This is a genomic window from Paenibacillus monticola (assembly GCF_009664975.1).
GTDB lineage: Bacteria > Bacillota > Bacilli > Paenibacillales > Paenibacillaceae > Paenibacillus_AQ > Paenibacillus_AQ monticola.
Genome location: NZ_WJXB01000003.1, coordinates 403,700 through 460,718 on the forward strand (window position 1 = coordinate 403,700; position 57,019 = coordinate 460,718).

65 protein-coding genes (2 of these 65 cut by a window edge) are annotated in these 57,019 nt (G+C 46.1%); 10 read left to right on the top strand and 55 right to left on the bottom strand.

The window, feature by feature from the left end:
• Together GJB61_RS10980 and GJB61_RS10985 are read right to left on the bottom strand one after the other, a co-directional pair.
• Positions 1–978, bottom strand: the 5' portion of a protein-coding gene (locus tag GJB61_RS10980) for an ABC transporter ATP-binding protein (protein WP_154118542.1). Its footprint begins 768 nt before the window's first position; 978 of the gene's 1,746 nt are visible here — the first part of the coding sequence; it begins with the start codon at positions 976–978; its stop codon lies beyond the left edge, outside the window.
• 102 nt (positions 979–1,080) lie between these two features.
• Positions 1,081–1,290 carry a hypothetical protein gene (locus GJB61_RS10985; RefSeq protein WP_154118543.1) on the bottom strand — a complete coding sequence of 70 codons (210 nt, stop codon included), beginning with the start codon at positions 1,288–1,290 and terminating at the stop codon, positions 1,081–1,083.
• A 194-nt stretch (positions 1,291–1,484) separates the two neighbouring features.
• Here GJB61_RS10985 and GJB61_RS10990 point away from each other — a divergent pair, with 194 nt between their 5' ends.
• Positions 1,485–2,054, top strand: a complete 570-nt coding sequence (locus GJB61_RS10990) for a thymidine kinase (RefSeq protein ID WP_338115751.1) — start codon at positions 1,485–1,487, stop codon at positions 2,052–2,054.
• Positions 2,055–2,356: 302 nt separating this feature from the next.
• On the opposite strand, the gene GJB61_RS10995 is transcribed toward GJB61_RS10990, so the two are convergent.
• Both GJB61_RS10995 and GJB61_RS11000 read right to left on the bottom strand, forming a co-directional pair.
• Positions 2,357–2,599 carry a hypothetical protein gene (locus tag GJB61_RS10995; RefSeq protein ID WP_154118545.1) on the bottom strand — a complete coding sequence of 81 codons (243 nt, stop codon included), beginning with the start codon at positions 2,597–2,599 and terminating at the stop codon, positions 2,357–2,359.
• Positions 2,596–3,114 carry a DinB family protein gene (locus tag GJB61_RS11000; RefSeq protein WP_154118546.1) on the bottom strand — a complete coding sequence of 173 codons (519 nt, stop codon included), beginning with the start codon at positions 3,112–3,114 and terminating at the stop codon, positions 2,596–2,598. The genes GJB61_RS10995 and GJB61_RS11000 overlap by 4 nt, the downstream gene beginning before the upstream one ends.
• Positions 3,115–3,250: 136 nt before the next feature.
• Here GJB61_RS11000 and GJB61_RS31175 point away from each other — a divergent pair, with 136 nt between their 5' ends.
• The 4 genes from GJB61_RS31175 (at position 3,251) to sda (ending at position 5,276) form a co-directional block, all read left to right on the top strand.
• Positions 3,251–3,916: a hypothetical protein gene (locus tag GJB61_RS31175; protein ID WP_195724303.1), complete on the top strand. Its 666-nt coding sequence runs from the start codon at positions 3,251–3,253 to the stop codon at positions 3,914–3,916.
• Positions 3,897–4,421, top strand: coding sequence for an accessory gene regulator ArgB-like protein (locus GJB61_RS32555; RefSeq protein ID WP_476703953.1), 525 nt, complete (start codon positions 3,897–3,899; stop codon positions 4,419–4,421). The genes GJB61_RS31175 and GJB61_RS32555 overlap by 20 nt, the downstream gene beginning before the upstream one ends.
• 137 nt (positions 4,422–4,558) lie before the next feature.
• Positions 4,559–4,894: a LytTR family DNA-binding domain-containing protein gene (locus GJB61_RS11015; protein WP_154118549.1), complete on the top strand. Its 336-nt coding sequence runs from the start codon at positions 4,559–4,561 to the stop codon at positions 4,892–4,894.
• Between the two features lie 220 nt (positions 4,895–5,114).
• Positions 5,115–5,276 (top strand): sporulation histidine kinase inhibitor Sda, encoded by a 162-nt coding sequence (sda, locus tag GJB61_RS11020; RefSeq protein ID WP_154118550.1) that lies wholly within the window; start codon positions 5,115–5,117, stop codon positions 5,274–5,276.
• A 98-nt stretch (positions 5,277–5,374) separates the two neighbouring features.
• Here sda and GJB61_RS11025 read toward each other — a convergent pair whose 3' ends face one another.
• Together GJB61_RS11025 and GJB61_RS11030 are read right to left on the bottom strand one after the other, a co-directional pair.
• Positions 5,375–5,683: a hypothetical protein gene (locus GJB61_RS11025; protein WP_154118551.1), complete on the bottom strand. Its 309-nt coding sequence runs from the start codon at positions 5,681–5,683 to the stop codon at positions 5,375–5,377.
• Positions 5,684–5,812: 129 nt separating this feature from the next.
• A complete protein-coding gene (locus GJB61_RS11030; protein ID WP_154118552.1) occupies positions 5,813–6,472 on the bottom strand; it encodes a helix-turn-helix domain-containing protein in 660 nt (219 codons plus the stop codon).
• A gap of 283 nt (positions 6,473–6,755) precedes the next feature.
• Here GJB61_RS11030 and GJB61_RS11035 point away from each other — a divergent pair, with 283 nt between their 5' ends.
• The gene (locus tag GJB61_RS11035) at positions 6,756–7,286 is read left to right on the top strand and encodes a CDP-alcohol phosphatidyltransferase family protein (protein ID WP_154118553.1); all 531 of its coding nucleotides are present in this window, start codon (positions 6,756–6,758) and stop codon (positions 7,284–7,286) included.
• A gap of 18 nt (positions 7,287–7,304) precedes the next feature.
• On the opposite strand, the gene GJB61_RS11040 is transcribed toward GJB61_RS11035, so the two are convergent.
• The 28 genes from GJB61_RS11040 to GJB61_RS11175 all read right to left on the bottom strand — a co-directional run bounded on the left by GJB61_RS11040 (position 7,305) and on the right by GJB61_RS11175 (position 30,724).
• Positions 7,305–7,550, bottom strand: a complete 246-nt coding sequence (locus GJB61_RS11040) for a hypothetical protein (protein ID WP_154118554.1) — start codon at positions 7,548–7,550, stop codon at positions 7,305–7,307.
• Between the two features lie 29 nt (positions 7,551–7,579).
• Complete coding sequence (locus tag GJB61_RS11045) at positions 7,580–8,173, bottom strand: YdeI/OmpD-associated family protein (protein WP_154118555.1); 594 nt, start codon at positions 8,171–8,173, stop codon at positions 7,580–7,582.
• 190 nt (positions 8,174–8,363) lie between these two features.
• Positions 8,364–9,176 carry a sporulation transcription factor Spo0A gene (spo0A, locus tag GJB61_RS11050; protein ID WP_338115753.1) on the bottom strand — a complete coding sequence of 271 codons (813 nt, stop codon included), beginning with the start codon at positions 9,174–9,176 and terminating at the stop codon, positions 8,364–8,366.
• A gap of 199 nt (positions 9,177–9,375) precedes the next feature.
• A complete protein-coding gene (gene spoIVB / locus GJB61_RS11055; RefSeq protein WP_154118858.1) occupies positions 9,376–10,485 on the bottom strand; it encodes a SpoIVB peptidase in 1,110 nt (369 codons plus the stop codon).
• A gap of 138 nt (positions 10,486–10,623) precedes the next feature.
• Entirely contained in the window at positions 10,624–12,351 is a 1,728-nt protein-coding gene (gene recN, locus GJB61_RS11060) for a DNA repair protein RecN (RefSeq protein WP_338115754.1), read from the bottom strand.
• Positions 12,352–12,570: 219 nt separating this feature from the next.
• Positions 12,571–13,020, bottom strand: coding sequence for a transcriptional regulator AhrC/ArgR (gene ahrC / locus GJB61_RS11065; RefSeq protein ID WP_154118556.1), 450 nt, complete (start codon positions 13,018–13,020; stop codon positions 12,571–12,573).
• Positions 13,021–13,049: 29 nt separating this feature from the next.
• Positions 13,050–13,523: a hypothetical protein gene (locus GJB61_RS11070; protein ID WP_338115755.1), complete on the bottom strand. Its 474-nt coding sequence runs from the start codon at positions 13,521–13,523 to the stop codon at positions 13,050–13,052.
• A gap of 86 nt (positions 13,524–13,609) precedes the next feature.
• Positions 13,610–14,512, bottom strand: a complete 903-nt coding sequence (locus GJB61_RS11075) for a TlyA family RNA methyltransferase (RefSeq protein ID WP_154118558.1) — start codon at positions 14,510–14,512, stop codon at positions 13,610–13,612.
• A gap of 104 nt (positions 14,513–14,616) precedes the next feature.
• Positions 14,617–16,521, bottom strand: coding sequence for a 1-deoxy-D-xylulose-5-phosphate synthase (dxs, locus tag GJB61_RS11080; protein ID WP_338115756.1), 1,905 nt, complete (start codon positions 16,519–16,521; stop codon positions 14,617–14,619).
• A gap of 92 nt (positions 16,522–16,613) precedes the next feature.
• On the bottom strand, positions 16,614–17,561 hold the full coding sequence (locus GJB61_RS11085) for a polyprenyl synthetase family protein (protein WP_154118560.1): 948 nt from the start codon (positions 17,559–17,561) through the stop codon (positions 16,614–16,616).
• Complete coding sequence (gene xseB / locus GJB61_RS11090; protein ID WP_154118561.1) at positions 17,551–17,805, bottom strand: exodeoxyribonuclease VII small subunit; 255 nt, start codon at positions 17,803–17,805, stop codon at positions 17,551–17,553. Before xseB ends, GJB61_RS11085 begins: the two co-directional genes overlap by 11 nt.
• A complete protein-coding gene (gene xseA / locus GJB61_RS11095) occupies positions 17,777–19,162 on the bottom strand; it encodes an exodeoxyribonuclease VII large subunit (RefSeq protein ID WP_154118562.1) in 1,386 nt (461 codons plus the stop codon). Before xseA ends, xseB begins: the two co-directional genes overlap by 29 nt.
• Positions 19,163–19,171: 9 nt before the next feature.
• Positions 19,172–20,029 (bottom strand): bifunctional methylenetetrahydrofolate dehydrogenase/methenyltetrahydrofolate cyclohydrolase FolD, encoded by an 858-nt coding sequence (gene folD, locus GJB61_RS11100; protein ID WP_154118563.1) that lies wholly within the window; start codon positions 20,027–20,029, stop codon positions 19,172–19,174.
• A 42-nt stretch (positions 20,030–20,071) separates the two neighbouring features.
• The gene (gene nusB, locus GJB61_RS11105; protein WP_154118564.1) at positions 20,072–20,524 is read right to left on the bottom strand and encodes a transcription antitermination factor NusB; all 453 of its coding nucleotides are present in this window, start codon (positions 20,522–20,524) and stop codon (positions 20,072–20,074) included.
• A gap of 367 nt (positions 20,525–20,891) precedes the next feature.
• Complete coding sequence (locus GJB61_RS11110) at positions 20,892–21,125, bottom strand: DUF2273 domain-containing protein (RefSeq protein WP_154118565.1); 234 nt, start codon at positions 21,123–21,125, stop codon at positions 20,892–20,894.
• A 15-nt stretch (positions 21,126–21,140) separates the two neighbouring features.
• Positions 21,141–21,680, bottom strand: a complete 540-nt coding sequence (gene amaP / locus GJB61_RS11115) for an alkaline shock response membrane anchor protein AmaP (protein ID WP_338115757.1) — start codon at positions 21,678–21,680, stop codon at positions 21,141–21,143.
• Positions 21,681–21,754: 74 nt separating this feature from the next.
• Positions 21,755–22,171: an Asp23/Gls24 family envelope stress response protein gene (locus tag GJB61_RS11120; RefSeq protein ID WP_154118567.1), complete on the bottom strand. Its 417-nt coding sequence runs from the start codon at positions 22,169–22,171 to the stop codon at positions 21,755–21,757.
• A 115-nt stretch (positions 22,172–22,286) separates the two neighbouring features.
• Positions 22,287–23,630 carry an acetyl-CoA carboxylase biotin carboxylase subunit gene (gene accC / locus GJB61_RS11125; RefSeq protein WP_154118568.1) on the bottom strand — a complete coding sequence of 448 codons (1,344 nt, stop codon included), beginning with the start codon at positions 23,628–23,630 and terminating at the stop codon, positions 22,287–22,289.
• A gap of 53 nt (positions 23,631–23,683) precedes the next feature.
• Positions 23,684–24,193, bottom strand: a complete 510-nt coding sequence (accB, locus tag GJB61_RS11130) for an acetyl-CoA carboxylase biotin carboxyl carrier protein (RefSeq protein WP_154118569.1) — start codon at positions 24,191–24,193, stop codon at positions 23,684–23,686.
• A 244-nt stretch (positions 24,194–24,437) separates the two neighbouring features.
• Positions 24,438–25,343 carry a SpoIIIAH-like family protein gene (locus tag GJB61_RS11135; RefSeq protein ID WP_154118570.1) on the bottom strand — a complete coding sequence of 302 codons (906 nt, stop codon included), beginning with the start codon at positions 25,341–25,343 and terminating at the stop codon, positions 24,438–24,440.
• Between the two features lie 84 nt (positions 25,344–25,427).
• Positions 25,428–26,069 carry a stage III sporulation protein AG gene (gene spoIIIAG / locus GJB61_RS11140; RefSeq protein ID WP_338115758.1) on the bottom strand — a complete coding sequence of 214 codons (642 nt, stop codon included), beginning with the start codon at positions 26,067–26,069 and terminating at the stop codon, positions 25,428–25,430.
• An 82-nt stretch (positions 26,070–26,151) separates the two neighbouring features.
• The gene (gene spoIIIAF / locus GJB61_RS11145; RefSeq protein ID WP_154118571.1) at positions 26,152–26,931 is read right to left on the bottom strand and encodes a stage III sporulation protein AF; all 780 of its coding nucleotides are present in this window, start codon (positions 26,929–26,931) and stop codon (positions 26,152–26,154) included.
• 40 nt (positions 26,932–26,971) lie between these two features.
• Positions 26,972–28,207: a stage III sporulation protein AE gene (gene spoIIIAE, locus GJB61_RS11150; RefSeq protein ID WP_154118572.1), complete on the bottom strand. Its 1,236-nt coding sequence runs from the start codon at positions 28,205–28,207 to the stop codon at positions 26,972–26,974.
• A 42-nt stretch (positions 28,208–28,249) separates the two neighbouring features.
• Positions 28,250–28,639 (bottom strand): stage III sporulation protein AD, encoded by a 390-nt coding sequence (gene spoIIIAD, locus GJB61_RS11155; RefSeq protein ID WP_154118573.1) that lies wholly within the window; start codon positions 28,637–28,639, stop codon positions 28,250–28,252.
• Between the two features lie 8 nt (positions 28,640–28,647).
• Positions 28,648–28,851: a stage III sporulation protein AC gene (gene spoIIIAC, locus GJB61_RS11160; protein ID WP_154118574.1), complete on the bottom strand. Its 204-nt coding sequence runs from the start codon at positions 28,849–28,851 to the stop codon at positions 28,648–28,650.
• Between the two features lie 13 nt (positions 28,852–28,864).
• Positions 28,865–29,383 (bottom strand): stage III sporulation protein SpoIIIAB, encoded by a 519-nt coding sequence (gene spoIIIAB, locus GJB61_RS11165; protein WP_154118575.1) that lies wholly within the window; start codon positions 29,381–29,383, stop codon positions 28,865–28,867.
• Positions 29,376–30,377, bottom strand: coding sequence for a stage III sporulation protein AA (gene spoIIIAA, locus GJB61_RS11170; protein ID WP_154118576.1), 1,002 nt, complete (start codon positions 30,375–30,377; stop codon positions 29,376–29,378). Before spoIIIAA ends, spoIIIAB begins: the two co-directional genes overlap by 8 nt.
• Positions 30,378–30,460: 83 nt before the next feature.
• The gene (locus GJB61_RS11175; protein ID WP_420819741.1) at positions 30,461–30,724 is read right to left on the bottom strand and encodes a YqhV family protein; all 264 of its coding nucleotides are present in this window, start codon (positions 30,722–30,724) and stop codon (positions 30,461–30,463) included.
• A 295-nt stretch (positions 30,725–31,019) separates the two neighbouring features.
• On the opposite strand from GJB61_RS11175, the gene GJB61_RS11180 reads away from it, so the two are divergent.
• A complete protein-coding gene (locus GJB61_RS11180; RefSeq protein ID WP_154118577.1) occupies positions 31,020–31,886 on the top strand; it encodes a YitT family protein in 867 nt (288 codons plus the stop codon).
• A gap of 78 nt (positions 31,887–31,964) precedes the next feature.
• Here GJB61_RS11180 and GJB61_RS11185 read toward each other — a convergent pair whose 3' ends face one another.
• The 4 genes from GJB61_RS11185 to GJB61_RS11200 form a co-directional block, all read right to left on the bottom strand.
• Positions 31,965–33,218: an aspartate kinase gene (locus GJB61_RS11185; RefSeq protein WP_154118578.1), complete on the bottom strand. Its 1,254-nt coding sequence runs from the start codon at positions 33,216–33,218 to the stop codon at positions 31,965–31,967.
• Positions 33,219–33,471: 253 nt separating this feature from the next.
• Complete coding sequence (efp, locus tag GJB61_RS11190; RefSeq protein WP_087917138.1) at positions 33,472–34,029, bottom strand: elongation factor P; 558 nt, start codon at positions 34,027–34,029, stop codon at positions 33,472–33,474.
• A 39-nt stretch (positions 34,030–34,068) separates the two neighbouring features.
• Positions 34,069–35,139: a M24 family metallopeptidase gene (locus GJB61_RS11195; RefSeq protein ID WP_154118580.1), complete on the bottom strand. Its 1,071-nt coding sequence runs from the start codon at positions 35,137–35,139 to the stop codon at positions 34,069–34,071.
• A gap of 74 nt (positions 35,140–35,213) precedes the next feature.
• Positions 35,214–35,705: a YqhR family membrane protein gene (locus GJB61_RS11200; RefSeq protein WP_154118581.1), complete on the bottom strand. Its 492-nt coding sequence runs from the start codon at positions 35,703–35,705 to the stop codon at positions 35,214–35,216.
• Between the two features lie 209 nt (positions 35,706–35,914).
• Between GJB61_RS11200 and GJB61_RS11205 the strand changes: the two genes are divergently transcribed.
• Entirely contained in the window at positions 35,915–36,862 is a 948-nt protein-coding gene (locus tag GJB61_RS11205; protein WP_154118862.1) for a DUF1385 domain-containing protein, read from the top strand.
• Between the two features lie 7 nt (positions 36,863–36,869).
• A complete protein-coding gene (locus GJB61_RS11210) occupies positions 36,870–37,214 on the top strand; it encodes a hypothetical protein (RefSeq protein WP_154118582.1) in 345 nt (114 codons plus the stop codon).
• A gap of 65 nt (positions 37,215–37,279) precedes the next feature.
• Here the strand turns inward: GJB61_RS11210 and GJB61_RS11215 are convergent, their stop codons facing one another.
• The 3 genes from GJB61_RS11215 to mntR form a co-directional block, all read right to left on the bottom strand.
• Positions 37,280–38,206 (bottom strand): patatin-like phospholipase family protein, encoded by a 927-nt coding sequence (locus tag GJB61_RS11215; protein WP_154118583.1) that lies wholly within the window; start codon positions 38,204–38,206, stop codon positions 37,280–37,282.
• A gap of 59 nt (positions 38,207–38,265) precedes the next feature.
• A complete protein-coding gene (locus tag GJB61_RS11220; protein WP_154118584.1) occupies positions 38,266–39,924 on the bottom strand; it encodes a family 10 glycosylhydrolase in 1,659 nt (552 codons plus the stop codon).
• Positions 39,925–40,160: 236 nt separating this feature from the next.
• Positions 40,161–40,586 (bottom strand): transcriptional regulator MntR, encoded by a 426-nt coding sequence (gene mntR, locus GJB61_RS11225; RefSeq protein ID WP_154118585.1) that lies wholly within the window; start codon positions 40,584–40,586, stop codon positions 40,161–40,163.
• Positions 40,587–40,779: 193 nt separating this feature from the next.
• Between mntR and splB the strand changes: the two genes are divergently transcribed.
• Positions 40,780–41,856 carry a spore photoproduct lyase gene (gene splB / locus GJB61_RS11230; RefSeq protein WP_154118586.1) on the top strand — a complete coding sequence of 359 codons (1,077 nt, stop codon included), beginning with the start codon at positions 40,780–40,782 and terminating at the stop codon, positions 41,854–41,856.
• An 18-nt stretch (positions 41,857–41,874) separates the two neighbouring features.
• Here splB and GJB61_RS11235 read toward each other — a convergent pair whose 3' ends face one another.
• The 14 genes from GJB61_RS11235 to GJB61_RS11295 form a co-directional block, all read right to left on the bottom strand.
• Entirely contained in the window at positions 41,875–42,588 is a 714-nt protein-coding gene (locus tag GJB61_RS11235; protein WP_154118587.1) for a cytochrome c biogenesis CcdA family protein, read from the bottom strand.
• Positions 42,589–42,642: 54 nt separating this feature from the next.
• Positions 42,643–43,446 carry a metal ABC transporter permease gene (locus GJB61_RS11240; RefSeq protein WP_154118588.1) on the bottom strand — a complete coding sequence of 268 codons (804 nt, stop codon included), beginning with the start codon at positions 43,444–43,446 and terminating at the stop codon, positions 42,643–42,645.
• 710 nt (positions 43,447–44,156) lie between these two features.
• Complete coding sequence (locus GJB61_RS11245; protein WP_154118589.1) at positions 44,157–44,906, bottom strand: metal ABC transporter ATP-binding protein; 750 nt, start codon at positions 44,904–44,906, stop codon at positions 44,157–44,159.
• A gap of 34 nt (positions 44,907–44,940) precedes the next feature.
• The gene (locus GJB61_RS11250) at positions 44,941–45,873 is read right to left on the bottom strand and encodes a metal ABC transporter solute-binding protein, Zn/Mn family (protein ID WP_154118590.1); all 933 of its coding nucleotides are present in this window, start codon (positions 45,871–45,873) and stop codon (positions 44,941–44,943) included.
• Between the two features lie 188 nt (positions 45,874–46,061).
• Positions 46,062–48,104, bottom strand: coding sequence for a methionine--tRNA ligase (gene metG, locus GJB61_RS11255; RefSeq protein ID WP_154118591.1), 2,043 nt, complete (start codon positions 48,102–48,104; stop codon positions 46,062–46,064).
• Positions 48,105–48,174: 70 nt separating this feature from the next.
• Complete coding sequence (locus GJB61_RS32680; protein ID WP_476703952.1) at positions 48,175–48,336, bottom strand: hypothetical protein; 162 nt, start codon at positions 48,334–48,336, stop codon at positions 48,175–48,177.
• 123 nt (positions 48,337–48,459) lie between these two features.
• Complete coding sequence (gene yidD / locus GJB61_RS11260) at positions 48,460–48,723, bottom strand: membrane protein insertion efficiency factor YidD (protein WP_154118592.1); 264 nt, start codon at positions 48,721–48,723, stop codon at positions 48,460–48,462.
• A 2-nt stretch (positions 48,724–48,725) separates the two neighbouring features.
• The gene (locus tag GJB61_RS11265) at positions 48,726–49,187 is read right to left on the bottom strand and encodes a Fur family transcriptional regulator (RefSeq protein ID WP_154118593.1); all 462 of its coding nucleotides are present in this window, start codon (positions 49,185–49,187) and stop codon (positions 48,726–48,728) included.
• Positions 49,188–49,389: 202 nt separating this feature from the next.
• Complete coding sequence (locus tag GJB61_RS11270; RefSeq protein WP_154118594.1) at positions 49,390–51,639, bottom strand: stalk domain-containing protein; 2,250 nt, start codon at positions 51,637–51,639, stop codon at positions 49,390–49,392.
• 454 nt (positions 51,640–52,093) lie between these two features.
• On the bottom strand, positions 52,094–52,888 hold the full coding sequence (locus GJB61_RS11275) for a response regulator transcription factor (protein ID WP_154118595.1): 795 nt from the start codon (positions 52,886–52,888) through the stop codon (positions 52,094–52,096).
• Positions 52,866–54,719 (bottom strand): cache domain-containing sensor histidine kinase, encoded by a 1,854-nt coding sequence (locus tag GJB61_RS11280; RefSeq protein WP_154118596.1) that lies wholly within the window; start codon positions 54,717–54,719, stop codon positions 52,866–52,868. The genes GJB61_RS11275 and GJB61_RS11280 overlap by 23 nt, the downstream gene beginning before the upstream one ends.
• A 28-nt stretch (positions 54,720–54,747) precedes the next feature.
• Positions 54,748–55,578, bottom strand: a complete 831-nt coding sequence (locus tag GJB61_RS11285; protein ID WP_154118597.1) for a carbohydrate ABC transporter permease — start codon at positions 55,576–55,578, stop codon at positions 54,748–54,750.
• Positions 55,578–56,462: a carbohydrate ABC transporter permease gene (locus GJB61_RS11290; RefSeq protein WP_154118598.1), complete on the bottom strand. Its 885-nt coding sequence runs from the start codon at positions 56,460–56,462 to the stop codon at positions 55,578–55,580. Before GJB61_RS11290 ends, GJB61_RS11285 begins: the two co-directional genes overlap by 1 nt.
• Positions 56,463–56,655: 193 nt before the next feature.
• Positions 56,656–57,019 carry the 3' end of an ABC transporter substrate-binding protein gene (locus tag GJB61_RS11295; RefSeq protein WP_154118599.1) on the bottom strand. It continues 1,043 nt past the right edge of the window, so only the last 364 of its 1,407 coding nucleotides appear in the window; its start codon lies off the right edge, out of view — the gene reads right to left on this strand; its stop codon occupies positions 56,656–56,658.

Here is a 57,019-nt window from a genome sequence, read left to right on the forward strand (position 1 = left end):
CGTCATTGTATCAGCATTCGCAAGATCCTCTGTCTCTTCATGTGCAGACATCACTTCAACGATACGCTGTGAGGAAGCACGTGCCCGAGAAAAGGTAACCACAATCCAGGATAAAGCTGACAACGCCCCAATCGTCCGCAAGGAATAATTAATAACAGCGACAGTCTGTCCTAACGTGGCATCACCTGTTGAAATCTCGATTCTGCCGAACCACAATACCGCCAATATCCCCGCATTTACAATTAGCAGAATAAAAGGCATCGTGGTTTCTGTTAAGCGCAGTGCAGACACCGTTACCTTCATTAGATCCCCACTGAATGCTGCAAAGCGGCCAATCTCGTGGTTCATACGTACAAAGACGCGTATCAAACGGATACCGGTGAGATTCTCCTGAATTACGCCGTTAACCCCATCCAGCCTGATTTGTACCTTGCGGAACAAGGACGATGCTTTCTTCATGACCACATACAGAAAAATAGTTAATACAGGTAAGGTCAGCGTTAGCACCAATCCCAGCTTTACGTGCACAACCAACGCCATAATGACACTTCCTACAACAACCAGCGGCACCCGCGTCATAAACCGCAGACTCATAAATATAGTATCCTGCAGCTGCGACACATCGCCGGTTAACCGCGTGATTAACGATGAAGCTGCAAAGCGGTTAAAGACTTCATAGGAGAACGACTGCACCTTTTCGTAAAGCTTGTCCCTTAGATCAAAAGCGAAACCTTGGCTGGCATGAGACGCAAAAAAAGAGCTGAGCACCCCAGCAATGAAAGCAACAACCGCGCTTCCTACCAGGACACCACCCCATAGCCATACCACTGAGGATTTTTGCTCTCTGATGCCTTGGTCAATTATTTTGGAAATCAATAAGGGCTGGGACAGCTCAACAGCAAGCTCAATCAGCATCATCACTAGAGCTGCGATAGCGGCAACCCTGTATTTTTTGAGAAAAGAAAAAATAAAGACCATTACCATTCCTCCATCAGACGGCCGCTTTCCGAAGATGTATATCTATTAGAAGGCATCCTATATTTTCAGGTTCCAATCGTATATTATATTTACCGGCGTTTTCTACTCGTACAGCGCTTCCCGTAAACGGGTGGACATTGTAGAAGCTTTACCCGCTTTCAAAATCACCTGACGCATAGCCTTATTACTGCGATTTTTCTCGGCAAGATCCAAGAGCATCTCTTCCAGCAAGACTTGTGCCTCTGCGGATATCCCGCCTTGTTCCTGAAGGACGGCTAGCCGTTCCTTATATTCAATCAACTTTTCTGGCATGTACAATACTTCCCTTCTACCCATTTTCCAATAATTATAACACAACACTTTTAGAATCAACTTTATAGAGGCAAGGTATTCATGTCCTTCATTCCTACGATTTTCACTGGTAACACAGGCTAGGAATATGATACTGTAATAAAGTCGCATTTCCGGAGATTAATTACTGGTTATTTAAGAAGGGATAGATGGTCGTGGCACAATTGTTTTTCAAGTACGGGGCAATGAACAGCGGTAAATCTATTGAAATATTAAAGGTTGCACATAATTATGAAGAACAGGGGAAGTCTGTGCTCATCTTCACACCATCCATCGATGATCGGGATGAAGTGGGTTATGTATCTTCCCGAATTGGACTGCGCAAAGAAGCTATACCCATCGATGAACATACAGATATCTATGGGATCGTCAGCAATAACCCACGGAAGCCGCACTGCGTACTCATTGATGAATGCCAGTTTATGACCAAGGACGGAATTCTCCAGCTTGTGCGCATTGTGGATGAGCTTAACATTCCTGTTATGGCCTTCGGACTCAAAAATGATTTCCAGAACAATCTATTCGAAGGCAGCAAATATATGCTGATCTACGCTGATAAAATCGAGGAAATGAAGACCATTTGCTGGTTCTGCGAGCGTAAAGCAACCATGGCCCTGCGTGTAGAAAACGGCAAACCCGTTTACAGCGGCAAACAAATCCAAATCGGTGGAAATGAAGCCTACTATCCGGTCTGCCGAAAATGTCATAAGAATCCTCCGTTATAACAGTAGTGAAACAAAGGTGTTCCAAAAGCCATAACTTATGTTGTTGTGAACGGACGCTCCGCGAACGGAACGTTGCTCCAATCGCTGTTGTCTCCAGATGTATTGAATTACACTTAGCAGTGTACATCCGGAGACAAAGGCGAACGCTGCCGCTTTTCCGCAATCATTCCGTCCTCTCCGCTAGGTTCAGCGGAAACTACTCCTAAAAGATCGAGAACAAAACTAGCCAGTCTCCAATAATCCGGAGCTGGCTAGTTTTTACTTTTACAGCTTTGAAGTGCAAAATGCTCAACCGTTCAATATTAGCGGATAAACGGCAATGCTCGGTGCTCATCTTCCTTACAGACGTAGAGACAGTGCTGTTGCTGAAGCTTGCCTCCAGTAAATGCACGATGTGTAGTACCACGTGTGCCACCTTCAATTTTGGAACGATGTCGAATGCCTGCCGCAAGCAGATTCCCTTTCACTTTAAAAAACTGTGCTTGATCAAACGTAGTGTAGATCAGTGTTCTTTCTCTAGGAATAAAGAAATGTAGTATATTCATTTTAAATACCGCTCGTTAATCACTTCCCAATGATGTAACTCATGCCCAATCAATATGCAGGCCTGCGCCCTTGCTGAGATTGAAGCATTATTGGCGATCCCCACTCTTTTCCAGGCATCCTCCGGCACAGTTGCGAGCAATGCCAGCGTTGACTCCCGCACTACCTTGTACTGATACAGCAGCTCATTTAAGGAAAATCTCTCGAATTGACCTGACTTCACATAATCATTCTCTTCATATCCTGCCAACGGCGTTACATCACCTCTAGAGATACGCAGCAAACGATAAGACATAATGCGGTCACTATCGATCAGATGGCCAATCATTTGTTTGATGCTCCACTTCTCCGGTGCGTAACGATAATTCCCCTCAACTTCACTCAACCCACCCAGAAAGACGAACATATCATCCGATTGTTTTCTCAAAACATCATACAGTTCTCCTTCAGCAGGTACCAAAGAAATATAATGGGCATAAAAATCTCCGTATTCACTTCGTTCTGGACGTTGGATCATGATAGAACCCCTCTCATTTACAATATTTTATAAATAAATGGCGATAAGTGTAATTTCCCGTTGTTGTATTCTAGTACATTATGTATAATAATTGCAAGATTGGGGATTTGGCATTCTGATCAGTGGGAGTGTACGCATGTCGGATTTTGTAATTTATATGGTGTTCTCTGTGATGGAGTCTTATACTATGTTCCTCCTAGCTTTCAAGATCTTTAAAATTGATGTTTATCCGAAAGAAATGTTATTTGCCGGTTTTTTATTGGGGTGTTTTTCTTACGTAATACGTGTGGATTACCAAATGGTAGAGATCGATATTATAGTTCAGTATCTACTGATGTTTTGCTTTTTTTGGCTTTTATTTCGGGTTCATTTTTTCTATGCGGCTATACTGACAGGTATGACTTATCAGGCTTATACTTTTATTCAAACATTCTATATATTCATACTTAACAAAATTGGCTTATTTTCTTCTATTGCTTTCTACGGCAGAATTATTGATTCTTATGTACTGCAAATTCTATCTGCTTTGACAACTATTTTAATCAGTATTTATATAGGCAAAAAACGTAAGGGTTTTGACTTCATACCAGATAAACCTAATGGGAAAATTAATACAAGTACTCGGGAGAAATTACTATTCATCCTAAACCTCCCTACTGTTGCTATTGTAATTTCAATTATGTATCTTTTCAATTCAAAATTTTTCTATCTTATTCCTTTAATATATGGAGTGCTTCTTTTTTGTTATATTTACTTATCTTACACGAAGGATCGTGGCGGAAATGAATACCCTCAGCCATAAAATAGCCTTAACCATCAACAAATACAACCCCGAGAATACGAGTTCTATTGAAGTAATGCAATATGCCTTAAACATTATTATGAACACCTTATTGATTCTGATAATATCGCTACTTGTAGGATTGTTTACAGGACAGCTAATAGAAACCTCTCTCGTCCTTTTGAGCTTTTCGACGCTAAGATTCTTCTCTGGCGGGGCACATCTTAAAACAGCATTAACCTGCAATATCTTTTCAATTATCTTGTGCACTGCGATACCACATCTCGTCTTTTTAGTTAAAGATTTATTTTGGATCGTAAATGGAATATCGTTAATTTTAATGTTATTATTCGCACCCAATCCGGATATAAACGCTCAAATTCCTAGCAAAAGGTATCCTGTGATGAAGCTGATCTCCATATTGTTGGTTTTTTCAAATTTCTTTATTTATTCGTCTGTCATCGGACTGGCCTTTATGGCCCAGTCTTTAACAGTAATCCCTTTGAAAAGGAGAAGTCTTTTATGAAGAAGAACATTGCTCGTTTTGCGTCAAAATCTTTAACTGCTTCTGCACGTCTTTTTTCTACTGTATTAAAACCCTTTGCTCACAGCCCAGAAATTCCAAAAGAACTCCGGAAGTAATCTAACAAGGATGGGGAAAACATGCGTGTCTTACTAAACGACGGTTCCTCCCGGGATATCCAGGAAGAAGATATATTGTATTTCTCTAATTACAAAAATACAATATTCGTCCATACGAAAGAAGGCGAGTTTGTCCTCCCCACCACTCTTTCCGATCTTTTCACTGCATATGGGGATAAAGGCTTCGAACGGCTTGACCGCAGTAATGTTGTCAATATTCATAATATCGACGAGTATGACTCCGAACGGAAAATCGTTTTTTTTAATCAAGGGAAGCAATTTACTACTGTATCGGAATCCAATGGCTCACGTATTAAGAAATACTTGGCTGCACGCAAGAAAGGTCCGTCAGGGTAGATATATCTTTTGTATGTCGTTACTTATTGCATGATCCCAGTACCTCTTAGGTACCGGGATCATTGTATATACAGCTCAATTTTGGCTATATATTATCCCACATTAACCATCATATGTAAAGATAAATACGGAGGGCGAATGGTAGGAGACGGGTCTTATTCCAAATGGTACCATTTGGAGACTAGCTTTCTAAATTCCAGATCACTGAGGGAGGAACCTAATGAATTATCATTTTCATCCTTCTCCGCGCCCGTCTTCTCTTGAAATGTTGACTAATGAACAATTGCTCAATATCTATGAACTAGCGGTAGACGCTAAGGCTTCAGCAGATTTCATTGAAATTATCAGAAATGTTCTGAACAGCAGGGATATGAGATTATGATCTGCATGTCTGAAAGACATAAAAAAAGATAGAGCCGAATCACACCGGCGCTATCTTTTTTATGTGCGATTAAGTAATACTGTCGGATGCTGTTAAGACTACTCGATAAACTCTGTCTTAAAAACGTTCTCCAGCTTTCCACCAAGTCTTTTCTTCAGTGGCACTTTAATGTCTCTGCTGAGTTCCTTGAAGAAGGTATCCACGTCGCATTTCACGTTCTCTGCCATCGCGATAATTGTTCCATCCACGACAATATTTTGATTCACTTCAAGGGGAACATCTACTTCAATATCATACTTTTTCGATAAAGTCTTGATGTAACGTGCAAATATCTCCAGCAGCTCCTCGTTATTGAAGTTCTCGATAGCGGCTTTTCCCTTGCTGGTAAATTTCATGTTAATTCTCATTAGTTTTTATATCCCCTTTTCTGTCAAACCATTTTTAGTTGTTTGTTTATGGATCAAGATGAATAGATGGCTGCAAAAAAGGCAACATTATTCATTTGTTAGCAATATTTATGGGTTAAGAGTTGACCCTCACTTAAAAGCACCCTTTATTCGTTGTACTTTGAATTGGGTAAACTCCTTCAGCTCTTCTATGACCAGGTCTTGATCCTCTTCCTTTAACTCATAAATGCATTCCCGCAGCCATTCACCAAATATAAATGCTTGCCTCCCTTTACGGGGCTGCTTCCTTAAGGAGTCTAGACTCCCCTCAAACTTATCGTTCAAGACATCGGTTAGATTGTATTTCTCAATTTTCTCTATTACCATTCCTGCCCCATATTCGGTTTCATAAACTATGACCTCATTCGAATCAAAGGAAACATAAGAAGTTTCTTTACCTTCCTTGGCCCGAAATTCTTTGAGCTTGTTAAAAGCCTTCTCATAGATGTAATCTTGGGACTGATTATGCAATGGCAACTGGTACTCTTGCTTCAAGGTCTTGATATATTCAACATCCGGCATATAATCAGCCAGATGATACATCCGGTTCTTAAGATCGGCTCCAAGAGCTTCAATGATTTTGTCCAGATTATCTTTAAGTGGGATGCTCTCTCCCCGTTCAATTTTACTGAGCTGTGAATAGCTTATTCCGCTTTTATCTTCCAGTCCTCTTAAGGTCAACCCTCTAGTTTTTCTGATGTGCCGTATGAAATTCCCCAGCTCATCAGGTTCATTCTCGAAAACGTTCATAGGAGTCACCTCACCTATATCATAACACAACACAACAATTTGTGTTTCAATATAACAATTAATCCCTGAAATTCTTTACTCCACATGCTGATTATTCATTAAAAAACCACCATTTCACTAGGTTTTCACCAGCAAAACAAGTGGTATTTGTTTATTATGGATAAATAAATGAACTTTTCAAGAACACTTTATCTTCGTTGTATAGCTTGAAGAACGAGAATTTTTATACTATGTTAAAGATGTAATTGCATATACCTTGATCTGTAGAGCGGGGGATTACCTGTTGAAATACATTCCAAATATCATTTCATTAAGCAGAATTATCATCTTATTTGTATTATTTTTCACATATCATAATGAATGGTTATTTTTAATTTTATACCTTATCTGTGGGTTAAGCGATGTTTTAGACGGATATATTGCCCGCAAAACAAATACACAAAGTGAATTCGGAGCCAGGTTGGATTCTCTGGCCGATATCCTTCTCTTTACGGTAATTACTGTATTTATCATCCAATGGATGGTGAACAAGATACTAATTTTTTTGCCATTGATAATTATTACTGCATTAATTCGCTGTGCAAGTTTAGCGATAGCAGCCTATAAATATCATTCATTTGCCAGCCTACATACTTGGGGAAATAAGCTAACGGGGTTTCTTCTTTTTATAACTCCCCTATTCATTTTATTTCAGCTATCCGCGCTCCTTTGGGTAGTATGCCTAATCGCGGTTTTGTCGGCTGCTGAAGAGTGTATTATACATATCACCTCTCCAAAAGTTGATCTCAATAGACGAAGTATTTTCAAAATCTGAGCAACCACCCAAATCAGTTCAGTGATTAACGCTTTTTATCTTAAAACTATGCACTCTCATCCACTTATCCGAAATAAACTCATCCAACGTTCCAGTTGCTGGCCTAATCCGAAATCGATGTTTCGTTCCTTTTTCAGATCCCACAGCATCATAAAATAAATCATCATGCATTTGCTTGAGATAGTATACCCGCTTTAATCCCAAGCGATTCAACAATTCAAGTTTCACACTCTCAATAAATATCTCTGAATACACCATAGCCATATTTAAAATCCTTCTTTCATGTAATTTAATTAATCATTTAATCCTTTTCCAATCAGAATTTGCTGCATATATTTTTCAACCCTTGAGGTTCGAGTTTTGGATTGTTTAGGTGCAGAGAAATATAATATGTAGGCTCTTTGCCGTCCGGGCGTCAACGCTTCAAAAGCTGGTTTCAAGGCAGGGAATTCAACGAATTTATTTTGGAATTCTTCAGGAATTATGAATTCTGTATTCTTTTTAAAATCCACTTCCACACCAGATTTTTCAACTTCAATGGCTTCATTAATGTAGGCTTTCAAGATGGTTTCCATTGCTACTATCTCTTCAACATCGGTGAACCGAATCTGGCGCCCCGCCTGCACATTCTCTGTTTGTTGAATCAGAATGCCATGGGCATCATGTAACAAGGCACCTTTGACAAACAGAAGCGCACAGTATTCTTTAAATCCATGGATTAAAACTATATTTTTATTCTGAAATGTGTAACAAGGATGCATCCACTTAAACTCTTCGGTCAACTCACAGTCAAGAACAATATTTCTCAACTTCTCATATTCTTTCTTCCACTTGTTAGCTTTACCTAAATATTCATCAACCTTAGGATTCAGTTTGTTATTTGTCATCAAAAAACACCCCTCCTCATCGCGTATTTCCTATCTGCATCACATAGGTTCAATTGTACTTCTTTTATATGGATTGTACAGTTTGTGTACAGACCTCTCGTAAACATAATAAAATAACCGCCCCTCATTGGATTATGGAAACCCAATGAATAGCGGTTATACATAGCTACCCTCAATCATCCTTACCCTTTCAAGACACCTTATGCTCGATGCGCAGCTTATCCGCAACCATGGCAATAAACTCGGAGTTAGTTGGCTTGGATTTGCTGATGTTGATCGTGTAGCCGAACAGGTGGCTGATGGAGTCGATGTTGCCGCGGGTCCAGGCTACTTCAATCGCATGGCGGATGGCTCGTTCAACGCGTGAAGGCGTTGTCTTGAATCTTTCGGCAATGGCAGGATAAAGCGTCTTGGTGATCGCACCAAGGATTTCAATATTGTTGTACACCATGGTGATCGCTTCACGCAGATATTGGTAGCCCTTAATATGCGCAGGTACGCCAATTTCATGGATAATCGCAGTAATATTAGCATCCAGGTTCTTGCCTTTGGAGATTGGCACAACGTTCGATCTGGAGGATGAGTAATTAGACATATTTGAGGAAGAGGTCAGGCTGCCTTGGATGCCAACAAGCTGGCGAATGCGACTGGCCAATACCTCCATATCGAATGGCTTCAAAATATAATAAGATGCTCCAAGCTGTACAGCCCTCTGGGTGATATTCTCCTGACCAAAAGCAGTCAGCATAATGATCTTCGGTTGGGGATTGAGATCCATATCGCGTAGTCGTTCCAGGACACCAAGTCCGTCCAAATGAGGCATAATAATATCAAGGATAAGAACATCGGGGACCTTATGCGCTCCGCTTAACATTTGAAGCACTTCTTCTCCATTGTAGGCGATGCCTGTTACGGTCATGTCTTCCTGTTCCGAAATATACTCAGACAGTAAGTTCGTAAATTCCCTATTATCATCGGCCAACAACACTTCAATATTCTGCACTGGCTGTTTCCTCCTTAATTATATCTGCTATTCGAAAGTAACATTTGTCATCTCTCCTTTTAAGGTTTCGACATGGGAATTCAATTCCCTTCTGTCGAATATTATTTTTCTTTATTTTTTTTCAACGTTGAATTATAATTAATAATTTATTTCAAGGTTCGTTCTTCTTCGCTTTGGTTCGACAAAAAAATCTTAAGGCTTAAACCGCCTTAAGATTGTAGGGAAGAATATTCTCTTGTTGAGCTACACCTGAGTCTCGGAGCATCCACTCAATGAAGCAGCCATAACCGGATTTAGGGTCATTTACAAACACATGGGTAACCGCACCGACTAATCGTCCTTGCTGAACAATAGGACTGCCGCTCATACCTTGTACAATCCCCCCTGTCTTGTCCAAAAGACGAGGATCGGTAATGCGTAGCACCATCCCTTTAGTGGCCGGCTCCGCTTGATGTGCAACATGGATGATTTCGACATTAAAGCGTTCCACCTGCTGTCCATCTACTACCGTCAGAATCTGGGCTGGCCCTTCCTTGACTTCATCGCTCATAGCTACCGGAATCGGTTCCTTATAAAGACTGTGTTCAGGGTTGCGGGTCATTTTGCCGAAAATGCCAAAGTCCGTATTGCTCTCTACATTTCCGAGTACCTGACTTTCCTTCAAAAAATGAGCTCTCTTCTCTCCAGGGTCGCCATCCTGACTTTTGGAAATTGAGGTTACGCTTGATTGCACAATGTGTCCACTGCCAACAACGATTGGTGTTCCCGTGTTCATGTCGGTAATCACATGTCCTAGTGCCCCATATACGCCCTGCTGCGGTGCATAAAAGGTTAAAGTTCCCACGCCTGCTGCAGAATCTCGGATGTACAGACCGAGCCTCCATACCTTATCGTTACGGTCATACGCGGGCTTCAGCTTCGCCGTATGTTCTTTTCCACCACGTTTATAGACAATGGTAAGAAAATCATTGTTTTTACCGGCACGTTCCACCAGCTTGGAAACTTTGGATACTTCATCCAGCTTGACACCATCAATGGAGATCATGAGATCACCAGGCACAAGCCCGCTGTTCTCTCCAGGTGAAAGCTTGGACTGCTGAGATACTTCGATCAGATGATGTCCTACAACCAGCACGCCTGCAGATTTCACCTTAACACCAATTGTCTGACCTCCCGGGATGACCTTCAGCTCCGGTTGGGTTCGTTGTTCAGCCGCCTGGCTAGGCTCATCCTGTGCTGCAGCATAGCTTCGGACGGGTCCCGTTATGCCTGATAAACTAAGAAAGAAGGCAAGTAAAAGGCCGGGCATTAACTTCCTGAGGTTCGGCTTCAATGGCTGTCACGCTCCCTTTTGCTTCTTTCGCTTGACGAAAAAGGTGGTCGCCAATTGCGTACCTATAAGATAACCTTGCCCCCAGGCTTTTATTACTGTCAATCATTGTCCCGCTTACCCTACAGCAGCTTTGCTGGCTTCGGCCAGATTGAGCATTTCCTGTGCGTGATGCAGCGTTTTTTCGGTAATTTCCACGCCGCCCAGCATCCGAGCCATTTCCTTTATCCGACCTTCATCGGTCAAGGATTCCACCTCAGTCATGGTGCGTCCATCTTCAACTTTTTTACGAATTAAGTACTGATGATCGGCCATACAAGCCACTTGTGGCAGATGGGTAATGGAGAAAACCTGGCATGTTGAGGACAACTTATACAGCTTATCCGCAATGGACTGGGCAGCACGTCCACTCACCCCGGTATCCACTTCATCAAAGATGAGTACAGGAATGGCATCATGACGTGCAAAAATGCTCTTCATCGCCAGCATGATCCGAGACAACTCGCCGCCTGAGGCGATTTTGCCCAGAGGTCTCAGCGGTTCACCCGGGTTAGGGGAGATCATGAATTCAGCACTGTCTATCCCCTGTCTGGTCAGACGGATACGCCGATCCTGATACTCGACACCACGCGGGTCCTCCAGCGTCTCCAGTTTGACCTGTAGCGACGTTCTTTCCATCTGCAGGTCTTTAAGCTCACCCTCAACCTGAACCGCCAAATCAGTCGCACAATGCTGTCTCGCGGCACTGAGTGCTTCCGCTGCTTCCATTAAGTGCGATAACAATCCATTCCGTTTGACGGTTAATTTCTCAAGATATTCGTCTTTATTCTCCAACAGATCAGTTTCACGATAAATTTGTTCATAATAAGCCAAGATTTGCTCCACGCTTTCCCCATATTTACGGCGCAGGCCGGAGATCAGATGAAGCCGGTTCTCGATGTCTTCGAGACGCTGTGGATTAAACTCAATATCCTCACGGTAATCACGCAGCTGGAAAGAAGCATCCTCCAACTGATAATAAGCAGATTGCAGCTGCTCGAGCACAGCTTTTAACCCTTTTTCATCATAACGGACCGCATCCTCAAGCTTGGAAATGACATTGTTGATGGACTCCAGACCCTGATTGTCATACAAAAGCTCATAGGCACCGGTTACGGAATCCATCATCTTCTCGCTGTGGGATAGTTTGACCCTTTCTTCGGAAAGTAATTCATCCTCTCCCGCAATTAAACCAGCAGATGAAATCTCCTCAAGCTGAAAGCGATACAAATCCAGCATTTGGTAGCCCTTTTGACTGGATTCCTGCAGCTCGCGCAGTTCTTTCTCCACCTTGGCAAAAGCTGAGTATCTCTCTTGATAGACGACTTTAAGCGGACTGATCAAGCCTTCTCCATACGTATCAAGCAATCCCAAATGTGTCTCTGCCTTCAGCAGATTCTGATGCTCATGCTGTCCATGAATATTGACTAGCTGTTCACCAATTTCCCGCAGCATGCTTAGATTAACCAATTGTCCGTTTACACGTGAAGCGCTTTTGCCCTGTGAAGTGATTTCGCGTCGTATCACCAGATGCTCCTCTTGCTGTGCCCGGATGCCCAGACGCTCCAGTGTCTCCCATACAGGATGACCGTCAGGCAGACTGAAGAGCGCTTCCATCTCTGCCTTTTCACAACCGTAACGAATGGAATCCGCGGAGCCACGCCCTCCGGCAATGAGTCCAAGCGCATCAATGATTATTGATTTACCAGCACCTGTCTCCCCCGTAAGCACATGAAATCCAGGATAGAAATGTACATCCACTGCCTCAACAACGGCAAGATTGCGAATTGACAAGGTTTCTAACACTAATAGAGCACCTCCTAAAAGTTTTATGGAGCTATCACTCCATAGATTTACTTCGCAATAAAACTCGCTTCGAAAGCATACGCTAAGTTTTGATAGCATAAGCTTCTTGAACGCACTTCGTACAAAACTACTTCGAAAGCATACGCTTAGTTTTGTGGAGCCTTAACTCCACTGATTTACTTCGCAATAAAACTCGCTTCGAAAGCATACGCTTAGTTGTTAGGATATGTATCCCATGATTTGCGCAATTACATTCTTGCTGTCTTCTGGCTGGCGGCAGATAATGAGGATGGTATCATCACCTGAAATGGTACCCATAATTTGCGGCCAGTTAATATTGTCAATCAGAGCCGCCACGGAGTTAGCCGTTCCCGGCAAACATTTCATAACAACCAAGTTGGCGGAGAAATCAATTTGCACAAAATTATCAACCAGTACCCGCTTCAGTTTCTGGGTAGGATTGTAACGCTGATCGGTTGGAAGTGAATATTTATATCTTCCATCATCCATCGGAACCTTAATTAGCAAAAGCTCCTTAATATCACGTGAGACTGTAGCCTGAGTGACCTGAAATCCAGATTCACGTAATGTCTCCACTAGCTCGTCCTGTGTCTCGATATCCTTATGCGTAATAATTTCGCGAATCTTAATATGTCTTTGTCCCTTCATTGGTGCCTCCCGTATTTAAAAGATTAACTTTAATTCGATTCTCCATCGTCTTTACCTAGCTTAATAACTTGAATAGCTGCAGTCGCAACATTAACATATAACACGCCGCTACAGTCCGGATAGATCAGCAGATAAGGCAGCAAGGTATCGCGTAATCCACTGCCAGTAAGATCCAGCGGCTTACGTGTCCGGGCCAGCATCACCAAATAGAACGAGCCCTCTTCTTTGGTGGCAACATAATCAATAAACAGGCGGCTGTACAGCGATAACCCGTCAACCTTAAAGGACAACGGAATTTTCAGTTTGCCACCAATGATCTCGTACCCTGCCCCCTCCAGCAGATCTATAGACGGATGAGGGAGAATCACTTTATTGAGGGGGATTTTATCCTTCATAAAGGAACGCGGAGAGCTCTGCAGCCATATATAGATCCGGTACAGTATAAATATAGCTAATGCTACCCCAATTAACCCCATAACAACCTTATCAGAGTTTTCCGCCACTTCCATCACCTCGGTGATTTATTCGCGTGAGACCTGGTAAAATCCTGCTTACCCACGAATTCTGCAGCCCTTCTAGCAAAAGAAACTCATCGCTTAGATGAGTTTCCATGAGTTGTATTGACACTGAAGGTTGAAGTGGCTTCTTTGATGACTTCGTCAGCAAGTGAGGCAAAGTTAGGCAAAGTTGATGCTGGTGAGGAGTCCTCCGCATGTATCGTTCCTTCTTCATTTAGAACTTCTTTTTCCGGCAGCAATGTCCAGTGAGCCAGAAACTCAATGTTGCCCTCTCCACCGGTAATCGGCGAAAAGGTAAGACCCTTAAGAATATAGCCCAAGTCCGCAGCCATAGTCAGTACTTTAATAAGCACCTCTTTGTGAACCGCCGAATCACGAATTACGCCGGATTTACCGACTTTCTCACGTCCTGCCTCGAATTGTGGCTTGATTAAGGCAGCAATATCTGCCGGACGCTGCAACAGCGCCATCAGCGGAGGAAGAATAATCTTTAGCGATATAAAGGATACATCAATACTGGCAAAGTCCGGTACTGGCCCCTTAATATCAGGAGGTGTCATATAACGAAAATTCGTACGCTCCATTACCGTAACCCGCTCATCATTGCGCAGCGACCAGTCGAGCTGATTATAGCCAACATCAATCGCATACACATGGCTTACTCCATTCTGAAGTGCACAGTCCGTAAACCCTCCTGTAGAAGAGCCAATGTCCAGCATGTTACGCCCCTGCAAATCAATACCGAATTGACGGAGCGCCTTCTCCAGTTTCAGTCCGCCACGGCTGACGTAAGGATGCACAGAACCCTTTACTTTCAGGGTTGCTTCTCGGGATACCTTCATCCCCGGTTTCTCGATCCGCTCTTCATTTGCGAGAACAAGTCCTGCCATAATAGCGGCTTTGGCTCGTTCACGGCTCTCATAAAAACCCTGCTCTACAAGCAATACATCTATCCGTTCTTTGCGGTGTTCCATGGTCATCTCCTGATTTACTTATCCTTATATTTCTCGAAGGAACGGGTACCGCCCATAAAAGGACAGCGAAATCGTTTCTTCTTGGTGGGTTAACGTTCTTCCGCTTAGGAAGATGAAGTCGTCTTATATGAATAAGTGCTTAAAGTTATCATTGACTTGATCCGTCCACACACCGCTTCAACGGTAAGTCCCGTTTCTTGGCGTTGCTCCTTGATGGAGCCATGCTCCACAAATAGATCAGGCACCCCCATCAGATGCACCCGAGTGTCGTAAATCTCATGCTCAGCATAGAATTCCAGCACAGCACTGCCCAAACTTCCTGCCTGGCTTGCTTCCTCTAGCACAATCATTCCGGTATTTGCCCGCGCCAGATCAAGCAGCATGGAGCTGTCTAGTGGCTTAAGGAAACGAGCGTTTACCACCCCAACCTGAATACCTTCACGCTTCAATACCTCTGCCGCTTCTTCGGCTACTTGAACCATCGGGCCGCAGGCTAAAATGGCATATTCGTCGCCAGGTCGCAGCCGTTCCCATGATCCAATCGGCAACACCCGCAGTTCGGCATCCATTGCTACACCAGTTCCATTGGTACGCGCATAGCGGTAGGCAATCGGTCCATCATTATATTCTAACGCCGTCTTCATCATATGGCGCAGTTCATTCTCGTCCTTCGGCATCATCATGACCATATTTGGAATATGACGCATAAAGGCAATATCATAGACACCCTGATGTGTCTCACCATCAGCACCGACAAAACCAGCACGGTCAATAGCGAACATAACATTAGCATTATGACGGCAAATATCATGTACGATCTGATCATACGCACGCTGCATAAAGGTAGAATACACAGCAAATACCGGTTTCATACCCTCAAGAGCCAATGCTGCACAAAGGGTCGCGGCATGCTGCTCGGCAATTCCTACATCAATCATCCGGTCCGGAAATTCTTTGGCAAACGGGAACAGCCCCGAACCACCTGGCATCGCAGGAGTAACCGCAATAAGGCGTTTATCTTGATGCCCCAGCTCGATCAGCGTCTTGCCGAAAACCTCTGTATACATTGGATTCCCAACAGCCTGAAGCACCTGGCCCGATTCAATTTTGTACGGAGATATCCCATGCCATTTATAAGAGTCGGCTTCTGCCGGTTTATACCCTTTACCTTTGGTGGTAAGCACATGCACCATAACAGGACCAGCTACATTATCTGCTTGATGAAAGACTTCAATCAGCTTCTCCAGATCATGCCCGTCAACCGGTCCAAGGTAAGTAAAGCCCAGTTCCTCAAAAAGCACACCAGGTACCATCATATATTTAAGACTGTCCTTTACCCGTTCCGCGGTCTTCGCGAGTCGGCCCCCGATTGCCGGGATTTTTCTCAGCAGTCCTTCAACTTCATCTTTAGCACGCAAATAATGACGATCTGAACGGATTTTGCTCAAATAATTGTGCATTGCCCCAACGTTCGGCGCGATAGACATTTCATTGTCGTTCAGGATTACCATTAGTTTGCGCTTCTCATGTCCAATATGGTTAAGCGCTTCAAAGGCCATTCCGCCTGTAAGAGCACCATCCCCGATGATCGCAATAACTTTATTATCTTCACCCTTTAAATCTCGCGCCAGAGCCATGCCCATAGCCGCCGAGAGGGAGGTACTGCTATGTCCAGCTTCCCAGACATCATGCTCGCTTTCAGCACGCTTTACAAAACCACATAATCCATCATGCTTACGCAATGTATCGAAACGGTCTTTGCGGCCGGTCAGTATCTTATGAACATAGGCTTGGTGCCCTACGTCATAGATCATTTTGTCCCGAGGACTGTCATAACAGAAATGAAGGGCCAGCGTGAGCTCCACTACTCCCAGATTGGAGGCAAGATGCCCTCCTGTTACTGACAGTTTCTCGATAAGAAACCGACGGATTTCATCCGCAAGGGTCGCTAGTTCCTCGACCGACAATGATTTCAATGCTTGCGGATCATTTATTTGTGGAAGCAGCACGTGTATTCCCCGCTTTCCTAGATGTTGTAAAATATAAATCCCATTATAACACAAACGAAAGGGCTATCGAAGTATAGCCTGTTAAGGTACAATCAATGATCGCGTGCCATTAAAAAGACTGCAATCTCCAGCAGTCGTGTACTGTCCTGAAAGCCGCCTTCCAGCACAGCCTTCTGGGCTGCTTCAGTCAGACGCTTTACTTCTTCTCGCGAAGCTTCAAGACCGATAAAATACGGATAGGTTACCTTTTGCTGCTTAATATCGCTGCCTGTTTTTTTGCCAAGCTTGCCTTCGTCTCCCACCAGATCCAGAATGTCATCCTGAACCTGAAAAGCTAGTCCAATTAATGTCCCGAACTGCCGTAGAGCTTCCAACTGTTGTTCAGTCGCGCCTGCGATACGTCCACCAGCCAGTAAAGAAAAGACTATTAGATCACCCGTCTTGTGCAAATGTATATACCGCAGCTGATCGAGATCAGTGAGCCCTTGTTCGCCTTCCATATCGGCAATTTGACCCCCAACCATCCCACGCGGACCGGACATCTCGGCCAGATCCTCAATAATGGAGAGTGTACGCTCTGCAGGAATGTCGTATCGCCGCGAAGCTTGAACAACGCTATAAAAAGCATGCGTCAGAAGCGCGTCACCCGCAAGGATAGCCGTCGCTTCGCCGAATACTTTATGGTTCGTCAGCTTGCCGCGCCGATAGTCATCATTGTCCATGGCTGGCAGATCATCATGTATCAATGAGTAGGTATGGACCATTTCAATTGCAGCAGCTACAGGCAGAGCCGCCTCCCGGCGTCCTCCCAGTGCTTCGCAAGCAGATATAACCAGCAGCGGCCGAAGTCTTTTGCCGCCAGCCTTGAGTGAATAGTCCATCGCCTCACGCAGATGCGCTGGTACCGCCCACTTAGCAGGCAGGGTACTGTCTAACTCACTAGCGACAAGATTACAAATCGCCGCAAAATAATCCTGAAATGGCTGGCGCAGAGTCTCGCTAGTCGAGCTTCCTTCAAGACCCTGCTCCTTACGCCTCATCGGTATCTCCTTCCAGCCGTCCGCCGAATGGTTTCTTGCGCAACTCCCCATCCTCTAGAGTAATCATTTCGATCTTGCGCTCCACCTGCTCCAGCTTGCTGCCGCAAAGCTGCGACAGCTTCATACCCTGCTGGAATAAATCGATGGCCTTCTCCAGGGGAACGTCGCCGTGCTCAAGCTCACGTACGATATCCTCCAGCCGGTCCATTGCTCCCTCAAAATCCAGTTCCGTTTCCTTTGCCATCGTCTTTTGCATCCTCCTTCATTCCCCGCACTTGGCAGTCAAGTTGTCCATCATTTAGCTTTATCACGACAAGATCGCCGAGCTCGACTTCTTTCAGCGATTTGATCAAATGCTGTTCCTCTTGGTCATAGACGAGGCTGTAGCCTCTCGACATTACCTTAAGCGGGCTGAGTGCATCCAGATGGCGCATCTCCGCAACGAAGCGGGAGCGCTTGTCCTGCAGCCGTGCCTGCATCGCGCTCAACAGCTCGCGGCGCATGCCTTCGGTGCGCTGACGGGCTGCAAGCACACCATCGCGCGGGTTAAAGCGCTGCAGGCTATGCTGCAGCACCGTCTGGCGCTCCCGCGCCCGGCTGAGCCGAGCTTCGGCTGCGCCGCTAAGACGCTGGCGCAGCATGTCCAGCCGCTGCGTGTGCTGCGTCAGGTAGCGGCGCGGCCCTACCAGCGCGAGCGAGCGCTGCAGCGACGCCAGCCGCTCGCCGCCGCGCTGGGAGCGCCGTAGCAGGCTCTGGCGCAGCCGGTTCTGCTGCTGGCGCAGCTGAGCAGCAAGCTCGCCCGCGTGCGGCACAGCCAGCTCCGCGGCCGCCGTGGGCGTTGCCGCGCGTAGGTCAGCGACGAAGTCGGCAATCGTGAAATCGGTCTCGTGGCCAACGGCCGAGATGACCGGGATGGCCGATTGATAAATCGCGCGCGCGACCTCTTCTTCGTTGAACGCCCACAGCTCCTCAAGCGAGCCGCCGCCGCGTCCGACGATCAATACATCCGCTTCGCCCATGGCGTTAAGCGTCTTGATCGCTTTGACAATAGCAGGCGCAGCGCCCTTGCCTTGCACCAGTACGGGATAGATTACGATCGGCACCTGCGGAAACCGTCGCTGGAGCGTAATCACGATATCCCGGACTGCTGCTCCTGTCGGTGAAGTGACCACACCGATGCATTTAGGGAAACGTGGCAGCGGCCGCTTACGCTCCGCTGCGAACAGTCCCTCCTGCTCCAGCTTGCTCTTCAGTTGCTCATATGCCAGATACAGACTGCCGATCCCGTCAGGCTGCATCTGTGTCGCATAGAACTGGTATTGCCCGTCCCGTTCATAGACAGTCACATTGCCCCTGGCAATAACCCGCGCGCCTTCCTTCGGAACAAAAGGCAGTCGCTGGTTGTGCGAAGCAAACATAATGGACTTAATTCGGCTACTCTCATCCTTGAGCGTAAAATACATATGTCCACTGCTATGATGTGTGAAATTGGATATTTCTCCACGAATCCATACGTCTGAGAGAACAACATCCGAATCCAGCTTCATGCGGATATAACCGTTAAGTTCTTTTATCGAGTAGACTTTCCGCTCTACCGCCATAACTCTGACCTATTCCAAGCCGCGGCGGCGCTTGGCCGCAATCAGCGTGTTGCTCATCAGCATTGTGATCGTCATCGGTCCAACTCCGCCCGGTACAGGTGTAATGTAACCGGCAACTTCCTTGGCACTTTCAAAATCAACGTCACCAGCAAGCTTACCGTTATCCAGACGATTCATACCCACATCAATTACAACCGCGCCCGGTTTCACATAGGAGCCGTCAATGAAGTTGGCGCGTCCGATAGCTACCACCAGAATATCTGCCTGACGGCTGAGTTCAGCCATATTGGCTGTGCGGGAATGGCACATCGTTACAGTTGCATTCTCACGCTGCAACAGCAGTGATACAGGCTTTCCTACGATATTGCTGCGTCCGATGACAACCGCATGCTTGCCAGCCATCCCGGTTCCGGTGCGCTTGATCAACTCGATTACTCCCGCAGGCGTACAAGGTAGCAAACTATCCGCACCTATCATCAGATTTCCTACATTTACAGGGTGGAAGCCGTCTACGTCTTTCTCTACAGAAATAGCATTAATCACGGCCTTCTCATCAATATGGCTAGGCAGAGGCAACTGAACGAGAATGCCATCGATATCATCCTGATTATTTAGTGTCTCTACCAGTGCCAACAGATCTTCCTGAGAAGTCGAAGCATCCAATTTGTGCACTTCTGAATAAAAGCCAAGACTGATACAGGATTTCTCCTTATTGCGAACATAGACCTGGGACCCGGGATCTTCACCGACAAGAACGACGGCAAGGCCGGGTTTTACCCCGCGCTCTGCCAGCCCAGCAACCTCCTGGGCAATGTCGATACGAATTTCGTCGGATACTTGTTTACCACTGATGATTGCTGCTGTCATGAAAGTCTTCTCCCCTTTTGTGTACTTAGTCTCTATGAATATTTAAGGACGATCCGCTTTGATGGTATCCAATTCCTGAATCATCTTACCAAGCACGCCGTTCACAAATTTACCGGAATCCTCAGTACCGAAATGCTTCGCTAAATCGATAGCTTCATTTACGGCTACCTTAGCCGGCACGTCATTTGAAAATACCATTTCAAAGGTGGCCAAGCGTAAAATTTGGCGATCGACCCGTGATAGGCGGCTCATTTGCCAGCCCTTCAAATAATGTTCAAGCAATTCATCGATGGCTACTTTGTGTTCCCAGACCCCATTTACATGCTCAACTACATAATGCTTCAGCTGAATTTCATCAGTAATGACACGCTCAGTCTCATTTTCCTCAGAAGCTTCCTCCAGCAGCATTTCTACCGCATCCGCACTTTCCACTTCATTCATTTCCATCTGATACAGGCTTTGGACAATAATCTCTCTTGCTATACGTCTTTTCATGTGTTCCTCCTACAATCTTATATCGCATTAAAATGTTGCCATTGAACCGCCGACTCAACTAGGGATAACTCATTATCAAAAGTACCGCTCTCAAAAGCTCATGTGATTACAATTAAAATATTAATTGTATTTCGCACAATTAAAAATCAGGAAAAGGCTTATGTAGTCTTGATTCCCGAGTTTAATTGTAAGAAATACGCTTCACACCCATTTAACATGTATTTCTGCTTCTAATTCGGCTCTTGTCAGCAAATTTCCCGAATCCGGACGAACCTAAACGTAAATAAAAAACCGCACAGCCTTCTTCCCGAGGCAACTAGCAACACAAACTTATACTTCCTGCTCCGGGAGTAAGACTATTTGCGGTTCATTTGAAGGGACGCCAGCGTTCGGACAGCCGCGTGATCAGTTCCCGCCATTGAACCAGCGGAGCCTGCGCTTTATCCTTTCGATTCCCAAGCGTATACCCGATGAACACTACCAGTGCAAAGAACAGCATATCCCAAAACCCGCTAATTAAATAAATCAATCCGAGAACGATGCCGGAGCTCACTCCGACTATTCTACCCCCGTGACTTCCCCATAATTCTTTCCAAGACATCAGGGAAACTCACCTCTATTCCACTCGACTTTTGAAACTTGGAGACTGTGTGAGGTTAGCAATATATACCGATACGTCAGCTACCGGAATTCCGGTAGTCTCTTGCACGAAATCATGTACCTGTCGTTGTACTTCTGTTGTGAGGAGCGGCAGAGAATGTTCTCCATCCACCACAGCACGAATCATGATCTCAAGACCTGCCTGGGATACACGTATCCGCGATTTCAGATCTCTGATTCCCTTTACTTTACCAGCGGCCTTAAGACTCAGGTTCTCAATGGTTTCCATGGAGATCTGGATATCACCATATTCAGTACGCTGATCCACCGAAGGCATAGAGGCACGGTCACGGCGCAGCGAGATATAGAAGAAACGAATGCTGAGCAGGAACAGGACAACGGCTGCAGTAATGGCAGCAATATAGGCAGTGGGCCCATCTTTAATCTCCAGAGTTCTAGGAATAGCGCCACTTAACAGGAGGATGGCTATAACAGATAATATTCCGATACTTAAGCTGTAGACAAACAGCAGAAGTCTGTCCAAAATTTTGGCCACGAGTCTCATAACCTCCTTAAATTAGAGTAAACCCTCGACTTTGCTGTCGGGGGTTTATGGAAGAACGGTGACTGTTATTTCACGCGCAAAACCACGTCTGTTTCCTCATTCTTGTCCACATTGTTGTTGTTTCTGAATTGCACATCATGGATGTGTACATTTACTTCAACAACAGTCAGACCGGTCATAGTCTCGATAGAACGCTTAACATTGCGCTGAATCTCTGCAGCCACTTCTGGAAGACGGTTACCGTATTCGATGATTACGGATACATCTACTGCAGCCTCACGTTGGCCAACCTCAACCTTAACTCCTTTGGATAGGTTCTTACGTCCAAGAAGCTCTACAATTCCTCCGGCAAACCCGCCGCTCATGCCAGCAACGCCTTTAACCTCAACCGTTGCCAAGCCTGCGATAACCTCGATCACTTCTGGAGCGATCTGAATTTCACCGATTTCCGTCCGTTCGTATTCAGTCGGTAATGTACTCATCTTAGACTTCACACCTTTCAACAAAAGTTGTTCATGATTTCAAGCGTAAAGCACGTCTCTTATTAAACATACTATATCATTTGACGAACTTTATGACAAACAAAGCGAAGTCGTCCTAAATTTCATATTCTTCCAGAAACTTAATATCAAAATTGCCTTCCAAAAATACTGGATGCTCCAGCAATTTCTGATGGAACGAAATCGTAGTATGTATGCCTTCTATTGCAAATTCAGCCAAAGCGCGCTTCATTTTGGCAATAGCTTCCTGGCGTGTCGGCGCCCAGACAATTAGCTTTGCAATCATGGAATCATAAAAAGGGGAAATCGTATACCCTGGATATGCTGCACTGTCAACTCTTACACCAAGCCCGCCGGGTGGAAGATAAAATCCTATTTTGCCTGGTGAAGGCATGAAATTCCGTTCAGGATCTTCCGCATTAATACGGCATTCGATCGACCAGCCGTTAATAACGATATCTTCCTGAGTAAAGGAAAGTGTGTTGCCTTCTGCAACAGAAATCATTTCCTTAATCAAATCCACCCCCGTAACCATTTCCGTTACTGGATGCTCGACCTGAATGCGAGTATTCATTTCCATGAAATAGAAGTGTCCATCGGGTCCAAGCAGAAATTCCAATGTTCCCGCTCCTGAATAATCAACTGCCAACGCTGCGCGGACTGCAGCTTTGCCCATGGCTTCACGGACATCCTGTGTCAATACAGAACAAGGTGCTTCTTCTAGCAGCTTCTGGCGGCGACGCTGCACGGAACAGTCCCGTTCGCCAAGATGAACTACATTACCATGGTTATCAGCAATAATCTGAATCTCAACATGCTTCATACCTGTCAGTAATTTCTCAAGGTAAACACCAGCATTGCCGAATGCCTTCTGCGCTTCCTGCTGAGCAGCTGTAATCTGCTTCACCAGAGACTCTTCATCCTCAGCTATACGAATACCTTTGCCTCCGCCACCTGCAGTAGCCTTAACAATAATTGGGTATCCGATATCTCGGGCTACCATAAGTGCTTCTTCAATATCATCTACAATCCCGTCAGAGCCTGGAATGATCGGAACTCCAGCCAACTTCATCGTTTCCTTCGCTACGGACTTATCACCCATGCGGTTTATCGCATCTGGAGAAGGTCCGATAAAGATAATATTGCAAGATTCACATATTTCTGCAAAATCTGCATTTTCAGCTAAAAATCCATAGCCTGGATGAATGGCATCGCATTCTGTTAAAGTAGCTACACTCATAATATTGGTAAAATTCAGATAGCTGTCTTTGGCCGCGGTTGGCCCGATGCAATAGGCTTCATCAGCCAAGCGAACATGCAACGAATCCCGGTCAGGCTCCGAATAGACCGCTACAGTTGAAATGCCGAGTTCACGGCAGGCCCTGATAATGCGGACCGCGATTTCACCGCGGTTAGCAATCAACACTTTTTGAATGTTCATGCGTTTCCTCCCAAAATTGTGCGAAGCTTACGCTCCTCATTATCTGCGGATGTTTATTCCGGTTTCACCAGAAACAGTGGCTGACCGTATTCTACAAGCTGACCGTTCTCAGCCAGTACAGACACGATTTCACCCTTAATCTCCGCTTCCAGCTCATTCATCAGCTTCATTGCTTCAATAATGCATACTGTTGATTTCTCACTGACACGGTCTCCCACATTTACAAATGACCCTAGCTCCGGAGATGCGGCGCTATAGAAAGTCCCCACCATTGGAGACACAATTTTATGTAATGTGCCTTCTACAGGAGTAGCCTGCGGCTGCGGTGCAGAAGGAGTCTCACTGGCTGCCGTATAAAAGACTGTTTGCGGGCTCTGCGGCTGCGGAGCATGCGTAAAGGGGTAGGCATAAGGAGTCGCCTGAATTGCTGATCCATCAGCTTCAGGGCGATCCGGTTTGCGAATAGCCAGCTTCATTCCTTCGCTTTCGATCTCCAACTCATGTACAGAGGAGGTCTGGTCCAGCAATTTAATTAATTCCTTAATTTCGCTTAACTTGAACATATATCAGTTCACTCCTTCAGCTTTCTCTCAAAGCCACTCTTCATCGCGGATAAGAAGAACCGGCTGCATCGTCCTTAAAGGGACGTTATCCGTTTCTTATAGAAATATAAGCAAAGTATAGCAGAAACTTATACTTTCTGATATTTCAAATAACTTTATGTATTATATCACAAACGCTAGAAATGGAAAGAGCCCGGGAGAACCCGAGCTCTTTCGTCAATTTCTTATGTTTTATGCACCACTCTTATTGCTCAGTGACATATTGTACACTTACTTTATCCTGGGATACACTCAACTCTTTCATCACTAGATCTACAATTCCTACGGCTTGTTTGACGTCCAGCTTGTCACTGAGAACCACAACTTTATAAGAATCTCCAGACTCCTCTTTCACAATTGCTTCACCGTATTTTTGTTGCAGTTGCTCTTCAATTCCGGTGATTTTAGATTCTTTTTCCTCCAGAGTACGGAGTTGCTCCTGAGCTACCGCGTTATCTGCTGGGGTCTTATCCATGTCATTGATTAAGGCGAGCAGATCATTTTGATCCTTCAGGTTCTTTTGCTCACGTTCGTAAAGATAGTTACTGAACAGGCTGCTTGCCGATACACTTTGGGAGGCTACTTCATCCAGGATCGCTGCATCATCTTTAGCCGGAGTCTTCTCCGTCGAAGTTGACGCTGTATCTGTTGCAGCTTTATCCGCAGCAGCTTTATCAGTAGCAACCTTATCAGAATCAGCCGCATTGGTGGCTGTTTGGTCAGATGTGGAATTTTCATCCGTTGCATTTGTAGCAGTTGTGTCAGTGGCAATGTTTCCTGGATCGGCACTATCGGTTGTACCGGTAGTGCTGTCATCCAGAATTGCGGAGCTGTCAGTATTGGCTGCGGCAGCATCGCTATTCTCAGCAGCAGTACTCGGATCGGCTGCTACATCGCCCTGAGTCACTACTTCATTGACAACAACACCTGTATCACCAACCGTTGGATCTGCCGCATCCGCATTATTTTTGGCTGAGTCCACCTGAATAGTACCTGCGGTTTCTTTCGGAACCGAAGCTCCAGAATCCTCTGTGAATAAATAGTATGCTGAAAGGACCACCATCAAGCTGAGCATGGAAACCAACCAAATTGTTTGTCTTTTTCCATTCATTGATTATTCCTCCTAAAATTTTAATGGAGCTTACACTCCCATGAATTACTTCGCAATTAAATGGCTTGTAAGCCTAGCCTTCTGCTATTCCTGCTTGCGCGGAACAACAGAAATGCGGTAGCTCGGCACATTCAGCCCTTTTTCAATGGCTTGTTCAATCAACCCTCGAACGACTTTGTTCTCAGCCCCTTTAGCCACAACAAGGACACCGCGCACCTGGGGTTTAATTCGCTTCGTGATGATTGGCGTCTCATCCCCTGATTGTGTGTAGGTGACGATTTCGCCATCCCTCGTATATTGTGTCGTATGCCGCTTGCCGCCGCTGGCATCAGTTTCCTCGCTAAGTTGCTGAGAATCATTCATATTGCGCTGCACGACAATTTCCTCTGTTGAGTCTACTGTGACCATGATATCGACTGTTCCGACGCCAACGATCTTCTCCAGAATCTCCTTCGTCCGATTCTCCATGGCTTCTTCAATACTGTCGAATGAATTTGGCGTTGTAGTCTCACCCTGCACTAATGCAGATTGTGTGGATGGATTCACTGGCGGCTCCCGCCCCGTATTCTCACTGTCCAGCTTCTTCACATTGACGAAGGAGTTGAACAGCATAATCGCCGTACCCAGCAGACCCAGAATAATCAGCCAACGAAAGGTATGACTTCGCTTCGGACTTCCTGCTCCGCCCCCGGCCCACTGCTCCAGCTTTTTCAACCAATTGCCCACTCTATCCCTCCTAAAAATTCTTCGCTTATAAATCAGATCTGTAAGCATCCATCTATATAGTTCAAGCATCAGAGTATAAGGTTCAAAGTTTGGTGTCACTGCTGCTCTTGCCTTGCACCTGAATAACTCCGGGAGCCAGGTCCCATTTCTGCTCTAATAGCTTGATAATTGAATCAGCCTCATCTGCTGCGTTACTGTCAGCTTCATTGCTTCCATTTGCTGCTGCCGACTCGGCTCCAACTGCTGTTCCGGTCTCTTCTGTGTCTGGGGTAGTCTCTACTGTGATCTGGACTTCCTCCACTGGTGGAATAACAATCGGCTCTGCAGTTGTTGTTTCCGTAGTTGTGGGACTGCTAGTTCCAGTAGCTCCTCCAGTTGCTGATGGCAAGGAAACGCTCACCGAAGAAATCACGGGGACGTCTTGGCCAATAGTTGCATCAGCGGCTTTTCCCATTCCCAGTTTCACTGTAACTTGTGCCCCACGCACTCCGGTCTCACTGGTAATTTGATCTCTCATCTGACCGGCTATCTCATCTGCAGCCAGCTTCAGGCTTTGCTCCTGGCGCCCCTTAGCCAGCATCTGTCCATCCGCCAGAATCTTCTGCAGCGAATCGTCTCCTTGTTTCGCTCCAGCGAGCAGTCCGCCATCTTTCTCCTGATTTGCCATGGCAACACTTAGCTCTGAAGCAGCGTCCCCCTTCAGTAGGGAAACAATCGGGCTCAGCATGGTGAGCAGTACCAGCAAACTGAGCACCAGCCTGGCGTAACGCTCCATGGACTTACTTGGAAGCAGCATTTCCACGAAAGCTGCCAGCAGCACAACCAGAATGATCTCCCGCAGCCACCCGCCTAACCAGGTCATGGTTACCCTCCTAAACTCATTGCGAAATATAGTCTTAAACTCACCTCATCATGACGGTGACATTTCCGGCAGTCAGCATAATCGTGACCGCCATAAAAAACATTAACGATACAGCAGCCAATGCGGCGAAAACATAAATCATGCTTTTGCCGATAGTCTGCAAGCAGCTTACAATTGGTGTTTCTCCCAGCGGCTGCATTACCGCAGCGGCCACATTGTAGATGAGGGCCAGCACCAATATTTTGATCGCTGGAAAAGCACAAATAAACAAAATGATAATGACACCCGACAGCCCGATGGCGTTCTTCACCAGCAGTGATGCCGAGATTACTGTATCTGTAGCATCTGCGAACATTTTGCCGATGACCGGCACGAAATTGCCTGTTATATATTTAGCGGCCCGGATCGTGACCCCATCCGTTACGGATGCGGTAATTCCTCGGACTGAAATCACGCCCAAGAACACGGTCAGCAGCACTCCCAGCAGTCCCGCTCCAATATTGCGCAGCAGATTGGCCAGCTGGGTCAGCTTATATTTCTCCGACAATGCGCTGACCAGATGCAACACCGCCGAGAAAAACAGCAGTGGGAAGACCACAGTATGGATCAGAGTACCCACCGTATGAATCATAAAAACAATCAACGGATGGGTCACTGAGACGGTAACGACATTGCCCATAGAAGCCAAAAGCGCAAACAGCAGTGGAATCATGGCCATCATGAAGTCGATCATCCGGTCGATTGCATCCTGCGCATACCCTATCGATATATTGAAGCTGTTAACAGCGATCACTAGCACGACCATGTAACAGAGCGTATAAGCTACCTTACTGACTGTTTTTCGTTCAAAAGCGGTCTGTAGCGTCTCCAGAATCATGCTGAGCACACTGATCATGACAATCGTCACCAGCAGCTTGCCGTTATACAGCACTTCATGCCACATGTAGCCCATTAGACCGGATAACACACCTTGAAAGCTAAGCCCCTTATCCCCTGGAAGCAGCATGTCCATAAGTGAAGGGGTGGCTCCATCGGGGAAAAATCCGCCGTAATCCTTCATCAGCTGATCCCAGTACAGCTCAACTCCGTCCTTAGGCAGGTCCTGCACTTGGCTCCTCACCCATTTATCGACGGGAGAGGTGGAGTCAGAGTCAGTAGAGGAAGAGCTGACAGGAGAGGCCTGAACAGTCCCAGCGCACCAAAGGAAGAATAAGCAAGGAAGCAGCAACAGTATCATTTTTAATTTGGGAGGCCGAAAAACACTGCGCTCTTGCATGACTTCTCCTCCTGTAGCCGACTGGCAAATCATATTTATCGTTCAAGCAGGCAAAAGCTTCATCACAGTTTCGATAATAATGCTGATAATGGGTACGGCCAGTACCATAATGAGCACTTTGCCTGCGAGCTCAATTTTGGAGGCGATGCCTTCCTGACCTGCGTCACGTACAATCTGGGCTCCGAATTCCGCGATATACGAAATGCCGATGATTTTAAACACGGTTTTCAGATAGATCATTTCCATCCCCGAGGATTCTGCCACCCGTTCCAGCGTAGAGAGAATCATCCCAATCTTGCCCATCAGGAACAGAAAGATCATAATGCCTGTTGCCGTAGCGAGCAGAAAGGCGAACAGTGGCTTTTGTTCCTTGAGAATAAGGATAAGGATGGTCGACATCAGCCCGATTCCAACAACTTGAATGATTTCCATAGCACACCCTATTGAAAAAGAAAGATCGTTTTTATTTCCTGGAGCAATCCATCCAGCATGCGGATCACCATAAACAACACAACGATAAATCCGACGATCGTCACCCAATGAGCCATATCTTCTTTGCCCATCTGCTTAAGCACCGTGTGGATCATGGCTATAATGATGCCGATGCCGGCAATTTGAAAGATGGCGTTGACTTCAATATTCATTCCTGGCACCTCGCTAAAAGATCAAAATGACGATCAATGCTCCAAGCAGCAGACCCAGGCTTTTACTCATTTTTTCATACTTGCCCTGATCCTCTCTGGCCATTGTTTCCTCCTGCTTCAATTGCTGCAAAGCCAGTGCGATATGGGTACTCTGATTCGTCCTGTCGCTTGTACCCAGCGTGCAGCTAAGCTGTCGGAGAATCTCCTTCTCTGTCCCCTTCATTGCGGTCGTCTTCCAATGCGCTTCCATCACCCGCTGAAAAGCATCCTGAGCACTCCGGTCATGCGGAGGACTCATCTCTTCGGCGGCTTTGACAAAAAACCACTTTAGCGGTTCTCTGGACTGCAGCCCGATCCGCCTCATAGCTTCCGGCAGCGGTGTGAACCCATACATAATTTCGGTCTCCAGCCGTTGTAGAGCGGCGATTAAGCCGCGAATGTGCTGCGGCCTGTCCGCATACTGCCGAGCACGCTGGAATCCTGCCAGCGTACCTGCAAGCACGATCAGTACGGCCCCAAACAACTTAAGCATGAAGGTCACCCCCTATTCGCTCCTCCGCAGAGACCAGCAGCAGCCCTCGTTTCTGGCTGTCGAGAATTCGAAAGGAGAGTCCCGCTTCTGAGCGGTGCAGGATCACATACCGTTCGAACATCTGATGCTCCAGCAATCCACCTAGGCCTGGCCTACGAGCCAGCTCGGACACTTCCTTGCCGTGTGCAGAGGCCACAACGGATATTCCGGCATGCAGCGCCTCCGTCACGGCCTCAGCGTCCTCAGGACGGCCAATCTCATCGGCGATTAATACATCCGGCGAGAGCGAGCGTATCATCATCATCATGCCTTCCGCTTTGGGGCAACCATCCAGAATATCTGTGCGCGGGCCGACGTCAAAGGCGGGAATACCGCGTCTGCTGCCGGCAATTTCCGAACGTTCATCAACAATTCCAACCTTCAGCCCAGGCCGTACGCCCTCCCGCTTACTTTGTACACCAGTGGAGATTTGCCTTGCCAGGTCACGCAGCAGGGTTGTCTTACCGTGCTGAGGTGGCGATAGGATCAGTGTATGCATAATCCGCTGCCGCCCCTTGTCCAGCAGATAAGGCAGCACACCATCGGCGATGCCGGGTACAGCACGGGCAATCCGTACATTGAAGCTGGTAATATCGCGCAAGTGCTCCACGCCACCACCGCTCAGCACCGTTCGACCAGCCAGTCCAATCCGATGCCCACCGGGAATCGTGATGAAGCCTTTGCGCAGCTCTTCCTCCATCGTGTACAGGGAATGGTTGCTGATCAGATCCAGCAGCCGGTGAGTGTCTTCCCGATCCGGCTTGTAGGCTTCTTCTGGAATCTGTGTCAGGCTGCCATCCCCGGACAGAAAGTGATACCTTCCGGAATAATTAATTTCAAGCGGACGGTTTTCGCGGACACGTATTTCCTCGACCATCCCAAGCAGTGGGCTGGGGAGTGTTTGGAGCAAAGCTCGCACTTTTTCAGGAAACAATTGAAGCCAATCGTTAGCCATACCATGAACCCCCAAGTTGTCCTCTACTTCATTTGCTTTAATCCATATTTATGCTTGTACGTGTCGTTTATGACTATCATCTATCATTTTTTCAGAATACCGATTAAGAGAAAGGCCACTCCACAGCCGATCCAACCAATCTTGCTCCATGAAAGCTGCTGGGTCATCCCTGTAAGGCCAATGGTTGTAGTCAAGATCAATACAGTCGGACCTACCAGTGCCAGCGCCGAATTCACTGCCAACGCCTTGTCCACCTGATTCAAGCGCAGCATAAGAAGTGCAGCTGAAATTTCCACACTGCCCGATATGATCCGCAGCACTGCCATCCAGCTCACATACTTGTCCAATCTGCTCAACTCCTTTTTATTGATTTAAGCCCCAGACTTATGCCTTCAATCGCTACTAATAGCGGCTATTATCCATGGTTATGCGGGACAGGCCAACTTTAGACAATTAAAAGTGTGAAAGAAATCATAGAGCTTCCAGCAATAAAAAAATATCATCAGTATGATAAAATAAACTTTGCATGTGCTTAAAAAGCAGAAAGGCAAATATAAGGACCTCAGATAGGTTAAACTTATACTTCCTAATCTTTTGAACAGAGTTAGTTGTAAAAACACAAGAAAAAAGGGGATTTTTGTTATGCACGTTCGTAATTACGGAGTACCGCTCGTTACTGGGACTGTGGCCAAACAAGTTCGGGAAATTGTCATTATCATTTTCTCGGCCTTTCTGGTAGCAAGCGGGCTTCGGTTATTTCTCATTCCTCACCAGCTTTTAAGTGGCGGGGTAGCCGGGGTGGCTTCCGTAGCCGGTTATTTAACGAATCCAAAGTTTATCTCGCTTATTTATTTTGCTATTAACCTTCCTATTCTTATCTGGGGCTTTATCGTTGTAGGCAAGAAATATATTTGTTTAAGCATGCTATCCGTTCTAGCCACGACCTGGTTTCTGAACATTATTCCTGTGGTGCAGTTGACCAAGGACCCCATTCTGGCGAGTATATTCGGCGGGGTAATCATTGCAGGCGGAGTGGGTTTCTCACTGCGTGCTGGAGGTTCATCCGGTGGATTTGACATATTAGGCTCTATTATTACCCGTAAGCATGATATCCCGATGGGGAGCGTACTCTTTGTAATGGACGGGCTCGTTATTCTAAGTCTTGGATTCTTCAAAAGCTGGGACTCTGCACTGTACGCCATGCTCTGTATTTTCGTCAAGAGCAGAGTGGTGGATATGATCCATATCCGCCACGTGAAATTGACCTGCTTCATTGTTACGAAGGAGCGGGATAAAATGCTGGAGTCCCTCACACGCCTGCCACACGGCGTCACAGTCGTCAATACTGAGGGTGGCTATAGTCACGAAGGCAATGCGATGTTGATGACTGTTACAACCCGCTATGAGCTGGCAACCCTGCGAAAGACCATTCTGGAGACAGATCCCAAATCATTTGTGAACGTGCTGCAGACGGTGGAGATCGTAGGTAGATTTCGGAGAATGGTTTAGCAAAAACACACAAAAACAGGGATGTCCCAAAGCCAATAAAGGCTTCAGGACATCCCTGTTTCATTTCAGTTGCAGTGTTTAACGGCGATCCTGTGGACCACCAACGAAGGCCTGCTCAGTTGTATCTAAGTTGTAAGCGGTGTGAAGCGCCTGAATGATATGTTGCAGATTACCGGATTCAATCACGCAGGATACCTTGATCTCGGAGGTGCTGACCATCTTGATACTAACGCCCTGCTTGGAGATGACTTCGAACATTTGAGCGGCAACGCCAGGGTGGCTGACCATGCCTGCACCCACGATAGATACCTTCACGAGGTTATCCTCAGAGGTAACTTCACTATAAGGCAAAGTTGCATGCATTTGCTCGATCACTTCTTTAGCCCGCTCCATATCATCCAAAGAGACGGTGAAGGAGAAGTCAGCCTTCTTATTCTGCACACCGCTCTGTACGATAATATCTACGTCAACGCCCTCTTCCGCCAGCTTGCCGAAGACTTGCGCCAGCACGCCTGGCATATCGGGCACTCCCAAAATACTAATACGTGCTACATTCTTGTCATATGCAATTCCGCTGACTACAACTCCCTGCTCCATGCTCGCTTCCTCCTTCACAACGGTACCTTCATTAGTGTTGAAGCTTGATCTGACGACCAGCTTTACTTGATGACGTTTGGCGTATTCCACGGCACGCGGATGCAAGACTGCTGCGCCCAGATTGGCCAGCTCCAGCATTTCGTCATAAGAGATTTCCTTCAGCTTACGCGCACTTTTCACGATGCGCGGGTCTGTGGAATAAATGCCGTCTACATCCGTATAGATCTCACATACATCAGCTTTGATCGCTGCAGCCAGCGCTACCGCTGTCGTATCCGAGCCTCCACGTCCAAGAGTTGTAATCTCCCCATCGAGCGTCATTCCCTGAAAACCAGCTACAATAACAATTCGATTCTTTTCCAGTGATTCCAGTACGCGCCGCGGTACAATTTCATTAATACGGGCACGTCCGTGTGTATCATCCGTACGGAATCCGGCCTGCCAGCCTGTATAAGAAACAGCATCCCGTCCGATCCCGTGAAGAGCGATGGACAACAGCGCTACAGAGATTTGTTCTCCCGTCGTCATCAGCATATCCATTTCACGTGCGGGCGGCTGCCCGTTCAGTTGCTTCGCCTGATCGATCAATTCATCTGTTGTATCGCCCATGGCGGATACAACCACAACGCAGTGATGCCCCTCGTCCTGCTTGTCTGCGATGCGCTTGGCGACTCGTTTCATGCGTTCAGTGTCGCCGACGGAGCTGCCTCCGAATTTCATAACATAAAGTGACAAAGTCCAATTCACTCCCTATTTCGGTCTATGTAGTAGCATACCTTTTGGTTTCACGCTTTAAACCAGTATAATACGAAATTAGTGAATTGCGTTAATGGTTTCACAAAAAAAATCAAAGATTGTTCTCGTAAAACAGCAAAAACCTCCACCGCAAAAAGCGGGGAGGCAGGTTCACTGAGAATTATTCAAGAAGAAACGGATAATTTAACATGTGAAACATATAAATTCTTATCTTTCAAAAAGAAACGGTTATCTACGCACGGGAGATGTATTTACCTTCACGGGTGTCGATAAGCAGAACATCATCTTCGTTAATGAAAAGAGGAACCTGAACGTTCAGGCCCGTTTCCACTTTGGCGAATTTAGTCGCGCCTTGAGCTGTATTCCCTTTAATTCCTGGCTCCGTTTCCACAACCTTCAACTCAACGCTGGTAGGAAGGTTAATGCCAAGAATTTCGCCTTTGTAGCTGACGATGTTAACAGTCATGTTTTCTCTGATGAAGTTAAGTTCCCATTCCAGCTGTTTAGCATCCAGTGTGAACTGGTCATAGGTCTCGTTGTCCATGAAGACATGATCTTGACCACTTGCATACAGGTACTGCACGGCACGGTTCTCAATAATTGCCCGGCCAATGGTTTCGCCTGCACGGAAGGTTTTTTCTACGGTGTTGCCGTTACGCAGGTTTTTAAGCTTGGAGCGCACAAATGCCGCACCTTTACCTGGTTTAACGTGCTGGAAATCGATAACAGTGTAAATATCTCCGTCTACCTCAACGGTTAATCCTGTTTTGAAATCGTTAACTGAAATCACTAAGAATCCCTCCATAATATCAATAATAAAAAAGCGGGTTTACAGTACCGTGTAGTCTTTGGATGAATGTGTCAGCAGGGAAATCCCGCTTTCAGTGATCACAATGTCGTCTTCGATGCGGACGCCACCAATACCCGGCAAATAAATACCCGGTTCAACAGTCACGACCATACCCGGCTCCATCACTTCATCGCTAAGCTTGGACAATCGCGGCCATTCATGCACTTCCATGCCCAGGCCATGACCCGTACTGTGTCCGAAATACTCTCCGTACCCGTAGCGGACAATAATGTCACGCGCCAAGGCGTCGCATTCCCGGCCCGTCATACCTGGTTTGATATGTGCCAGGGCATGCAGTTGAGCTTCCAGCACAATATCGTAGATCTCTTTCAGCTTGGGATCAGGAGATCCCAAGGCTATGGTCCGGGTCACGTCCGAGCAGTACCCGTCCAATAATGCACCGAAATCGAAGGTTACGAATTCATTACCTTTAATTACACGGCTGCTTGCTACGCCATGCGGCATTGCTGAACGTTCACCAGAAGCCACAATGGTATCGAACGAGGAAGAAGTTGCACCATGAGTGCGCATGTAGAATTCCATTTCCAGATCCACATCGCGCTCGGTCATACCTGGTTTGATTACATTCAGAATATGACTGAAGGTAGCATCTGCCAGATCTGCTGCCCGCCCCATAACGGCAAGCTCCTCTTGATCCTTGAATGTGCGCAGATTCTCTACAGCTTTGGAGACTGGAATCAATACTGCCTCCTTCAAGGCTTCCGCATAAGCGGTATAAGCGCTGAAAGTTACATCCTCCTGTTCAAAGCCAATCCGTACATTTTCGCCCGCAGGCAGCAGTTCGCGAATGGTATCGATGAACTTCGGACCGTGCTCTACAACCTTTACTCCCGCTGCTTGTTCAGCAGCCTGTGTCATATACCTGAAGTCAGTCAGCAGATAACAGTCATCACCGGTGACCAGCACATAACCGGACGAGCCGGTGAAGCCACTTAAATAGCGGCGGTTAATGCCGCTGGTTATTAACATCGCTTCCAATCCATGATCCTGCAAAACCTTACGTAGCTTGGAGATACGCTTGTTGCCCATTTTCATTCTCCTCTCGAAATAGCCACATTGTATTTTAACATAGGGATATGCCCTTGAGAAGTTTTTTCGGGGCGTCAGGCAAGTCTTGTCATTTGCTCACGCTTTCGTTCATCTGTGTATTCAATGGCTGCCGTGTAGCCAATGAACAGTCCCCAGAGCAAAAAGACACAAAATTCACTGATAATAGAGTTCCAAGGCAGCCGGAATGGCCGCTGCATCAGGAAGTATTGCGATCCTGCCAGAAATAAAACCGACCACCAGAGAACCCCATATATCATTCCAGGCCAAGGCCCCTTCAGTTTGCGCAGGATAAGCACATACAGTAAGGATACCACTACTGAGAATCCGATAAAAAATAAATATCCAAGCAGATGCCCTGCTGGAGTCATCAAGAAATCATGCTTAAAAAAGGGCTCTGCCAAAAAACCGGGGATGACCTTGGTAAAATGTAAGGTATACATGAGCCAGCGGGCCCCTCCCCATATTAGACCTGCAAAATAACCTAACTCCAAAGCAAATATCCAGGGGTTGGTAGGATCGGATTTCTGTTGATGTGACTTACTCATAGGGCAACCTCACTTTCATTTATAGTTACCACGAATGGCCTCTTGATCTCTCTAACAACTAGTATGTACAGCAAAAGCCAATCCAACTAGTAATACAGTCAAAAATTAGTTACAATGAATTATATATAAACCATTTTAATTACAGGAAGGTGAATGGGTTGTCCCAAGAAACTCCAAGTTACGGCGGCCAAGCCGTTATCGAAGGCGTTATGTTCGGCGGCAAGCACATTAACGTAACAGCCGTACGGCGGAAGAATCAGGAAATCACATTTTTGGAGGTGCCGAAGAGCGATAAGAGCTGGGTCATTAAACTGCGCAAGATTCCACTGCTTCGCGGCATTGTCAGTATTATAGATTCCAGCGCCAAAGGCTCCAAGCACCTGAATTATTCAGCGGAAGCCTATGCCGATGATGAAGTGGAGCCAGAGGATCGAGCCAAGCAGATTGAGAAGCAGAAGAAAAAAGATGAGGGCTGGAGTCTTGGAATGATTTTTGGCGTAGCCGTCATGGGGATTCTCTCTTTTCTGATCGGAAAGGTCATTTTCACGCTTGTGCCGGTATTCGTTGAAGATTTTTTATTCAAGAATGTTTTTGATAACTATATTCTGCACAACCTCGTAGAGGGTGGTATTAAACTGTTGCTGCTGTTAGTTTATTTATGGGGTATCTCCCAGACCCCTGTTATCAAACGGTTGTTTCAGTATCACGGAGCCGAGCATAAGGTTATCAGCGCCTTTGAGGCTGGTGAAGAACTGATCCCAAGCAAAGTACAGAAGTACAGCCGTTTGCATTACCGATGCGGAAGCAGCTTTATGATGCTGACCATTATACTGGGCGTTATTATTTACTCGGTAATTCCTTGGGATAATCTTATGGAGCGGGTATTGCAACGAATTGTTCTGATTCCGGTTGTCATTGGTATATCCTTTGAGGTCTTAAAAGGAACTAATGCTGTGAAGGGTATTCCGGGTCTGAAGTATCTGGGCTATCCTGGATTGTGGCTACAGTTGCTCACAACCAAAGAACCCAATGAGGAACAGTTGGAAGTATCCATCGCTTCCTTCAATCGTATGCGTGAGCTTGATGCTGAGATTGAAGCTAGAGGTTATACGGAGGCAAGTGTGTCAGGCGTCATATTGGATCCTGCGAAAGGATGAGGCCCTTTTGATCAGACATGCTTTAATATTCTGGAGTGCAGTGGCACTCGCAATAGTGGGTTTTTTAACAGGGCTCTTGGATCAAGGCATTGGTTCGCTAAGGAATTTATTATTCCCCTTGCTGCTGCTTGCGGTTGTTTTTTATGCCTACAAAATAGCTCCGGCACGATCTGCACGCAGCACTAGCAGCAGCGGATCGAAGACACAAGTCAAGCCTTCACAGAAGACTATGGCTAAGGTGGCCGGCAAACGTAAGGGCCAGGGTACCTCTGGCAAACGTAAAAGCTATCCTTTCCAGGTGATCGAAGGCAGTAAAGGGAAGAACGATGAGAATTTACCGAAATATCACTAAAGCTTAAAAGGCATCCTCACGTTGTTCAGACGTGAGAGATGCCTTTTTTTTCGTAAAAGATTATATTAGCGCGGCCGCCATTCCCGGAAAAAATCCTCTCCAGCCTTCACTCCCGCAGCATATAGCGCATCACTTTGAGCAGGTGTGATATTGAATTCGGTTGTGGCGATTCCCAGCGTAGAAATCTTGACGCTGCGCACAAATTTCTCTTGTTCAATGTAACGTTCGTCGTGAGCCGACAGCATAGTCTCCACCATGGCCTCCAGCATACTGAATGGACCTGTAATCTTATGGGGCTGCGGGGCAGCCTTACCGATCATCTGATAGCCCACAGTGGGGATTCCAGCAGGACTTTTAGCTCCCTCTTTCTTCTCATCGAACAACCAGAGCGGGAAATTGCTTAATAGTCCGCCGTCCACAAGATATACAAATTGCTCCATAAAGGATTTCCCCTTAGCCGCCTGCCCACTCAGTCGCAGCATGACCGGGTCGAAAAAGTAGGGAATGCTGCAGCTTATGCGCACAGCCTTAGCTACCTCAAAATGGTCGGGAGATATTCCATACTCCTCCAGCCCTTCCGGCAGGACTAGAATCCGACCGTTCGTAATATCGGAGGCAATAATGGATAGCTTGCCACGGGGCAGGTCGCTGAAGGTTACAATCCCTTTTTTCTGCAAAATGCCATGTATCCACGACTCCAGTGCTTCACCAGAATATAGCCCTTTCTTCGTGATTACTCGTAGTGCAGGACCAACAATGGGAGTGTTGTAGACCGGTGCCCTTTTCAGAAATGCAGTAAAGGACGTGCCTCGAATGATCCGGCTCATCTCCTTGCCGTCATAACCTGCAGCCAGCAAAGAGGCTATGATGGAGCCCGAGGAGGTTCCTGCTACTCTTTTAAAAGTACGACCCGCCCTTTCTGTTGCTTCTACGGCTCCTGCGAGCGATATTCCCTTCACACCTCCACCTTCAAACACCGCGTTAATCTCCATAAACACACATCCCCCGTTCCCATAGATTCTATTGCTTATCTATGAGCACGGGGGATATTTCATGACTTATTATAAAAGGTTAACAGACTGGCAAGTCCAAAGGGATTCCGGACCACAATATCATTGGCTCTAAACATAATGCTTCCGCCAACCTCATCGTATTTCTCATTATATTTCAGCTGGTTAATGATCTGCTGGCCGCTTTGCCATTCGGCGCTCTGATCACTCGCTCCGACTTTATAAGCCGCTTGACCGATGTATAACTCCACGTTAGTATCCGCTACCTCTTGGACCCACCAATCCACCAGCTTGTCGTAGCGTGCCGCACTAAAGGAAAGACTCCAATAGATTTGTGGGGCGACATAGTCGATCCAACCTTCTTTAATCCATGTCCGCACATCCGCATACATATTGTCGTAAGCAGATACCCCCGCCGTTGTATCGGAGCCAGTGCTGTCTGTCTTTTTATTCCGCCATACACCAAAGGGACTGATGCCATAAGAAACGGAAGGTTTGGCTGCATGAATTTCCGTGCCCAGCTCGTGAACAAATTCATTAATATTATCGCGGCGCCAATTCTCCTTGGAGGATATCGCTTTTGAGTTGTAGGTCTGATAGGCAACGTCATCCGCAAAGGAACTGTCTGAAGGATAGAAGTAATCATCTAAATGCACACCATCAATATCATAGCCATTAACGACCTCCATCACAGTGTCGATAATGCTCTGGCGCGCCTGTGGAATCCCCGGATTTATGTACTTTTTGCCTCCTGAAGTAACTATCCAATCCGGATGTGTTTTAACAATATGATTGCTCGCGAGCGAAGCTAAAGTCGCAGCAGAGGAATCCGTAGTCGCACGGAAGGGATTGAACCAGGCATGAAATTCCAAACCGCGGGCATGTGCTGCACTTACCATATATTCCAGCGGATCATAGCCAGGATCCTTGTCCTGAGTTCCTGTCAACACTTTGGACCAAGGTACCAGTGTCGAAGGATACAGGCTGTCCGCTGAGGGTCTTACCTGAACAAAAACGGCATTAAAGCCGACTGCCTTCAGCTTGTCCAGCAAGCTATCGAACTCCTGCTTTTGCTTATCGGCCTTGCTTGCTGAAGAGACAGAAGGCCAATCCAAATTGAACACTGTGGAGATCCAGGCGCCCTTCATGGCTTTACCAGTCTTCGTACCTGGTACAGACGGTATCGATGGCGCACTAGGAGTCGGAACCGTTGGCGTAACGGGCAAGGTAGGCGTCTGCGGATCTGCCGCCTGTGGCGGCTCAACATTAGAATACAAGGCTATGTGTTTGGCAGCCTGATTCCAAATGACCTGTAGTCCCAATTGCTCACTTACAAAACGAAGCGGCACCATCACCCGACCCTGCTTGATTTGCACCGAAGTCTCAAGGGCAACTGATGTCTCATTCACAAACGCAAATTGCTGGCCGCTGGTCAGCTTGAGGACTGTATCCCCTTTAGTAATCGTGACGGCCTTTGTGCTCTGATTCCAGTCTACACCGGCACTCAATCCCTTACTAATTACACTGATTGGCACCATCGTTACATTGGAAGTTGTGATATAGGGAGGCACATCACTGACCAGTGTCTCTCCATCCAGTTCGATCGTGATCTGTAGCGTTGCTGCACGTGCACCGGAAGACCACATCGGCAAGCACAACAAGATCACCAGCAAGCCTAACATCCATTTACGATAGTTCATCTTTTCTCCTCCAGGTAGTAAGAATTGGTGTTTAAAAATAAAAAACAGTTACCATCCATACAAGAAACGGCTGATGCCGACCTTATATGGACGGTAACTGTTTCTCATCAGAAATACTTAAAAGTAAGCTTGAAGCTGCTTTCTTTTAAGATTCCAAAAAAAGAACGGTATCCGTTTTGACGTAAATAAAGGAAAAAGGTTGCGGTTTTAACAGAAATAGCAACTATTATACCTGTTTATGAATCGCTAACCAACTCAAGGTGAATATCATATAACGACTGTAGACGTGTTTCATCTCTGCGGAAATATTCCACCAATGTTTCGATTCGTGTAATGGAATCCCAACTCAAATGATGCTCTATTCCTTCCACATCCTGATAGATATGCTCGGGCTGAACTCCGATCAGACCCAGAAATTCCTCCAACAGCTGATGACGATCCACGAGCCGTTTCCCTACTTTTTTCCCTTTATTGGTTAGGACAAGCCCACGATATTTCTCATAGATGAGATATTCGTCCTTATCCAGTTTTTGGATCATCTTGGTCACAGAAGAGGGGTGGACTTCCAATCCCTCGGCAATATCCGAGACCCGCGCATAACCCTTCTCATCTATGAGCTTGTATATGCGCTCCAAATAATCCTCCATGCTGGGTGTTGGCATCAAATTTTACCTCTTTTCTATAATGAGCATGGCGCCTTAGCCAAACCTTGCTCTAACAATGATACATGTTTCTGCCGCCCCTTGGCAAGTCCCGGGGAGCAAACCCCTCATCTCCTGTATAGGATTACCAAGGTTTCATGCGGCTAAGTAATGGCACAATATCATTATCCTCATTCCTAAGGAGTGTGATCTCATGTCTGTTGTAACGCCCGTACAGCCTACCCTCAAGAAACCAAGAAAGGCAACGGGTCTTTTCATTCCCGAGCTTGTGTTCTTCGAACCCGACGCCCTGAATTACCCTAAAGGCGAACGAATTATGGAGTGGGTGAAAGCTCAAAACATTCCCTATCGAATGACAACGTCACATAACCGCATCACCAATTTACCAGGCGAAACGGAATCGGAGCAATACAAGATTGCCAAAAGAACGCTAGTTGTCGGCCTGCGCAAGACATTAACTTTTGACCAATCCAAGCCATCCGCCGATTACGCGATCCCTATCGCCACCGGCTGCATGGGCCATTGCCATTATTGCTATCTGCAGACCACCTTGGGCGCAAAGCCTTACATCCGTGTATATGTGAACACAGGAGACGTAATCGACGCAGCTAAGCGCTATATCGAAGAACGGGCACCGGAAATCACGACTTTTGAAGCAGCTTGTACTTCTGACCCACTCGGACTGGAGCATATCACTGGATCACTGGAGGAGCTAATCAACTTTATGGCTGAAGAACCGCTGGGCCGGCTTCGCTTCGTGACCAAATACCAGCATGTTGAGCCTCTGCTTACTTTACAACACAAGGGTCATACTAGAATACGCTTCAGCATAAACGCCGATTATGTCATTCGAAATTTCGAGCCCGCCACCTCCCGGTTCGAGGAACGAATTGAGGCTGCAGGGAAGGTCGCTCGCGCTGGCTATCCACTTGGCTTCATCATTGCCCCCATCATCTGGTATGACGGCTGGGAGGAAGGCTACGGAGAGCTGCTAGCTCAATTAGCACGAACACTGCCGCCAGAGATAGGTAAAGGCCTGACTTTCGAGCTTATCCAGCATCGCTTCACCAAAACGGCCAAAACTCTGATCGAGAAGCGCTACCCTAAATCCAAGCTGGAGATGGATATTGAGAAGCGCAAAAAGAAATGGGGCCGCTGGGGGCAAAATAAATATGTATATCCAGACGAACAGCAAACCGCCCTGCGCGAGTATATTACAGAGCGGATTTTCGAACATTTCCCAGAAGCAGGAATTGACTATTTTACCTAAAAGCAGTTCTACTGTCAATCAGAATTTCAGCCATTCCGGGGTAATGCCCTGCAACCAGACTGTAATCCGGAACATTTGATCCGTAAATAACAGGAATCCCATCAATATCATAAGCCCACCGCCGAGCTTCATCAGCAGGTTGGAGTATTTAAGGATACGTCGTGCCCCACCAAGGAAGAAGGCCAAGACAAAAAAAGGCAGTGCAAACCCAACGCTGTAAGCCGTAATCAGAGCAAACCATGTCCCTGGTTCACTTGCCGAAAGGGCGATAATTGCTGTCAGAATCGGTCCAATACAGGGTGACCAGCCAGCCGAGAAGCCAATCCCAAATATAAAAGATCCAACATAGCCTGCAGGCTTCCATTTTAAATCTAGCTTACGTTCACGCAGCAGGAAATGTGGCTGAAATACGCCCAACAGAAACAGTCCCATTGCGATAATAAGAATAGCTGATAGCTGGCGGATCAATTCACGTTGCCCATTAAAAAATTGCCCAAAGAGCCCGGCCCCGAATCCGAGCGTATAAAAGACTACGGAGAATCCCAATATAAATGCCAACGTATGTGTAAGGGTCTTAAAGCGGACCTCTTTTGTATTGCTGCCTGACTTTAATTGCTGCACGGATAGACCGGTGATATAAGACAGATAAGAGGGATAAAGCGGCAGACAGCAGGGAGAAATAAATGACGCCAACCCGGCAGCAAACGCTATTCCAACATTAATGTTAGACAAAGTGGCAGCTCTCCTTCTTAGGGTTCAAGTCACTTCGTTCAAGTCTACATCCTTTTAGGCGGGCAATCCTTTTTTACCGACCAAGGTCAATATCAGAAGGGCAATCAGCAGCAGGACGATCGTCGCCCCTGGAGCCAAATTCCAGATTCCAGCCACAACGAGGCCACCTACAACAGCAATTTCTGCTATGATCACAGACAAAACTACGGTTGATTTAAAGCTGCGGGCCAACAAAAGGCTGATGGCTACCGGAACGGTAAGCAGGGCTGACACGAGCAAAGAACCTACTATCTTGATTGCGGTGCTGATAACCAGTGCTGTCAGAACCGTAATCAGCATATTGAGCACCTTTACAGGCAACCCACTGACACTGGCAGCATCCTCCTCAAAGCTAAGCAGAAAAAATTCCTTAAAAAATAACGTCACTACTACAACCACAGTTATAGTTACGATTCCCACTACGATGAGGTCGGTATTGTCGAGTGTATAAATACTACCGAACAGATAGCTCATGACATCTGCATTATACCCCTTCCCCAAGGTAAAAAAGAGGGAGGCCAACGCTACTCCACCCGACATGATGATCGCGATCGATAGCTCGGCGTAGCTTTTGTAAGCCTTGCGAAGCTTCTCAATCCCAAAGGATGCCGCTACCGCAAATATCAGACCCGCTCCAAGTGGATAAAAGCCAGTCAAAAAACCAAGCGCCACACCGGCTATTGTTACATGCGCCAGCGTATCCCCAATCATGGACAGCCGTCTAAGCACGAGAAAAACGCCTATAAGCGGCGCCGTAATACCAATCAACAGTCCGCCGGCAAGCGCCCGCTGAAAAAAATCACTAAATAGGATTTCCAAATTAATTCTCCTTCGATTACTAACTGCTTTCGAACCTTTTACGAACCTTTTTCGATCCCTCCCAAACCCTCCCTTCCAAGGGAGGGCTCCAAGGGTTGCACCCTCTGGACTCCCGCTAAGTGCAACTAGCGTGGGAGGGCAGGATTCTGGTGTTAAGTAACTATGGAGGGGGATCGCTTTCGTCCCTGACGGGACACGCTTAACGTTGGGCTGTGTCTAGCTCGTGAAGGGCTAAGATCAAGGACTAAGATCAAGATCTAAGGCTAAAGACCAAGACTAAAGACCAAGACTAAAGACCAAGACTAAAGACCAAGACTAAAGACCAAGACTAAAGACCAAGACTAAAGACCAAGACTAAAGACCAAGATCAAAAGACAGGGCCATCCTATGTTGTACTATGGATGACCCATACAGATCAAAAGATGGGCTGCGCCCGGCAAACTATCATGACTAACTACGAGTGACAGTGGCAGATAATCATTTCAGATGTTTAGCAGCAAAAAATACCGTTAATTCGCTCCAAAAAGATAACTTTCTTAATATAGAAGCATATTGTGCCGCTAATTTAGCTATTTCTACTGTCTAGAGCTATAATCTACGGAATTAACGACAATAAATCATGTTAAATATCCCTAACGGTGATAATTGCTCGAATTAGAGGCAGTAATCTCATCTAATTATTCTCGATTGCATTCCATCAAACGCAGCGCTTAAGTAAACGTATGCTGCAAGTTATCTACTACACAATCCTGCACCTCATGAGAGTGACGGGAATAGAAATTTATTTTGCCGTTGCTTTGTACTGGTTCATGACCCAAATAATTTTTGATCATATCGATATCATGTGAGACCATCAGGAAGGTCATATGATGATGAGCATGCATATGCATAATCAGCTCGAAGAATCCGGCTTGGGTCTCTGCATCAATGCCTACTGTAGGTTCGTCCAGAATCAGCAGATCAGGATGGTTGATCAGGGCGCGCGCCAGGAATACACGCTGCTGCTGACCACCGGACAGCTGGCCTACTCTTTTGTCGGCGATATCCTGTATCTTCATTACTTCAAGCGCATCCAAGCATTGGCGTTGCTGGGTCCGCGTAACTCTGCGAATCAGATTCTTGTTGTTGTACAAGCCGGATAACACGACTTCGCGCACCGTTGCCGGAAATAACGGATTAAAAGCATTCTTCTGCGGAACATAACCGATCCGTTCCCAATCCTTGAATTTACGCACCGGGTGACCGAATAATTTGATCTCCCCGCTAGTCGCTGGCAGCAAACCAACGATCATCTTCAACAGTGTCGTCTTGCCAGCACCATTTGAACCGATAATGCCTAGAAAATCCCGTTCTTTCACAGTATAGTTCAGATCGGAAATTACCTTTTGCTCCCCATAGGAAAAGGACAGATCCTCTATTTCAATTATATGCTGATGGCAGTCCAAGGATAACGATTCCATGATTAACTACCGCCTTTCACTATTACTTTCCTTTTTATTGTAAAGCCAGAATCAGATTTTGCAAATTTTTCTCCATCAGCGTGAAGTAATTGTCACCATTTTTTTCCTGTTTCTGGGTAAGTCCCTCTACGGGATTGAGCACCATTGTAGATACGCCCGCTTCAGCCGCCAGCGTCTTAGCCATCTTATCCGAGACAAGCTCTTCGAAAAAGATATATTTGATGCCTTCCTTCTTGACCAGATCCGTCAGCGCAACCATGTCCTGTCCGCGTGGCTCTGCGTCAGGTGATAATCCCATTATGGCATGCTGAGTCAAGCCATAGTCACGGGCAAGGTAAGCAAAGGCCTGATGGGAAACGACAATTTCATGATTAGGCTGCTTCGCAAGCTCTGTCTGAAATTTGCTGTCAAGTGCCTGCAATTTCTCAGCAAGCTGATTGTAGCGCTCTTCGTATCCTGCCTTATGTTCGGGATCAACGCTCTGCAGACTGTCTTTTATATTCGCGGCCATAATCAGCGCCGACTTCGGGCTAACCCAAGTATGAGGATCGGTATGCAGGGTGTCATTATTATCCGTTGCCTCATCGGTCATAATATATTCAACCCCATGACTCACTTCAACCGTCTGAACCTTGCTGCCACTCTCAAGCCCCTTCAAAAAATTAGGAACCCAACCCTCCAGCCCTGCACCGTTATAAAGGAATAGCTGCGCTTTGGAGGTGTTAATAATGTCCTGACTACGCGGAGTCCAATCATGTGGCTCCACACCAACCGGAAGCAGATTGATCACATGAATATCTGCGCCGCCGATCTCCTGAGTGAATTCATATATAGGATAAAAAGTGGTCACTACGTTCACTTTGCCCTCAACAATACTGCCACCGCTCTTTGCACCGCATCCAGCAAGCACTACGACCAGCATCAAGGCAAGCATTAGCAGACCCTTGCGTGAAAATTTCAAAACCATAATAACTATCGACTCCTTAAATCGTAAATTTTACTAGTGAAATTATAATAGTAATCGTTACGATAAGTCAACCCGAAGGAGAAATCACGCTATATCTTTGAAAAAAGGAACGCCGACCGGCCGCTTCTCCGGCTTATCAGGCATTCCCCTTCTCAAACAACTATTCTTCAACGCTAATATATTTAGCTTTACTTCACAATAGCCCCGTTAGGCATATTATCCGGAACAGTGGCAATGGTGAGCTGATCACCCTTGGAGGCTGCGAGAATCATCCCTTGCGACAGTTCACCGCGCAGCTTCACTGGCTTCAGGTTCACGATGCAGATCACTTTGCGCCCTACTAGCTCTTCCGGTGTGTAGAACTTGGCAATACCGGAGACAACCTGACGCTGCTCATAGCCAAGATCCAGTTGCAGCTTCATCAGCTTATCCGTTTTCTTAACCGGCTCAGCCGAAATAACCTGTGCTACCCGTAGTTCAACTTTGGCAAAATCATCGATGCCGATTTCTTCTTTATGCTCTTCCTCCGGTTCGGAAGTCACCGCAGCAGCAGCGCCGCCTTCAATTGCAGCTGGCTCAGCGGCTGTTTCTGCTGTTTCAACGGCTGCTTTACCAGCTCCACCCATAGCCTCAGCAATAAAAGCAACCTCTTGCTCCACATCCAGACGCGGAAAGATTGGATTACCCTTCGTAAGCTTTGTTCCAGCCGCAAGCAACCCAAAGGTTCTGCCGCTGTCCCAGGTTGTCAGTTCACCAGGCTCAATGCCAAGCTGCTCCCAGATCTTCGCTGGTGCTTCTGTCAAGAATGGCTGCAGCAGAATAGATGCTGTACGCAGTCCTTCCACAAGATGTCTCATGACCGAAGCCAGCTCAGCACTTCTACTCTCGTCCTTGGCAAGAATCCAAGGCTGAGTCTCATCAATATATTTATTTGTGCGGCTAATGAATGCCCCAATAGCAGCCAGCGCCACGGAGAATTCCATTTTTTCCATCGCTTCTTCTACTTTGGTATAAGTACTTTGTGCCATAACCTCAAGTTCACCATCGAATGCTGTTACATTTCCCTCATAGGCCGGAAGCACACCGTCGAAATACTTCTCAACCATCGCCCCTGTGCGGTTCAGTAGGTTACCCAGATCATTGGCTAGATCAAAGTTAATCCGGTCCACAAAGCTCTCAGGGGTGAAGGTTCCATCCGAACCAAATGGTACCTCGCGCAGTAAGTAATATCGTAGGGCATCTAAGCCATAACGGTCAATCAAGGTTACTGGATCAACGACATTTCCCTTGGATTTGGACATTTTGCCTTCCTTCATCAGCAGCCAGCCGTGTGCGAATACTTTTTTCGGAAGCGGCTCGCCTAGCGCCATCATAATGATCGGCCAATAGATGGTGTGGAAGCGGACAATTTCCTTGCCGACAATATGCACATCCGCTGGCCAGAATTTATCATACAAACTACGATCCTCGGAACCGTAACCCAAGGCGGTAATATAGTTAGTCAGCGCATCTATCCACACATAGACGACATGTTTCTCGTCACCCTTGACCTTAACTCCCCAATCGAAAGTCGTTCGAGAGACCGAAAGATCTTCCAGACCTGGCTTAATAAAGTTGTTGATCATTTCGTTCTTACGGGATTCCGGCAAAATAAACTCTGGATTATCCTCATAATACTGTAGCAGCCGATCAGCATATTTGCTCATCCGGAAGAAATAACTTGCTTCCTTCACCAGTTCAACGGGATGACCACTGTCCGGGCTTTTACCACCGGTAATGTTCCCTTCAGCATCACGCTCAATATCAACCAATTGCGTTTCTGTGTAAAAGGTTTCATCCGAAATACAATACCAGCCTTCATATTCACCTTTATAAATATCGCCTTGCTTTAGCAACCGATCAAAGATATCCTGCACTACTTTTTTGTGACGCTCTTCTGTTGTACGGATAAAGTCGTCATTGGAGATGTCCAGCTTGTGCCACAGATCCTTAATGCCAACCACAATATCATCTACAAACTGCTGAGGGGTCTTCCCGGCTTCTTCTGCCTTGCGTTCAATCTTTTGCCCATGCTCATCTGTACCAGTCAAGTAACGCACCTCATAACCGCGCAGGCGTTTATAGCGAGCCATTGCATCTCCTGCCACAGTTGAATACGCATGTCCGATATGCAGCTTGTCGCTCGGATAATAAATCGGTGTTGTTAAATAAAATGTTTTCTTCTCACTCATAGGTAATCATCCCTTCTTCTCTGAAAAAGACAAAAAACTCCCGCCCCCTATAATGGGGCGAGAGTTGAACTCACGCGATACCACCCAAATTTCCTGTCTCTTCACAGAGCACAGGCTTCGCCAGTTCCCGCTTAGGAGAACTGTCCATTAACGCTGGATCACGCCGTCCTCTTACGTAAACCGTACTTAGCGGGTTGACGCTCGAAGACAGTTCCTCCCGGACCATATTCAATCCAACTTTCCATACCGGCTTGCAGCAATTTCCCGGCTCTCTGCAATGGACGTTCCGATCTACTCATCCGTTCCTCGGAATTCATACTATTATTGAAAATATAACCAAAGAGAGGCCTCCGTGTCAAGTTGTACGAATATTACTCTCCTTGGGAGTCTTCTCTTTCAGTGGCGGTACTGGATCAAGCCCTCCAGGATGGAATGGATGACATCTCGATATCCGCTTTGCAGCAAGCCACGAGCCCTTAAGTGGACCATGGACCTCAATCGCCTCCAGCGCATAAGCGGAGCAGGTTGGATAGAAACGGCAGGTCGCCGGCTTAATTGGCGAAATAAACTTGCGATATACACGGATTGGAGCCTGAATCGTTCTGCGTCCGATTGTCATTCTTATTGACCCTCTTTGCTATGTGCCACAGCGACAGTCTCTTCATCCCGGTTCTCTTCACAATCCTTGCAATAACCGAACACCTCAAATTTATGCTTTACTACCCGGAACTGGTCAGGAGCATCCGTTAAATTCATCGGGCAGAAATTAATCGGGTAGGTCTTCTGGCATTGAAGACAGATCATATGGTGATGGTGATGGTCCTGATTGCAGCTCCCTTTGAATTTCACTCCATCTTCAAAGACCACTTGCTCCAGCACACCCAGCTCTTCCATTACACGCAGGTTGCGGTACACCGTATCAAAGCTAAGCCCGCTGTATTTACGGCCCATATGCTCATAAACATCCTTCGCTGACAAATATCCCTCATTCTCGCCGAATAAGTTGGCAAGCGTTTTGCGCTGATCGGTGATTCGCAGTCCCTGCCCCGACATGGTTTCCAATATTTGTTCTGTCGACAGCATACGCTCATCTCCCATAACATAAGTTCATTTGTATAACACTCTCTTTATAATGCCCCAAAACAAAAGCCCCGTCAATGAAGCGCAGCACCTTTACAACGTATTGAACATTATAAAACCCTGACAGGCATTCCATTACGGAACACTTGTCAGGGCTCTTATGATAAGCTCGAGAATTATTATTTTCACTTAAGCCTGAAGTAACTTACTTCAAGGCCGGAAGTGGTGTAAAGACAAAGTTTACGGGCAGGTTGCTTCCCGAAGCGACCGTAAACATCAATTCAACCGAAGTTTCGTATTGGCCAGTGCGGTATACCACAGCACTCATGTCCGCGTTCGCTAAACTTCCCTTGTTTTGCAGGTTCACAATCGTTCCATTCGCGACTACAGACCCAAGGTAGTTACCACCGCGCGGGTTAAATGTAATCAGTGTATTAGGTGCAACGCGATCAAGCTTAATCTTGTACAAGACGCCAAAGTTACCAGAATTGGAGGCTTCGGTGCCATTCATAGGATCTACACCGATCAGATTTAGATCGCTTTTATTATCACCAAGCAAAAGCTTGGATTGGGTTGTTCCCACTACATCAGTAACGTTAATAATGCGTGTTGAATCCGGATAGGTACCGCGGTTGTGTATACCGTCACGGTCCAGAACGGGCAGCGTTGGCAGTGCAACCAGAGGGTCCTTAGTCTGCTCGACCATGATTACGTTATATTGCACAGGATAATCACTGAACAAATCTGCGCTGAGAGAGATGATTTCTCCCGGTTTCATCGCGATCTTGCTGGTGTCAGTCAAAATGGGTACACTTTCGCCCGGCTGCAGCGTTACGCTGCCAATATTCCCACCATTAAGTAATGAACTGTAATACTTCAACACCGAAATTTTACCTGTGTATTCAGGCGATGAGGCAGGACCTGCAAATCCTACATATTGCGTAGTAATCGTCGTTGGGTACAGGTTGTTGTTTGTTGCAATAATATATACTTTCTGTCTTGTGCTCATATTATTCTTGTGATGAACCAGAAAGCGTGTCGCTCCAAATGCAGTTTCACGATACAGAACGCCCTCGGTATTAACAGTCTCCGGGCTGTTGCTGCGGATCAGTGTATAGGGCTCTGATGAAAGGTTATAGGTCAAGTTAGGTAAGGCAGGGATTATGCCGCCGTCACTAGTCAGAACATCACCCTGAGGAGTGAACAGCTTCTCCACCTCTTCCCTGGTATACAATTGTTCAGTCGTGATATTAATTGTCTTCTCAAAAATACTGCTTAGGCCATGCGTATCGGTCACCTTCAATTGAATCGAAAGCGGGCCCGGATTAAAGAAAGCCAATGAGCGGTTCATCCACTCGGTCGTCAACACATCGCCTTCAGGATCGGAGCTAAGGTCGGTTATCGTTACCGGCTCGCCCATTTTATACTCATCCTTGTCCGTGGTGAAGTTGGCAACCGGAGGTTGATTAGGTTGAATAACGTTAATAGTGACAGTGTAAGGGTTACTCCATTGTCCGTTCGCATCCATTACGGAGTAAGTCACTGCGTAAAATCCGGGTTGATCATAAATAGTCTGCTTATTCCCTTCCCAACGCTCATCGACAATGGCTGTTCCATTCGGTGAAGAGCTGGAAGTAATGAAATTCACTGTAGTTTGACCTGCATAGATTTCCGTAGGCTGAACAGTGAATGATGCAGTCGGTTTGGTGTTCAATGTAAGAATAACCTGCTTCTTCACATTATCGACTGTATAAGGAATACCCAGTGCCGCCGTGATCGACGTCAAAGGAATCATAAATGTATTCTTATATTGGTAAGCTGGACCTTTCATTGTTACCTTGTTGCCATTAACGGTGTAAATCTTGCTATCTGTCTTAAAGCGCATGATATTATCTCCGCTAGTAACGATCGTTTCCTTCGTTTTGTAGTCGTAAATGAATTTCACACCTACCCGTTCCACCATAGCACGGATGGAAACGTAGGATACGCCTTTCTTAACTGCCATCGGCTGATTAGCCAAATATAGGATGCCATTCGCATACATTTTATTGCTGTTCATCAAAAGTACAAGTTGATTATTGCCTGATGTGCTTAGTGATTGACCGGCAAATGGTGTGGGTTGAATAGTTGCTTCCGGTGTTGCACTAATAATCGGTGTTACTGTTGGTATTGGTGTAGCTGTAGGCATTGGTGTTACTGTTGGCATTGGTGTTGCAGTGGGTATTGATGATGATACAGGCAACGGTGTTGCCGTTGGTGATACGACGCTGGTAGGTTGCAGACTAGGCAGTGGATCAGTAGCCTCCGGCTCCAGAACTGGCGTAGGAGTAGCTTCAAGTGCAACTGTGGAATTAGGTACTACTGTAGTACTAGCAGCTACGGCGAAAGCCGGTACTGCCGAGGCGACCTGCGAAACGGCCAAAACCGCAACTAAGGCAATTTTCTTGAAATTCATTGTATGACTCCTTCTGCTCCCATTTGTAAAATATAACAAAGTACCTATCTCTCTATACTCTGCTCATATTCCCCGCAAAAACGCAGCCGCCCTTAAAAGGGCGGCAGTGTGTTTTTGCCACGTTCATTATAACAAAACATAGTATTAGACGCACAATTCACCAAAAAGTTTCAGTTATGTAAAGAAAAGATTAACTCAGTATAAAATGAAAATAGAATTCACATTTAAAGGTTAGTTGGATCTATGTGAGGGAGTGAACTTCGTACGCGGCATTAGTGGAAATCAAGAAGAAACGGCTCCGCCATTCTTTTATAGACGGCAACCGTTTCTTCGAGAAATATAAGGATAAGTTATCGTGTGACATTTTACAAACTGGAGAAGAGTCAACTTTCACCTTCATCTTCATATTTCACCGCTAGTTGGCGGGTCAGATCCCCGTGATGATACGACTTACTTACCGTGCTTCAGCCCCGCGATGCTGCTCCCGATACTCCTTTGGAGACATTCCCGTCTGCTTCTGAAACACCTTGGTAAAATACCGCCGCTCCTGATAGCCGATACCTGTACCAATAACCGTGATACTCTTATCGCTATTCACAAGCATAAACTTGGCGGCTTCAATCCGCTGAAGCGTCACATATTCAACAAAGGTCATGGAAAAATGGTTTTTGAACAACAGACAAAAGTAGCTGCTACTGATCCCAATCTTATTCGCCACTTCTTCAATGCCGATATCTGAATTCAAGCGTTCAGTAATATATTGTGCAGCCAGACTCATTTGCTGGTCCGGTGTTTTTTTGACAGAATCATGATCGAGTGCCGGTATTTCCTGAAATAAAGGAATACTGTTATACAGCTTATCTTTAAACTGCCTGCTGCGGATTTGCACCCCGATCTCACGTACTTTATCGCCAAGCTCTTCATAGTGAATCGGCTTACAGATATATTCTTTCACACCTAAACGGATGGCTTCCCGCGCGTAATCGAATTCCTGATAGCCACTGAGGAGCAGCACCTCACTGTCCAGGCCCATCTCCCGCAACTTGCCGATGAACGTTAAACCGTCCATCACCGGCATACGAATATCACAGAGCACAAGATCCGGCTGCTGCTCTTCGGCGATAAGAAGAGCCTCCATACCGCTGCGTGCCATTCCAGAAACAACCATCCCCATCTCCTCCCAAGGCAGCACCCTGTTCAGGTTGTTCAGAATCGGTGCTTCATCGTCAACCAGTAATACCTTTAGCATAATGGTCTTCCCCCTGCTCGTATTTAGGTATGACGCATTGGATCATAGTCCCCTCACCCGGTGCGGAGCATATAAATATACCGTACCTATCGCCGTATTCAATGCGTATGCGGTCAGCTACGCTGCGGACGCCGAGTCCCCGACGTTCAAGATTCATCCGGCTTACCAGCTCAATGCCATCCTTCTGCTCAAGTGTATCATTCACCATATATTGAAATATAGATAGTTGAGATGATGTCATTCCGATACCATTATCTTCAATTCGCAGAATCAGGTTTCCTTGTTCTTCCCAGCCCTTAACCTTCACTTTTCCTTTATAGGCAATACCTTCAAAGCCATGCTGGATACTGTTTTCCACAAGCGGTTGGAGCGTAAGCTTCAGAATACCACAGCTCAACAGAGCGTCAGGAATATCAATCTCATAATCAAATAAATCCTCGAATCGAAACTTTTGAATGTCGAGATAATTACGCAGATGCTTCACTTCTTCTTCCAGTGTGATTTCGTCTCTGTCCTGAATACTGATACGCAGTATACTGGCTAATCTGTACACCATTTCACTAACCTTACGCCCTTCATTCTGCACGGCCAGCACATTAATAGATTCCAGTGTATTGAACAAAAAATGCGGTTTAATCTGCGCCTGCAGGACGCGCATTTCAGCTTGGTTCTTACGCCGCTGCTCCACCTGAATTCTGTTGAACAGACCATTGATTTTGTCCATCAGATCATTAAAGCCCTTGGCAAGAAGAGTTAGCTCATCATTACCTTTTTCTTCCACACGTGTAGTAAGATCACCATCCTCAACCCGGCGCATAAAGCGGACAATAACCGCTATACCACCAGTAATACGGTTCATAAAGAACAAGTTAAAGATTACGGCAGCCAGAAAACAGAGGAAGATTACTAAGACAAACCAGCGGGCAAAAACCGTAACCTCCCGCGATAAGGAGTTCCATGAGGTAGTAGACACAAGACTCCAAGGATATCCTTTGAGGTGATAGACGGAAAGAATACTTTTTTCTCCGGCAAACTGCGTTTTGAAGCTCTGAAATCCCGGTTTGAACATAATTTCTTTTGTTGTAAATGATCGAAAATCCTGTCCGTCCAGTTTCCTGTCCGGATCAAACAGAATCATACCATCATCATTGACGAGCATAAACGAAACATCCTGATTGCTATCGCCGATTTTTAAATTACGAAAGATTGATTCGAACTCCCAATTTTTGATCTGCACTACGAGAATACCGATATTTTGAAAAAAACTCAGTTCCTTAATAAGCCTAATTTGCGTAAATACAGGTTCAACGCCCGTTAAGTCCGGATATTCATGCGGAGCAATCCATTTGGGCACGCCATTCAGCGCCATAACTTCCTTATACAGACTGCTTTCTTTGAACTTGTCATACGGGAGCGTACGGAAATTCTCCTTATTAAAAATAGAAACAATTTCTGAGCTGCCCTTTCCACTAAAGTTGTACAAAAAGGCGTAGCTGATCGAAGGATGGTTATATAACAAGCTCCGAAAATTACGCTGGCTGGCGTTCAGGCTTAGCTGCTCAGCATCAGTCAGATCCTGTTTGGAAGGGTCCTCTGCGCTGAGAGCCATATGAAATACCGAGGTTGCAATTCCGTTATCCGTAACATTATCCATGTCTTTAAATACATTGGATATACTGTAGCTGATCGCTTTCAGCGAGTATTCGGATTGCTGGCTATATTTCTTCTCTATTGAATTATAAGTCACAAAGAACATAAACATGCCAAGGATAAACAGAGGGATGATAATCAGGCCCAGAAATGCCGTAAATAATTTATAGCGCAAATTCATCGGCTAGTGCTCCTGACTGTGAATAAGATTATCCTTTTACGCCGCCCGCTGTCACACCTTCAATAATTTTCTCCTGCAAAATAGCATAAATGATAATTACCGGCACCACGCTATAGACGATACCCGCTGACATTTGTGCATAATTCATCTGATATTGATCGCGGAATTGGACCATTCCTACCGGAAGGGTGCGCAGATCGTCATTCGAAAGAAAATAATTGGCCAATAAGAATTCATTCCAATTTCCCAGGAAATTAACTATGAATACAGTAACCATGGCGGGAACCGTCAGAGGTACAATTATCTTAGCAAAGATACCTGGTGCCTTCAACCCATCCATGACTGCCGCTTCTTCTATTTCACTAGGCAATGAACGCATAAAGGCCGCCAAAATGATAATCGTAAACGGGATAGCATTGGCAATATACGGAATGATTAGTGCCCAGTGCGTGTTTAAGATGTGCAGCTTCCGCACAATAGTGTAAATCGGCAGCATCAGCGCATTGTTAGGAATAAGCATTCCAATCAGTACCATCGTAAAAAGAATCCCATTCCATTTACCTTGACGCATTCGCGTCACCGCAAAAGCAAACATGGATGCCAGCAATATAGCGACTACCGATGACAGGACAGAAATGTACAAACTGTTAAAAAAGTAAGTACTAATCTTGGCATTCACCCAAGCTTCCACATAGTTGGAGAATTCAAAATTCTTTGGAATGCCGAATGGATTCAATGCTATTGCATTATTATCTTTCTTTACAGACGAGAACAATACGAACAGAAACGGAAAAAGAACGACAAGTAGATACGAGAGTAGTACGACATGCGGCAAACTCTTTTTCAGGAAACGTGGCATCAGTATTCAATCCTTTCGGTACGCCGGGCAACCAGCAGCTGATAAAGGGCTGTAACCACCAACGTAAACATAAAGATCAGGACAGCGATGGAGTTTCCGTACCCATACTTAAAGTTTGTTATCGCATATTTAATCATATAAGTCGCCATAACCTCAGTTGATCCGGCTGGCCCGCCCTTCGTCATGACGATAACGATATCTGCCGCTTTCATCGCTCCCGCGATTGATAACATAATCACAACGGAGATTATCGGAACTATTAGCGGCAAAGTGATGCGTGTGGCTCGCTGGAAGCCGGTAGCGCCGTCAATGGCTGCAGCTTCATCTAGTTCACCAGGGATGGAGAGAATCGCTGCCAGCACCATTACAATGTAGAATCCGGTCCACTGCCAGGCGTTCGTGATCAGTATGGACAGCATGGCGAAGCGCTCATCTGACAGCCAGTAAATAGGCTCGATTCCAACAAGCCCTAGTAGTTTGTTAAAAAGGCCAATGTTTGGCTCGTAAATAAAGCCCCAAAGTATGCCAATCACCGCTGTGGACATGATAGAAGGCATAAATACCGCCGTTTTATAAAGGCCCTTTAGCTTCTTCACATTAGCGATTAATAGAGAGAAGAATACGATCAAAGGAACCTGTATACAGATGGAGAAAAGAATAAACCAGCCGTTGTTTTTGACCGAAATCCAGAAGCGCTCATCCCCGAACGCTTTTTTGAAATTAGTGAGGCCGGTATATTTGACCGTATCCGAAACGCCGTTCCAGCTAGTAAAGCTATAATAGATGGAGCTAAAGATCGGATAAATAAAGAACATTAGGAACAAGATAAGTCCGGGAATAATAAATAGGGTGAACACTAGGGGATTTCTCAGTGCTTTATTCATGACTACCTCCAATTGCTGTGACGCTGTTGATGGATAATTTCAAGATGAAACGGCTTCGCCGTCCTTTAAATGGACGGCACCCGTTTCTTCGAGAAATATAAGGATAAATTATTACGTGAAACATATAAATTCTTTTATTTCAAAAAATGTACCCTGGAGCAAGCACCAGGGTACATTCAGTTTGCGTATATTTCTATTCCACTGCTGCGTTTGCTTCCTCTTGAATCTTTTGTAGAGCTGCGCCCATTTTCTCAGGAGTAGTCTGACCACCAATCAGCTTTTGAATTTGAATGTTACTGATTTCAGTAGTTACATCGGCCTGAACAAGAGAGTCAAATGCTGGGAATGATGACTTGGAATTATTAAGCACACCAACAATTTCACTCATCAGATCATCCGTAATATTCGCAGTCAATACGGCTTGATCAATCTTCATAGCAGGCAGTACACCATCTTCTACAAGTCCACGCAGTTGCATTTCTTCATTGAACATATTTTTGATGAATGATTTCACTGCCGCCAATTGACGAGGATCCTTTTCTGCAGATGCTGAGAAG

Excerpts from the sequence above, each read along its gene's own strand:
- GJB61_RS10985 (WP_154118543.1), bottom strand. The coding sequence starts at position 1,290 with ATGCCAGAAAAGTTGATTGAATATAAGGAACGGCTAGCCGTCCTTCAG.
- GJB61_RS10995 (WP_154118545.1), bottom strand. The coding sequence starts at position 2,599 with ATGAATATACTACATTTCTTTATTCCTAGAGAAAGAACACTGATCTAC.
- GJB61_RS11000 (WP_154118546.1), bottom strand. The coding sequence starts at position 3,114 with ATGATCCAACGTCCAGAACGAAGTGAATACGGAGATTTTTATGCCCAT.
- GJB61_RS31175 (WP_195724303.1), top strand. The coding sequence starts at position 3,251 with ATGTCGGATTTTGTAATTTATATGGTGTTCTCTGTGATGGAGTCTTAT.
- GJB61_RS32555 (WP_476703953.1), top strand. The coding sequence starts at position 3,897 with ATGAATACCCTCAGCCATAAAATAGCCTTAACCATCAACAAATACAAC.
- GJB61_RS11015 (WP_154118549.1), top strand. The coding sequence starts at position 4,559 with ATGCGTGTCTTACTAAACGACGGTTCCTCCCGGGATATCCAGGAAGAA.
- sda (WP_154118550.1), top strand. The coding sequence starts at position 5,115 with ATGAATTATCATTTTCATCCTTCTCCGCGCCCGTCTTCTCTTGAAATG.
- GJB61_RS11025 (WP_154118551.1), bottom strand. The coding sequence starts at position 5,683 with ATGAGAATTAACATGAAATTTACCAGCAAGGGAAAAGCCGCTATCGAG.
- GJB61_RS11030 (WP_154118552.1), bottom strand. The coding sequence starts at position 6,472 with ATGAACGTTTTCGAGAATGAACCTGATGAGCTGGGGAATTTCATACGG.
- GJB61_RS11040 (WP_154118554.1), bottom strand. The coding sequence starts at position 7,550 with ATGGCTATGGTGTATTCAGAGATATTTATTGAGAGTGTGAAACTTGAA.
- GJB61_RS11045 (WP_154118555.1), bottom strand. The coding sequence starts at position 8,173 with ATGACAAATAACAAACTGAATCCTAAGGTTGATGAATATTTAGGTAAA.
- spoIVB (WP_154118858.1), bottom strand. The coding sequence starts at position 10,485 with ATGCCCGGCCTTTTACTTGCCTTCTTTCTTAGTTTATCAGGCATAACG.
- ahrC (WP_154118556.1), bottom strand. The coding sequence starts at position 13,020 with ATGAAGGGACAAAGACATATTAAGATTCGCGAAATTATTACGCATAAG.
- GJB61_RS11075 (WP_154118558.1), bottom strand. The coding sequence starts at position 14,512 with ATGGAACACCGCAAAGAACGGATAGATGTATTGCTTGTAGAGCAGGGT.
- GJB61_RS11085 (WP_154118560.1), bottom strand. The coding sequence starts at position 17,561 with ATGAGGCGTAAGGAGCAGGGTCTTGAAGGAAGCTCGACTAGCGAGACT.
- xseB (WP_154118561.1), bottom strand. The coding sequence starts at position 17,805 with ATGGCAAAGGAAACGGAACTGGATTTTGAGGGAGCAATGGACCGGCTG.
- xseA (WP_154118562.1), bottom strand. The coding sequence starts at position 19,162 with ATGGCGGTAGAGCGGAAAGTCTACTCGATAAAAGAACTTAACGGTTAT.
- folD (WP_154118563.1), bottom strand. The coding sequence starts at position 20,029 with ATGACAGCAGCAATCATCAGTGGTAAACAAGTATCCGACGAAATTCGT.
- nusB (WP_154118564.1), bottom strand. The coding sequence starts at position 20,524 with ATGAAAAGACGTATAGCAAGAGAGATTATTGTCCAAAGCCTGTATCAG.
- GJB61_RS11110 (WP_154118565.1), bottom strand. The coding sequence starts at position 21,125 with ATGTCTTGGAAAGAATTATGGGGAAGTCACGGGGGTAGAATAGTCGGA.
- GJB61_RS11120 (WP_154118567.1), bottom strand. The coding sequence starts at position 22,171 with ATGAGTACATTACCGACTGAATACGAACGGACGGAAATCGGTGAAATT.
- accC (WP_154118568.1), bottom strand. The coding sequence starts at position 23,630 with ATGAACATTCAAAAAGTGTTGATTGCTAACCGCGGTGAAATCGCGGTC.
- accB (WP_154118569.1), bottom strand. The coding sequence starts at position 24,193 with ATGTTCAAGTTAAGCGAAATTAAGGAATTAATTAAATTGCTGGACCAG.
- GJB61_RS11135 (WP_154118570.1), bottom strand. The coding sequence starts at position 25,343 with ATGAATGGAAAAAGACAAACAATTTGGTTGGTTTCCATGCTCAGCTTG.
- spoIIIAF (WP_154118571.1), bottom strand. The coding sequence starts at position 26,931 with ATGACCTGGTTAGGCGGGTGGCTGCGGGAGATCATTCTGGTTGTGCTG.
- spoIIIAE (WP_154118572.1), bottom strand. The coding sequence starts at position 28,207 with ATGCAAGAGCGCAGTGTTTTTCGGCCTCCCAAATTAAAAATGATACTG.
- spoIIIAD (WP_154118573.1), bottom strand. The coding sequence starts at position 28,639 with ATGGAAATCATTCAAGTTGTTGGAATCGGGCTGATGTCGACCATCCTT.
- spoIIIAC (WP_154118574.1), bottom strand. The coding sequence starts at position 28,851 with ATGAATATTGAAGTCAACGCCATCTTTCAAATTGCCGGCATCGGCATC.
- spoIIIAB (WP_154118575.1), bottom strand. The coding sequence starts at position 29,383 with ATGCTTAAGTTGTTTGGGGCCGTACTGATCGTGCTTGCAGGTACGCTG.
- spoIIIAA (WP_154118576.1), bottom strand. The coding sequence starts at position 30,377 with ATGGCTAACGATTGGCTTCAATTGTTTCCTGAAAAAGTGCGAGCTTTG.
- GJB61_RS11180 (WP_154118577.1), top strand. The coding sequence starts at position 31,020 with ATGCACGTTCGTAATTACGGAGTACCGCTCGTTACTGGGACTGTGGCC.
- GJB61_RS11195 (WP_154118580.1), bottom strand. The coding sequence starts at position 35,139 with ATGGGCAACAAGCGTATCTCCAAGCTACGTAAGGTTTTGCAGGATCAT.
- GJB61_RS11200 (WP_154118581.1), bottom strand. The coding sequence starts at position 35,705 with ATGAGTAAGTCACATCAACAGAAATCCGATCCTACCAACCCCTGGATA.
- GJB61_RS11205 (WP_154118862.1), top strand. The coding sequence starts at position 35,915 with ATGTTCGGCGGCAAGCACATTAACGTAACAGCCGTACGGCGGAAGAAT.
- GJB61_RS11215 (WP_154118583.1), bottom strand. The coding sequence starts at position 38,206 with ATGGAGATTAACGCGGTGTTTGAAGGTGGAGGTGTGAAGGGAATATCG.
- GJB61_RS11220 (WP_154118584.1), bottom strand. The coding sequence starts at position 39,924 with ATGAACTATCGTAAATGGATGTTAGGCTTGCTGGTGATCTTGTTGTGC.
- mntR (WP_154118585.1), bottom strand. The coding sequence starts at position 40,586 with ATGCCAACACCCAGCATGGAGGATTATTTGGAGCGCATATACAAGCTC.
- splB (WP_154118586.1), top strand. The coding sequence starts at position 40,780 with ATGTCTGTTGTAACGCCCGTACAGCCTACCCTCAAGAAACCAAGAAAG.
- GJB61_RS11245 (WP_154118589.1), bottom strand. The coding sequence starts at position 44,906 with ATGGAATCGTTATCCTTGGACTGCCATCAGCATATAATTGAAATAGAG.
- GJB61_RS11250 (WP_154118590.1), bottom strand. The coding sequence starts at position 45,873 with ATGGTTTTGAAATTTTCACGCAAGGGTCTGCTAATGCTTGCCTTGATG.
- metG (WP_154118591.1), bottom strand. The coding sequence starts at position 48,104 with ATGAGTGAGAAGAAAACATTTTATTTAACAACACCGATTTATTATCCG.
- yidD (WP_154118592.1), bottom strand. The coding sequence starts at position 48,723 with ATGACAATCGGACGCAGAACGATTCAGGCTCCAATCCGTGTATATCGC.
- GJB61_RS11265 (WP_154118593.1), bottom strand. The coding sequence starts at position 49,187 with ATGCTGTCGACAGAACAAATATTGGAAACCATGTCGGGGCAGGGACTG.
- GJB61_RS11270 (WP_154118594.1), bottom strand. The coding sequence starts at position 51,639 with ATGAATTTCAAGAAAATTGCCTTAGTTGCGGTTTTGGCCGTTTCGCAG.
- GJB61_RS11275 (WP_154118595.1), bottom strand. The coding sequence starts at position 52,888 with ATGCTAAAGGTATTACTGGTTGACGATGAAGCACCGATTCTGAACAAC.
- GJB61_RS11280 (WP_154118596.1), bottom strand. The coding sequence starts at position 54,719 with ATGAATTTGCGCTATAAATTATTTACGGCATTTCTGGGCCTGATTATC.
- GJB61_RS11285 (WP_154118597.1), bottom strand. The coding sequence starts at position 55,578 with ATGCCACGTTTCCTGAAAAAGAGTTTGCCGCATGTCGTACTACTCTCG.
- GJB61_RS11290 (WP_154118598.1), bottom strand. The coding sequence starts at position 56,462 with ATGAATAAAGCACTGAGAAATCCCCTAGTGTTCACCCTATTTATTATT.